Genomic DNA, 55606 nt, shown 5'->3' on the forward strand with positions numbered 1-55606 from the left:
CATCGAGCCGCAGCCGGCGATAGGACAGGATCGCGTTCGCCGCGCCCAGCCGGCGCGCGGTCTCGGCCCGGCGCGCGCGGCTGTCGAGATTGCGGGTATAGACGCCCGGACGCGGAACCGCGTTCGTCCAGTGGTCGTCACAGCCGAGGATGCCGCACAGCGAACACATCGTCGCGCTCCTTTCCGGAAGGGGAAAAGGGCGGCAGAGGGCAAGCCCCCCGCCGCCAGGTCGCAGAGGTCACCTGCGGGGGAACTTCGCGTCGTAATCGTCGGCCATCTCGTTCATGGTGACGAACTTCACGCCTTCATGGGATTTCATGTGCTCGAACAGCCGCTCGAGCATCATCAGCACCTGCGGCCGGCCCGAGACGTCGGGGTGGATGGTGATCGGGAAGACCGCGTAATCCATGTTCGCATAGACCCAGTCGAACTGGTCGCGCCACATTTCCTCGATGTCGCGCGGGTTCACGAAGCCATGCGAGTTCGGCGACTTCTTGATGAACATCATCGGCGGCAGGTCGTCGAGGTACCAGTTCGCCGGGATCTCGATCAGATCGGTCTCCTCGCCGCGCACCAGCGGCTGCATCCAGTCCTCGGGCTGGGCGGCATAGTCGATCTTGGTCCAGCGGTCGCCCACACGCACGCGGTAGGGCTCGAAGTCCTTGTGCATCAGCGAGTGATCGTACTTGATCCCCTTCTTCAGCAGCAGCTCGTTGGTGACATTCGAGAATTCCCACCACGGCGCGACATAGCCGGTGGGCCGCTTGCCCGAGAGCTCGGTGATCAGGCCGATGCACTTGTCGAGCACCGCCTCTTCCTGCTCGGGGGTCATCGCGATCGGGTTCTCGTGGCTGTAGCCATGCACGCCGATCTCGTGGCCGCGGCGCGCCACTTCCTTCATCTGCTCGGGGAAGGTCTCGACCGAGTGGCCGGGGATGAACCAGGTGGTCTTGATCCCGAACTTGTCGAACATGTCGAGCAGGCGGATCGAGCCGACCTCGCCCGCGAACAGCCCGCGCGAGATGTCGTCGGGGCTGTCTTCGCCGCCGTAGGAGCCGAGCCAGCCGGCCACGGCGTCCACATCGATCCCGAAACCGACGAGAATTTCTTTTGCCATTGGGAAGTCTCTCCTTGGATGATTAGGCATGAACGAGGGTGACCGAGGCCGGATCGACCCCGAGCGTGACCGGCATCCCGGGCGCAAGCGCGCGCACCTCGGGCCGGTGGGAACTGGTCTCGACGGCAACATCGCTGCCGTCGGCAAGGCGCACGGTCAGGTGGCCGACCGCGCCGACAAGATGGCGCCCGACGACGGTGCCGGGCAGGTGCAGCTCGCCGGGCGTGCCCTGCGGCACCAGGCGGAAGGCCTCGGCCGGGATCACCGCAAGCCGCTCGTCGCCGCGGCCCACGCCCTCGATCACGCCCACCGGGGTGTCGAGCCGGCCGAACCCCGCCGCGGCCGCGCCGAGCGGCGCGCCCTCGATCAGCGTGTTCGAGCCGATGAAGCCCGCCACGAAGGGGGTCGCGGGGCGGCGGTAGAGCTCGCGCGGCGGCGAGATCTGCTCGACCACGCCGTTCGACATCACCACCACCCGGTCCGACAGGCCAAGCGCCTCGGACTGGGCATGGGTGACGAAGATGAAGGTGATGCCCAGCTCGCGCTGCAAGAGCTTCAGCTCGTTCTGGATGATCCGGCGCAGGTTCGCGTCAAGCGCACCGAGCGGTTCGTCGAGCAGCAGGATCTCGGGCTCGACCACCAGCCCGCGGGCCAGTGCGATGCGCTGGCGCTGGCCGCCCGACAGCCGGTCGGCCTTGCGGTCGGCGAAGGCGGTCAGGTCGAACATGTCGAGGATGCGCTCGACCTTGCGGTCGCGCTCGGCTCGCGGCGTGCCCTTGACGTCAAGGCCGAAGGCGACGTTCTCGCGCACCGTCATGTGCGGGAACAGCGCGTAATTCTGGAAGATCATCGAGGTCGGACGCTTTTCCGGCGGCACATGAGTCACGTTGTGCGACATCATCAGGATCTCGCCGTTGGTGATCTCCTCGAAGCCGGCGATCATCCGCAGCGTCGTCGACTTGCCGCAGCCCGAGGGGCCGAGGAAGGCGACGAACTCGCCCTTCTCCACCCGAAGATCGAAGTCGGAGACGGCGACGGTGCCGTCGGGATAGGTCTTGCCGACCGAAATCAGCTCGAGATCGTAGAGCATGGCGTGCGGGCCTCGCGTCAGGGGGAAGAGGGGGACGGACGGGAAAGACCCGCCCGCCCCGTGGGCATCAGGCGTTCAGGAACTCGTCCCAGCGCTGGATCAGGTGGTCGTATTCATCCGGCCACTGGTGCCAGTAGGCGACGTTCGCGGCGCGTTCGGCGAGCGAGCCGCCGTCGCGCAGGTCGCCCTCGTTGATGCCGCGCTCGGAGGCGCCGACCCAGGGTTTGCCCTCGTACCAGAAGGCATATTTGGCCGGGTCCATGACCTTCTCGATGGTCTTCGAGGGCGAGTAGTAGCCCTGTTCGGTCACCACGATGCCCGGCTCGCCCGAGAGCCAGAAATCGGCATAGGCGATGACCGCGTCGCGGTTCGGCGTGCCCTTCAGCATCGACGGCCCGATCGCCCAGCCGCGATAGCCTTCCTTCGGCGTCGCGTATTTCGCCGGCTTGCCCTGCGCCTTCACCGCCAGCACCGCCGGCTGCCAGGCGTCGCAGACCACCATCTCGCCCGAGGCGAGCAGGTTGACGAGTTCGCCGAAATCGCCCCAGAGCGCGCGGAACTGGCCCTCCTTCTTCTTCGAGATCAGGAACTTCGCCGCCTCGTCGATCTCGTCGGCGGTCGGGTTGCCGGGGTTCTTCGCCTCGAGGAGGCCCAGCGAGTTCATCGCCAGGATCGCCTGGCCGATGGCGATCAGCGGGTCGACGTTGAGACCCGACTTGCCCTTCCACTTGCTGTCGAAGATCGCGGTCCAGCTGTTCGCCTCCTCGGCGCTCAGCACCTCGGGGTTGTAGCCGATCGAGTCGTAGTTGTAGACGGCCGGCACCATGTAAAGCTGGCTTTGCGCCTCGTCGGCCCAGATCTGCCCCGAGATCTGCGCCTTGGCGTCCCATTTCGGGTCGGTCTTGGTGAAGGTGTCGCGGATGTCGGCCCAGTTCGGCAGGTCGGCCACCGGGATCGGCTCGACATTGTCGGTGGCGATGAGCGCGGGCAGTCGCTCGGCGATGATTTCCCAGCAGTCATAGTCGGACGAGCCCGAGAGGATCTTCGTCTGCGCGTCCGGATAGGTCGAGGGCGTGCCCGAGACGGCACGCACGCCGGCCTGCTTCTTGAACATCTCGAGCAGGCGGTCCTGCACCGTGGTCGACAGGCCGGTGGTGCGCAGCTCCTGATCCGCGAGGTTGGCGGCATAGGCCATGCGCGACCAGGGGTGCAGCCCCGAGCCCAGCAGCGCGGCGCCACCGGCGGCGCCGTATTTCAGAAAGGAACGTCGGTCGGTCTTGAAGGTCATCTGGTTTTCCCTGTTGGTGAGAGATGAACGTTGCAAGGTCTTGGCGAAGGAACGGGGGCGTTCGCCGCCCCTCGTGTTGCGGGCGCTCAGTAGCGGCCCGGCGTCAGCCCGCCATCCACCGTCACCACCTGCCCGGTCAGGTAGGAGGCGTCGGAAGAGGCAAGGAAACGGATCACCCGGGCGATCTCCTCGGGCTCGCCAAGGCGGCCCATCGGGATGTAGGGCGAGGCGATCTCGGCCGCGTCGGGGCCGAGGCTGTGGCCCGGGTTCAGCAGCTGCGCGGTGCGGATGTAGCCCGGCGCGACGCCGTTCACCCGGATGCCGCGGCGCGCGTATTCGACGGCAAGGCCGCGCACCAGCCCGATCACCCCCGATTTCGCGGTCGAGTAATGGACATGCTCGTCCCAGCCATAGGCGGTGCCCATGATCGAGGAGAGGCAGATGATCGCCGCGCCGGGCATCATCGCCGGCAGTGCCGGGCGGATCACCCGCAGCATGCCATAAAGGTCGACGTCGAGCGTCTGGTGCCATTTCTCGTCGGTCATCTCGGCCATCGGCACGCGCAGCGCGATGCCGGCATTGGCGACGATCACGTCGATGCCGCCGAAGCGCGCGTTCAGATCGCCGACCAGCGCATCGGCCGCCTCGGTCGAGCGCACATCGAGGGCGTGAAACTCGGCGCTGCCGCCGGCGGCCACGATCTCGCCGGCCACCGCCTGGCCCTCGGCCGCCAGCACATCGGTGACGATGACGTGGTCGCCCGCCGCGGCAAAGGTCATCGCCGCGGCACGGCCGATCCCGATGCCCGCCCCGGTGACGAGCACAATTCGCTTATCCATCTGGTTCATGTCCCTATCTGAAAGTCAGAGCATCACGTCGCCGGAGTTCGGGCCGAGCGTCTGGCCGACGAACAGCGCCGCATCGGGCGAGCACAGGAAGGAGACGACGCCGCCCACCTCGGCGGTCTCGCCGAAGCGACCGAGCGGCAGCTCGGCGCGCTTGGCGGTCTTCCAGTCTTCCGACAGCGCCTCGACGAGCGGGGTGTTGATCGGCCCTGGTGCCACCGCATTCACCCGCACGCCCCGGGCCGAGACCTCGCGCGCCAGCGACTTGGTCATGCCGATGATTGCGGCCTTGGCGCCGGCGTAATGGACAAGCTCGACCCCGCCGATCTGGCCAAGCTGCGAGGCGACGTTGACGATGATCCCGGCGCCGCGATCGAGCATCGCCGGCAGGCAGGCACGGGTGCACAGGTAGGTGCCGCGCACATGCACCGCGAACATCCGGTCGAACTGTGCCGGCGTGATCTCGAGGAACGGCGCCTGATGGCCGAAGCCCGCGTTGTTCACCAGGATCTCCGGCGCGCCGAGATCGGCGGTGACGGCCGCGACCATCGCGCCGACCGCGGCCTCGTCCGAGACATCGGCGGCATAGGCGCGGGCGCTGCCGCCGGCCGCGGTGATCTGTGCCACGGTGGCCTCGGCGGCGGCAAGCGAGAGGTCGTTGACCGCGACCGCATGGCCGTCGGCGGCAAGACGCAGGGCGATGGCGGCACCGATGCCGGAGCCCGCGCCGGTGACAAGGGCGATCATCAGCTTTCCTCCTGTCCGTGGAAGCGCGCGGCCCGCGCGGTGAAACGCTTCATCAGCAGGCCGTAGACGACGAGCAGGGTGAAGCTGAACAGCGTGGTCAGCACGCCGAAGGCGAAGATGTTGGGGTGGATCTCGACCGAGAAGGTGCCGTAGATCGCCAGCGGCAGCGTCAGCGCGCGGCCGGCGGTGAACAGCGTGCGGGCGAACTCGTCATAGCTGAGGGTGAAGGAGAACAGCATCGCCGACAGCACGCCCGGGAAGATGATCGGGAAGGTCACCCGCCGGAAGGTCTGCGCCGGGCTGGCGCCGAGCGAGAGCGAGGCCTCCTCGACCGAGCGGTCGAAGCGGTTGAAGATCGCCAGCATCACCAGGAAGGCGAAGGGATAGGTATAGACCACGTGCAGCACGAAGGAGGTGCTCCACCAGGCGCGCGAGAGGCCCAGCGTGTTCGACAGCAGCGCCATGCCCAGCCCGACCAGCACGCCCGGCACCATCATGCCGAGGATGATCAGGTAGAAGGCCGGCCCCGAGCCCTTGAAGCGGGTGCGGAAGGCCTCGGCGCTCATCACCCCGAGCACGGTCGAGACGACAGTGGTCATGAAGGCGAGCGCGATCGAGCGCAGCAGGCTGTCGCCCACCGGCAGCTGCGAGACGCGGGAGGTGCCGGCGAACCCGAGCAGATGCTTGTACCAGTAGACCGACCATTCCTGGATCGGGAACTGCGGCCCGCCCTCGGGCCCCTGGAAGGACAGGATCGCAAGCACGATCATCGGCCCGTAGAGGAACAGCAGGAACAGCGCGGTATAGGTGGCGAGAACGGGGCGGAGAGCACGGGATTGCATGGCTCACATCTCCTTGCGCAGATCGACGAGGCGCAGCGCGAGCGCGATGACGGCGGTGATGATGACGGTGAGCACCACGCCGGCCACCGCCGCGAAGGCCCATTTGAGTGAACCGACCTGGCTCACGATGATGTTGCCGAGCAGGTTCACCTTGCGCCCCGACAGCGAGGCGGCGGTGGCGAATTCGCCGAGCACCATGACCGAGACGAAGATCGCCCCGACCATCACCCCGGGCAGCGACAGCGGCAGGATGATGCGGCGGAAGATGGTGCCGAAGGAGGCGCCCAGATCGCGCGCCGCCTCGATCACCGAGGGCTCGATCCGGCCCAGCATGAAGGTGATCGGCCCGACCATGAACACGCAGTAGATCTGCGTCATCCCGACCAGCACCGAGAATTCGGAAAACAGCAGGAACTCGAGCGGATGCGAGATGATCCCGAGCTTCATCAGGATCATGTTGATCGCGCCCTCGGTGCCCAGCATCGGCCGCCAGGCGATGACGCGGATCAGGAACGAGGTCCAGAACGGGATCACGCAGGCGACCAGCAGCGCCGTCTGCACCGTCTTGTTGCGCACGAAAAGCCCGATGAACAGCGCCACCGGATAGCCGATCGCCACCGTCGCGACGAGGACGATCGCCCAGATCCGCAGCGTCGTGCCGATCGCCGCAAGATAGGTCGACGAGCCGAGGAAGCGCTGCCAGCTTGCAGTGGTCAGCGAGGGTTCCACCGAGAAGGTGGTCTGCGTCCAGAACGAGACATAGACCACCATGCACATCGGCAGCACCATGAAGAGTGCCATCCAGATCAGCCCCGGCGAGAGCAGGGCGAGGGCGCGGTTGCGGTCCTTGCGCGCGCGCAGCGCGGCGGGCGAGGCGGCGGCGGCGGGGCGGGACGGGGTCTCCGTCGACAGGGCGGTCATCAGGCGGCTCCGTGGAACTGGCGCGCGGCATCGGGCGCGAAGTGAAGGTCATAGCGCGCGCCCTCGGTCAGTTCGGGCAGGCGCGGGGTGCTGAGATGGTCGACCACCTGAAGCAGCGTGCCGTCCTCGGCACGGAAGAAGGACAGCGCCGTCGGGCCGTTGAACTCGCCGGTCAGATACTGCGCGGCAAGATGCGGGCGCCCGTCGGGCACGGCACCGGGGGGGCTGACGTCGATCTGGTCGAAGCGCACGGCGATCTCGCCCTGCGCCGCGCCGCCCGCGCACAGTCCGGCGGGAAAGATGTTCCAGGCGTTCAGATGGCGCGCCGCGGCGGCATTGCGCGGGGCGGTGAACAGCATCTCGGGCGCGTCCGACTGCACGATCCGCCCGCCCGCCAGCACCGCGACCTCGTCGCCCATCGTCAGCGCCTCGGTCTCGGAGCCGGTGACATGCAGGAAGCTGACCTTCAGCCGCTCGCGGATCGCGCGCAGCTCGTCGCACATCCGCGCGCGCAGGTTCGCATCGAGCGCGCCGAGCGGTTCATCCAGCAGCACGATGCGCGGTTCGCACACCAGGGTGCGGGCCAGCGCGACACGCTGGCGCTGACCGCCCGAGATCGCGCCGACGCCGCGATGGCCAAAGCCCGCAAGCCCCACGAGCTCGAGCGCCGCCTCGGCCCGGGCGCGGATCTCGGCGTCATCGGTGATCGGGGCCCGAGCGCGATGACGCAGGCCGAATTCGACGTTCTGCGCCACGGTCAGATGCGGAAACAGCGCGAAGTTCTGGAACACGAAGCCGATGTCGCGCAGGTGCGGCGGCTGGCCGTCGATGCGCTCGCCATGAATCGCGATCTCGCCCTGATCGGGCTCCTCGAAGCCCGCGATCAGGCGCAAAAGCGTCGTCTTGCCCGCCCCCGACGCACCGAGCAGCGCCATGTAGGTGTTGTCCGGAACGACGAGGTCCACGCCATCGAGGGCGGTGTTCGCGCCATATCGGCGCGTTACTCGGCTGAGCGTCAGCACATCGGTCTCCCCGTTTATCGATTTTTCGCATGCAAACATCGATTCGTGAGTCCGATCAAACAGAAAATGATTTCGGCATTCAAAAAGTCATTTTTCCGGACAAAAGCCAATGTATGTTGCAAGTGCAGCGCCAGAAGACGCGCCAGCAGCGCCGAATTTTCGCACAAATCTTGTGCAAACCCGGAAAACAGCGGCGCGCGACAAACGAATTTTGCATGCAAACAAAAAGCGTTTCCCTCTGGGCCGCGGGCTTCGTATGGTTCTGACGGAACGACACGACACGAGGCCCGGATGCCGGTTTCAGCACTCCCCGCGCGCGAGGCGGATGACTCGGACAGGCCGTCGACCCTGTTCGAGCTGGCCGCGGACCTGATCCGCCACAACATCGAGACCGGGCGGCTGTCCCCCGGCCTCGTGCTGCAGGAAAGCGCGCTCTCCGAACGGATGGAGATGTCGCGCGCGACGGTGAAACGCGCGCTCGAGATGATCGAGGCCGAGGGCCGGATCCGCCGCTTTTCCGGCCGCGGCTTCCTCGTCTGCGGCGGCAGCGGCGATCCGCGCCGCGACGACCTGCGCCAGATCGAGCTCGACCTGACCGGCCTCGACGACAGCGTGGGCAAGCCGAACTGGCTGCGCATCTATGACGACGTCGCCCATCACGTGACCCGCTGCCCGGCCTTCGGCCGCTACCGGATCATCGAGGCGCTGGTGGCCGAGGAATATGGCGTCTCGCGCACCATCATCCGCGACGTGCTGGGCCGGCTGCAGGAGCGCGGCCTGATCCAGAAAAGCCGCACCTCGCGGTGGGTGGTCGAGCCGCTGACCTCGCAGCGGATCAAGGACAAGTACGAGCTGCGGGTGATCCTCGAGACCGCGGCGCTGCGCTCGGCCAAGTTCCCGGTGGCCGAGCTGCGCGGGCTGGCGGACGAGATCGCGGCGCTGTCGCCGCGCACGCGGCTGACCCCGGGGCAATGGTTCTCGCTCGACCGGCGCTTCTTCGAGATGATGATCCTGACCACCCCGAACGAGGATCTGGCGGGCTATGCCTCGAGCAACCGGCTTGCGCTCGAGGCCTGCCAGTCGGCGCTGTTCTCGCTCGGCCTGCCGCCCGACACGCAATCGCTGCTCGAACTCGGGCAGGTGGTCGAGCTGGCGCTGTCGGGCTCGATCTCGGCCGCGGCCAGCATGCTCGCGACGCATCTGCACAAGGCGCGCGAGCGGACGATCGCGCAGCTCAAGATCACCTCGATCATCGAGCCGGCGTCCGATTTCCCGGACTATCTGCAGCCCGCCTGAGCGGGCGATTGCGCGAAACGAAAAAGCGCGGCCAGCCGGCCGCGCTTTCGTCCTGGTGTCGGCGCGCCGCCCTCGAAGGGGGAGGACGGGGCGGCGCGCCGGGGCGGGGCCTCAATCGGCCTCGTCCATCTCCTCGCCGGTCTCGCCATGGCGGGCGGCCTGCATCCGGCTGCGCATCACCTTGCCCACCACCATCGGCAGGATGAAGCCGACGATCGCGATGCCCCACAGGATCCAGTCGAGCGGGCTCGACAGCAGAACGCCCCAGTCGCCGTTCGAGATCGTCACCGCACGACGCAGGTTGTTCTCCATCTGGTTGCCGAGCAGCGTGCCGAGGATCACCGGCACCAGCGGCACGTCGAGCTTGCGCAGCGCCCAGCCCATCACCCCGAAGCCGACCATCAGGTAAAGGTCGAAGGGCGAGCCCGAGATGCCGTAGATGCCGACGAAGCTGACCATCGCGACGGCCGGCATCAGGATCCGCGGCGGGATCAGCAGCAGGCGCGAGAACAGGCCGACCATCGGGATGTTGAGCGCGAGCAGCATCACGTTCGCGATGAAGAGCGCCGCGATCAGGCCCCAGACGACATCCGGGTTCTTGGTGAACAGCAGCGGGCCGGGGGTGATGTTCAGGCTCAGCAGCACCGCCAGCAGCACCGCCGTGGTGCCCGAGCCCGGCACGCCGAGCGCCAGCATCGGAACGAGCGCACCGCCGGCCGCGGCGTTGTTGCCCGCCTCGGGGGCCGCCACGCCGCGCGGGTCGCCCTTGCCGAAGGTGCCCTCGCGGTCGACGAACTTCTTCTCCATCGAATAGCTGAGGAAGGCGCCGAGCGAGGCCCCTGCCCCGGGCAGCACGCCCGCGATGAAGCCCAGAACCGAGCTGCGCAGCATCGTCGGCGCGGTCTTCACCAGCGTCTTCGCCGAGGGGGTCAGACGGCCGATCACCATCGACTTGTGCGCCGCGTCGCTGTCGCCGTGGCGGTGCTCGAGGAAGACGAAGACCTCGGAGAGCGCGAAGAGGCCGACGATCGCGACGAGGAAGTCGATGCCGTCATAAAGGTGCACCTCGCCGAAGGTGAAGCGCGGCACGCCGGTCTGGGTGTCGACGCCGACCATGGCAAGGCCAAGGCCAAGCGCGGCGGCAAAGGCGGATTTCGCCTGGTTCGAGGCGCTGACGCCGCCAAGCGTGGCGAAGGCGAGCGCGAAGAGGGCGAAATACTCGTCCGGCCCGAACAGGAGCGCGATCTTCACCAGCTGCGGGGCAAGCAGGATCAGCCCCCAGGTGGCCAGGAACGAGCCGACGAAGGAGGCGATGCCCGACAGCGACAGCGCCTCGCCGGCGCGACCGGCCTTGGCCATCGGATAGCCGTCGAGACAGGTCATCACCGCCGGTTCGTCGCCCGGGATGTTGAGCAGGATCGAGCTGATGCGCCCGCCATACATCGCCCCGTAATAGACCGAGGTGAGCAGGATCAGCGCGGGCGTCGCGCCAAGGCCAAGGGTGAAGGCGAGCGGAATGAGGATCGCGACGCCGTTCGAGGGCCCAAGCCCCGGCAGCGCGCCCATGATCGTGCCAAGCGCCGCGCCGAGAAGGGCAAGCGCCAGGTTCTGCCAGGTGATCGCGATCGCGAAACCGTCGGCAAGGTGGGAAAGCGTGTCCATGATCGCTCCTCAGAAGCCAAGCGGGCCGCGCGCGAGCGACAGCCCGAGCGCGAGGTGGAAGATGGCGTAGATGCCGATCGCGATGCCGATACCGACGATGCCGCTCTCGAGCGGGCGCGAGCCGAGCCGCCAGGCGAGATAGGCCGAGGCGAGCGCCGTCGCGATGACGAAGCCCAGAACCGGCAGCAGCGTGGCGTAGAGGATCAGCACGACGCTCGCGGCGGCAAGCTCGGCCAGCCGCTTCACACCCGGCCAGGCCGGGTCGGCGTCGGGTTTCAGCGCGATCGCGGCCGAGGCAAGGCCCAGCACCGCGGCGATGATGAGGGGGAAGGCCTTGGGCCCGACCGCATCCGAGAGGAAGCTTTCCTCGATCGAAAGGGCCGAAAGCGCGAAGCCGATGGCGAGCAGGACGCCGAAGATACCGAAGATGCGGTCGCTCATGGAAGTCTCCCGAGGCTGGCGGACCCGTCGGGAGAAACGGGCGGCACGATGTGCCGCCCGCCCCCTGCAACGGATCGGATACGGGTTACCGGATTACTTGATGATGCCGATCTGGCGCGAGAGATCGGCGATCTGGGTCACCGAGTCGGCGACGAACTTGTCGAAGTCGGCGCCCTTGAGATCGAGCGGCGCGAGGCCGTTCGTCTCCATCACCTTCTTCCACTCGTCCGACGCATAAAGCGTGGCGATCTTGTCGACCCAGGCGGCATAGGCCTCGTCCGACATGCCCTTCGGCGCATAGAAGCCGCGCCAGTTCGCACCGAGCGCGTCGATGCCCTGCTCCTTGGCGGTCGGGAACTGCGCGAATTCGCCCGGCAGACGTTCCGGCGCCAGCACGGCGAGCACCCGGATGTCGCCCGAATCGACGAAACCCTTGGCCTCGGACAGATCGCCGGTGAAGGCCTGAACCGAGCCCGCCAGAAGCTGCGTCACCGCCTCGCCGCCGCCGTCGAAGGCGACATACTTGACGCGCCGCACATCCTCGACGCCATCGGCGCGGGCCGCGATCAGCACCTTCAGGTGGTCCCAGCCCCCCACCGCCGAGCCGCCCGCGAAGGCGACCGAGGTCGGATCGGCCTTCACCTTGTCAAGGAGTTCCGGCAGGGTCTGGATCGGGCTGTCCTTCGCCACGGCGATCACGCCGTAATCGGCGCCGACCGAGGCGACCCAGCGGACCTGATCCATGGTGTTGCCCGGATAGGCATTCTGCGCGAGCCGCGTCGAGGTCGAGGACGAGGCCGCGACGATCAGGTTGTTGTCCTCGCCGCGCTTGTTGACGACTTCGGCAAAGGCCACGCCACCGCCGCCGCCGGCGAGGTTCGTCACCTGCATCGTCTTGTCGATCAGCCCCTCGTCCTGCATCACCTTGCCGACCTGGCGGCAGGTGAAGTCCCAGCCGCCGCCGGGGTTCGCGGGCGCGATGCATTCGGGGTTCGACGGCATCCATCCGTCGGCGACGGCGGTCAGCGCGCTTGCGCCGAGAAACAGGGCGGCAAGCGAAAGCCGGGTTGCCTTGATCATGGGATCTCCTCCAGTCGTGTTGAATTCCTCGAACCGGCGCACCGCTCTTTGCGGCCTCCTCGCGCTCGGCTATGACAAAGGACTAGGGGCGAAACCTGTCACGAACCTGTCAGGGACCGTGAGACCTCGGGGAGGGGATGATGCGCGTGCTGGTGGTCGAGGATGCACCCGACATGGCGGAGGCGGTGGCCACCCGCCTGCGTCAGGCCGGCATGGTGTGCGACATCGCCGAGACCGCGGACGCCGCCGAGGACTTCCTTGCGGTGCAGCGCTATGACGCGATCGCGCTCGACATCAACCTGCCCGACCGCTCGGGGACCGAGCTGCTGGCCGATCTGCGCCGGCGCGGCGAGCGGGTGCCGGTCCTGATGCTGACCGCCGCCTTCTCGGTCGAGACCCGGGTCAGCGCGCTCGACCTTGGTGCCGACGACTATCTGGTGAAGCCCTTCGACCACCGCGAACTGGTGGCACGGCTGCGCGCGCTGCACCGGCGCGATGCCGAGGTGAAAAGCGACGAGATCGCCTTCGGCCCGCTGGTCTTCAACCCCGCCGCGCGCGAGGCGCGGCTCGAGGGCCGCACGCTCGACCTGACCCGGCGCGAGCTCGCCCTGCTTGGCCTGCTGATCCGCCACACCGGGCATGTGATGAGCAAGGAGAGGCTCTACGAGGGGCTTTATTCCTTTGCCGAGACCGATGTCGGGCTGAACGCGGTCGAGCTCTACATCGCGCGGCTGCGCAAGAAGCTCGCCGGCTCGGGCGTCGGCATCGAGACGCAGCGCGGCCTCGGCTACCGGCTGGTGCAGGATGGCTGAGGCGGCCCATCCCGTCGCCGCGACCCGCTCGCTGAAATCGCGCATGGTGCGGGCGGTGCTGTCGCTGCTGGTGGTGGGCGGCATCGTGATGGCGCTGGCGGCCTTTGCCTATGGCCGGGTCGCGGCGCGTGCCTCCTATGACCGGCTGCTGCTTGGCGCCGCGAACGAGATTGCCGGCGCGATCACCATCAGCGACGGGATGCCGCTGGTCGATCTGCCGACGGCGGCGTTCCAGCTGCTGGCCCTCGCCCCCGACGACCGCATCACCTATTCGGTGCGCAGCCCGGACGGGCAGGTGCTGACCGGGCAGGACACCCCCCTGCCCGAGGCCATCCGGCAGACCGGCGGCGGTTTCTTCGATGCCGAGTTCACCGGCCTTGCCGCGGCCGAGCGGGCGCGCTTCGTCACCGTGCCGCGCCGTTTCGCCGAGCGCGACTTCTCCGGCACGATCCTCGTCACCGTCGGCCAGACCCTGCGCGCGCGCAACGCGATGGCGCTTGGCCTGACCCGTGACGCGCTGATCGTGCTCGGCTTTGCCGGGGTGCTGCTGATCGTTCTGGGCGCGCTGGTGGTCGAGAGCGCGATGCGCTCGCTGGTCGGGCTTGCCCGCGATCTGGCCGCCCGCGACCCCTATGACCTGACGCCGATCGCCACGCCGGTGCCGGCCGAGGTCGCGGGGATGATCGGCGCACTCAACGACTTCATGCGCCGGCTCGAGCGGCAGATCGCCTCGATGCGCAACCTGATCTCGGACAGCGCGCATCAGCTGCGCACACCGGTCGCGGCGCTGCGGGTGCAGGCCGAGCTTGCCGCCGAGGAGACCGACCCCGAGATCGCCCGCGCGACGATGGTGCGGATCGTGCGGCGCTCACGCTCGCTCGGCGATCTGCTCGACCAGATGCTGTCGCGCGCGCTGGTGATCCACCGCACCGCCGAAGCCCGGCGGGTGGCGGTCGATCTGCGCGACGTGGCGCTGGCGGTGATCGAGACGCAGGACCACGCGCTGATCGCGCCGGGGCGGGACGTGGCGCTCGAGATCGGCGAGACGCCGGTGATGGTGCTGGCCGATGACCTGTCGCTGACCGAGGCGGCGAAGAACCTGCTGGCGAATGCCCTGCGCCACGGCTCGGGTGCGGTGCGGATGGGGGCGGAGATCGAGGGCGGCGCGGCGGTGCTGTGGGTGCGCGACGCCGGCCCCGGCCCCGATGCCGCGACGCTGGCCCGGATCGGCGCCCGGTTCGAGCGCAACGCCGCCTCGCGCGGGCGTTCGGCCGGGCTGGGTCTCTCGATCGCGCGGGCGGTGGCCGAGGCCTTCGGCGGCCGGCTGGCGCTCGAGCCCGGCCCCGCGGGCTTCCGCGCCGCCCTGATCCTGCCGCTGCCCGAGGAGACGCCATGATCCGTGCCCTGCTTTCCGCGCTCCTCCTCGCCCTGCCCGCCCTGCCCGCGGCGGCACAGGACCTGCCACCGGGGCTTGAGGAGGTCGCGCAGTTCGGCCCCGGCCCCGGACAGCCGGCCGAGGCGGTGCAGCCGCTGCGTCTGCGCTCGACCACCGATATCGACGTGTTGCGCCCGGCGATGGCGGCCTTCGTCGCCCGCCACCCCGAGGTCGCCGTGACCTACGAGCAATGGGCCTCGAACGGGCTTTACGAGGTGACGCGGCGCGACTGTGCGGCGGGCCAAGCGGGGGCGGACGCGGCCTTTTCCTCGGCCGTCGACCAGCTCGTCGAACTGGTCGACCTCGGCTGCGCCGAGCCCTACCGTTCGACGCTGACCGCGGCGCTGCCCGACAGCCGGCGCTGGCGCGACGAGATCTGGGGCCTGACCCGCGAGCCCGCCGTCATCATCTACAACGCCCGCCTCGTGCCGCCCGAGGACGTGCCGCGCGACCGCTTCGACCTGCTCGACCTGATGCGCCGCCCCGACCGCCGCTATGACGGGCGGATCGCGACCTATGACATCTCGCGCTCGGGGCTGGGCTATCTCTTCGCCTTCGCCGACAGTCTCGAGGCCTCGACCTTCGGCGCGCTGCTCGAGGGCTTCGGCCGCTCGCAGGCGGTGGCCACCTGTTGCTCGGCCGAGATCATCGACGCGGTGGCGCGGGGCGACTACCTGATGGCCTATAACGTGCTCGGCTCCTATGTCGAGGAGCGCCACCAGCCCGAGGTGGCGACGGTCTGGCCCTCGGATTACACGCTGTTCCTGTCGCGCGCCTACATGATCCCGCGCGGCGCACACGGGGCCGCACCGGCGCAGGAGCTGCTCGATTTCCTGCTCTCGACCGAAGGCCAGCAGGTGCTGACCCGGATCGGCCTTGTCGCGCGCGAGGATGCGGCCGAGGCCGGGCGCCACGATTCCGCAGAACGCCCGATCCGCACCGGTCCTGTGCTGCTGGTGGCGCGCGACGCGCAGAAGGCCTCGGCGCTGCTGCGGCGCTGGCGCGAGACCTTCGTCGAGCGCGGCGCGACGCCCTGAGGGGCCGGACGGGGGCCGCTGCGGCCCCCGCCCCCAGCTCAGATCAGGTGGCGCGGGATGGTCTCGGACCAGTCTCGGCGCGCCACCTCACTGTCGCCCTCGCGCGCGACCAGATGGCCGCTGAGGTGGAAATGCGTCGCATCCGAGGTCATCTCGGTCACCGTCTCGACCCGGGTGCGCCAGCCCTCGCGCCCCATCTCGTAGCTTTGCGTCAGCACGTAGCGCGCCGAGAGCGGGTCCTCGGGCCGGATCGTCAGCTCGCGCCGCAGGTTGTGTTCCAGCTCGGTGCCGATCTCGTCGAAGCGCACGACGCCCTCGCCGAAGAGGCCGCCGCGCCCTTCCGTGACATAGGTCGCGACGCCGGTCAGATGGTCGAAACTCGACTGCCGCAGCATCAGCCCCGGGTCGGTCTGGGTCATCGGCGTGCGCGGCCCATGGGCGGGCGGCGCGAAACGCACCTCGGCCTGCGGCGCGGCCGGGTCGCGCACCGGCAGGGCGAGCGTCGAGCCCGCCGGAAGGACCGTGACGGTGGCGGCGCTCGGCGCGGGCCAGATCGCCGGCCAATAGGCGGTGCCGACCGAGACCCGGATCCGGTGGCCGGGCAGGAAGCGATGGCCACAGGCCGAAAGCGTCACCCGGACCCGATAGGGTTTGCCGGGCACAAGCGGCTCGGGCGTCTCGTGGCTGTCGCGATGCGTCAGGTTCAGCACCTGATACGAGACCCGCAGCACCTCGCCCGAGGGCAGCACATCGCACAGCCGTACCGCCAGCTGCGCCACCGGCGCATCGGCGCTGAGCTCAAGCATCAGCTCGGGCGCGCCGAGGATCTCGATCGCCTCCTCGAGCACCGGCGTGGTGAAGTTCAGCGAGCCGCCATCATCGAGCCGCTGGTCGGTCGGCATCTCGCCGTCGCAGCCGGTGCCCATCCATTCGCCCGCCGCGCGGCCGTGGTCCTGCGGCGAGCAGACCGGCAGCGTCGCATCCGAGCTCTCGGGCGTGTCCGCAAGCGCGCCGTCGGCGCGCAGGTGCAACAGCCGGTCGGCGATCGCCGGGCTCGGCCAGGAGGGCTCGCCGACCCAGCGGCCGGGCTGCGCCTTGCGGGTGCCGGTGGGCGCGACCGGGTCGTTGATGAAGGCGCGCAGCTGCGGCTCGTCCATCACCCCGGTGTCGACGCCCTTCAGCCACTGGTCCCACCAGCGCACCGCCTCCTGCAGGAAGCCGATCGCCGGGCCGGGCACGCCGTCCATCGGGTAGATGTGGCCCCAGGGCCCGATGATGCCACGCGCGGGCACCTGCAGATTTGCCAGCAGCCGCGGCACGGTGTTGGTGTAGCTGTCGGCCCAACCGCCCACGACGAGCACCGGGCACTGGATCGCCGACCAGTCCTCCTGCACCGAGCCGTGCTTCCAATAGGCGTCATAGGTCTGGTGTTCGGTCCAGAGCGCCGGGAAGAACGGCAAGGTCGCGATCCGGTCGAGCCAGCGCGCGCGCCAGCCCTCGCCCGTGATCTCGGGATCGAGCGGGCGCGACTGATAGGCCAGCATGATCGAGCCCCACCACAGGTTGTCGTTCAGCAGGCAGCCGCCCATGAAATGGATGTCGTCGCGGAAGCGGTCGTCGGTGGAATAGCAGGTCAGGATCGCCTTCAGCGCCGGCGGGCGGCGCATCGCCACCTGCAGGCAGTTGAAGCCCGACCAGCTCTTGCCCATCATGCCCACGTTGCCCGAGCACCAGTCCTGAGCCGCGATCCAGGCGATCACCTCGAGCGCGTCGTCCTGCTCGAGCTTCAGGTATTCATCGGCCATATGCCCGTCGGAGTCGCCCGTGCCGCGAATGTCGACGCGCACCGCGGCATAGCCGTTTTGCGCGAAATAGCCGTGCATCGGCTCGTCCCGGCCGCGGGTGCCGTCGCGCTTGCGGTAGGGAATGTATTCGAGAACCGCCGGCACCGGCTTCGACCGCGCCCCCTCGGGCAACCAGATCCGGGCCGCGAGGCGAGTGCCATCGCGCAGCGTGATCCACGTGTTTTCAATGACTTCCAAGCTCATTTTGCCCTCCGAAGGCATGTCGGGAAACGGGGGGCGCGGCGCGCCCCCTGCAGGATCTTGAGGAAATTCGGGTCAGCGCGCGGCCATGACCTCGTCGAGCCAGTCGGTGCGCAGTTGCGGCACCGCATCGAGCAGCCGGCGCGTGTAGGGGTCCTGCGGATCGGCGAACAGCGCGGCGGTCTCGCCGGTCTCGACCACCCGGCCCTTCTGCATCACCATCACCCGATCGGCGAGGCGCTGCACCACCGAGAGGTCATGGGTGATGAAGAGATAGGTCATCCCCAGCTCGTCCTGCAGCTTGCGCAGAAGCCGCAGGATCTCCTCGGCCACCAGCGGATCGAGCGCCGAGGTCACCTCGTCGCAGATCATCAGCTCGGGCTCGGCGGCAAGCGCGCGGGCGATGCAGACCCGCTGCTTCTGTCCGCCCGAGAGCGCCGAGGGCAGGCGCGCGGCGAAGTCGGCCGGCAGGCCGATCTGCTCGAGCAGCCGCGCCACCTCATCCGCCAGCGCCTTGCCGCGCAGCCCGCGGAACAGCGCCAGCGGCCGGCCGATCGCCTCGCCCACGCTCTGGCGCGGGTTCAGCGCCACGTCGGGCAGCTGATAGACGAGCTGGATGCGCCGCAGCTGCGCGGGGCTCCGGTCGCGGAACCGCGGCGGCAGGGGCGTGCCGTCGAAGGCGACGGTGCCGGCGCGCGGCGGCAACAGCCCCGACACCAGCCGCGCCAGCGTCGACTTGCCCGAACCGGATTCACCCACCACCGCCAGCGTCTCGCCCCGCTTCAGCGTCAGCGAGACGTCATGCATCACCGGCGTCTGGCCATAGCTTGCAGTGACCTTCTCGACAGACAGCAGCGCCTTGCCGGTGCGGTGATGCGCGCCCGAGACCGCGCCAAGGCTCTCGCGCCGCTCCGACACCAGCGCGCGGGTATAGTCCTGCTGCGGCGCCTCGAGCAGCGCGGCGGTGGGACCGGTTTCCACCTCGCGGCCATGGCGCAGCACCATCAGCCGGTCGGCGATCTGCGCGATCACCGCGAGGTCATGGGTGATGTAGAGCGCCGCGGTGCCATAGCGCCGGATCACCTCGCGCAGAAGGGCCAGCACCTCGATCTGGGTCGTCACGTCAAGCGCGGTAGTGGGCTCGTCGAGCACCAGGATGTCGGGCTTGCCCGCCATCGCCATCGCGATCATCGCGCGCTGCAGCTGGCCGCCCGAGACCTGATGCGGATAGCGCGCGCCGAAATGCTCGGGGTCGGGCAGTTGCAGCGCCCGGAACAGCTCGAGCATCCAGGCGCGGGCCTCGGCCTCGGGCATCAGCCCGTGCAGCAGCGGCACCTCGAGGATCTGGGTATCGAGCCGCATCGCCGGGTTGAAGGCGGCGGCCGCGCTTTGCGCGACATAGGCGATGCGGGTGCCGCGCAGGGCCTCGCGGGTGGGGCGCGAGGCCTCGCGCATCTCGGTGCCGACAAGGCGGATCTCGCCGCCGGTGATCCGGCAGCCGCCGCGGCCATAGCCCATCGAGGCCAGACCGATCGTCGACTTGCCGGCACCGGATTCGCCGATCAGCCCCAGCACCTCGCCCGGGTTCAGATCGAGCGAGACGCCGTGCAGCAGCACCGCGCCATTCGGCGCCTCGACCCGCAGGTCGCGGATTTCAAGCACATGGCTCATCGGTTTTCCCCCTGCACGGTGGTGCGGCCGGCAAGCGCCCAGTCGACGACGAGGTTGACGCCGATGGTGACCAGCGCGATCGCCCCGGCCGGGAACAGCGGCGCGTAGAGGCCGTAAAGGATGCCCTGCTGGTTGTCGCGCACCATGCCGCCCCAGTCGGCGAAGGGCGGCTGCACGCCAAGGCCCAGATAGGACAGGCCCGCCACGAACAGAAAGGTGAAGCAGAAGCGCATGCCGAATTCGGCCATCAGCGGCGGCAGCGCATTGGGCAGGATCTCGCGGCGCAGCATCCACCACAGCCCCTCGCCGCGCAGGCGGGCGACCTCGGCATATTCCATCACCACGATGCCCTGGGCCACCACGCGCGACAGCCGGAACACCCGCGTGCTGTCCAAAAGCGCGATGGTGCCGATCAGCACCGGCAGGCTGGAGCCCAGCGCCTGCAGCACCACGAGCGCCGAGATCAGCACCGGGATCGACATGATGACGTCGATCAGCCGCGCCCCCACCAGATCGGGCCAGCCGCCGTTCAGCGCGGCCAGAAAGCCGAGCGGCACACCGATGCAGAACGAGATCACCACCGCCGCGAGCGACACGCCGACCGACATCCGCGCGCCATAGAGCAGCCGCGAGAGCATGTCGCGCCCGTTCTGGTCGAGGCCGAGCAGATGGCCCGCCGAGGGGTCGGCGAAGGGCGTGCCCAGCACCTCCTCCTGCCCGAAGGGGGCGAGCATCGGCCCGAACAGGAACAACGCCGCGGTGGCGGTGACGATCAGCAGCCCGAGCAGGGCAGAAAGCGGCAGCCGCCCGAAAACCGGAAGGGTCATCTCAGACCTCCTTCGCGCGCGGATGGCGCAGGCGCGGGTTCAGTGCGATCGCGGCGACATCGGCAACCAGGTTCAGCACGACATAGACTGCGGCAAAGACCATCGCCGCCGCCTGCACCATCGGCAGGTCGCGTTTCGACACCGCATCGACCATGAACCGGCCCAGCCCGTTGTAGTTGAAGATCGACTCGACCAGCACGACGCCGGCGATCAGATAGGTCAGGTTGAAGGCGACGACGTTGACGATCGGCGCCAGCGCATTCGGCGCGGCATGGCGCAGCACGACGCGGCCGTTCCTCATGCCCTTGAGATAGGCGGTCTCGATATAGGGCTGGTCCATCACCGCAAGCACGGTGGTGCGCGTCATCCGCATGATCTGCGCCACGGTGACCAGAACCAGCACCAGCATCGGCAGGGTGGTGGCCTCGAGCCAGGCGGCAAGCCCCATCCCCGACCAGGTGTCGGCAAGGCTCGGCAGCAGCCCGTATTGCACGGACACGAAGAGGATCAGCAGCAGGCCGAGGAAATATTCCGGCAGCGACACGGTGGCCAGCGCCACCACAGTCGCCACCCGGTCGAAGAGCGAGCCGCGGAACGCCGCCGAGGCGATGCCCAGCCCGACGGCCAGCGGCACCGCGATCACCGCGGCATAGCCCGCAAGCGCCATCGTGTTCCAGAACCGCGGCCAGAGCAGCTCGCCCACCGGCTGCCGGTTCGCCAGCGACACGCCCAGATCGCCCTGCACGATGCCCGCGGCCCAGCCGAGATAGCGCGCCACCGGCCCGGCGTTCAGGCCCAGCTGCTCGCGCAGCGCGGCCAGCGACTCGGGCGTCGCATTCTGTCCCAGGATCGCCGCGGCGACATCGCCGGGCAGGAGCTCCGTGCCGGCGAAGACCAGCACGGACACCAGGGCGAGGGTCACGACCCCCAGCCCCAGACGTTGCACGATCAGCTTGCCCATCAGCTGTCCAGCCAGACCTTTTCGGCGAGCCGGGCGCCCATCAGGTTGAACATCGGGTGCGGGGTCACGCCCTTCACCTTCTTCGACACGCCGTCGAGATAGTCGCCGAACATCGGGATCATCGCGCCGCCCTCGTCATGGATCATGCGCTGCAGCTCCCAATAGATCTCGCGCCGCTTCTGGTCGTCGAGCAGCGCGCGGGCCTCGCCCAGCAGCCGGTCGAAATCGGCATTGGCCCAATGCGTGTCGTTCTGCGCCGAGGCCGAGGAATAGGCGATGGTCAGCATCTGGTCCGCCGTCGGCCGCCCGCCCCAATAGGACATGCAGAACGGCGCCTTCATCCAGACATTGTCCCAATAGCCATCGGCCGGCTCGCGCTGGATCGACACCTCGATGCCCGCGGGCGCCGCCGCCGTGCGATAGATCGCCGCCGCGTCGACCGCCCCCGGGAAGGCCGCATCCGAGCTTTGCAGCGTCAGCTTCAGCCCGTCCATGCCCGCCTGTTTCAGGAAGAACTTCGCCTTCTCCGGGTCATAGGCGCGCTGCGCCAGCTCGGTGTTGAAGAAGCGGTCGGTGACCGGGATCGGGTGGTCATTGCCAAGCGTGCCATAGCCCAAAAGCGCGGTCTGCAGCAGCTGCTCGCGGTTGACGGCGTATTTCACCGCCTGGCGCACGTTCACATCGGTGAAGGGCGCCTGCGTGCAATCCATCAGGAAGGTGTAGTGCTGCCCGCCCTTCGAGCGCACGATCTGCAGGTTCTTGTTGCGGGCGAGCAGGTCGACGGTCTTGAAGTCGAGGCTGTTGATCGCCTGCACCTGCCCCGACATCAGCGCATTGGTCCGCGCCGCGATGTCGTTGATGACGATCACCTCGACCGCATCGACATTGGCACAGCCCGGCTTCCAGTAGTTCGGGTTGCGGGTGAAGCGGGCGCGCACGCCGGGCTCGATGCTTTCCGGGATGAAGGGGCCGGTGCCGATCGGGTTCGCCCAGTCGTCAAAGCCCGCGGGCACCACCAGGAAGTGATAATCAGACAGCACATAGGGCAGGTCGGCATTGCCGGAGGCGAGGGTGATCTTCACCTCGTGCTCCGAGAGCTTCTGCACATCGGCAAAGGCCGCCGCGACCGAGCGCGCCGCCGAGGAGCTGTCGCCGCGGTGCAGGTTCAGCGAATAGACCACGTCATCGGCGGTGAGCGTCTTGCCGTTGTGGAAGGTCACGCCCTGGCGCACCTTGAACACCCATTCCAGCGCGCCCGCACCCGCTTCCCAGCTTTCGAACAGCTCGGGCCGGGCGATGTTGTCGGCGTCGATCTCGACGAGGCCGTTCATCACCATGTAGGCCTGGTTCACCGGCACCCAGTCGTTCAGCTTGCGCAGGTCGAAATCGTCGGTGGTCGAGCCGCCGCCGATGCCCATGCGCAGCAGTCCGCCGCGCTTCGGCGCGTCTTCGGCGCGCAGCTGCCCGGGCAGCAGCGACAGCGCCGAAAGCCCCGCGGCGCCGGCCAGCAGGCCGCGGCGCCCGATCTGAAATCCCGTTCCTCGTGTCGTCATCTTGCCCCGCACGCTTTCGCGGCGTCTCCCTGGTGCTGCCCCTGACCGGGGTCGCTTCGTTGTTCACTCGAACCTAGGGAAACCGCCCCGGCGGGCAAATGAATTTCCGTCATACCCCCGTGACGGGCGGTCAGTCGCCCGGCCCCGGCGGCGCAAGCGCGCCGGTGCCGTGGCGGTTGCTGGCGACCAGCCAGTCAGCCAGACGCCGGGCCGACTGGCGCAGGTGGCGCTGGCTCGAGCGCATCAGGTAATATTGCCCCTGCCCGGTCAGGCGATGCGGATGCGCCTCGACCAGCCGGCCGGCGTCGATCAGGTCCTGCACCAGCCAGGTCCAGCCCATGGCGACGCCGATGCCCTGCATCGCGGCCTCGATCGCCAGCCGGTAGCTGCCCATCTTCCAGCGCAGCGTGTCGGGCGGCAGCGCCACATCGGCACTGAACAGCCAATTGCCCCAGTCCGTCCATTCCTTGAAGGTCTCCTCCATGGTCAGCAACAGCGGCGCCTCCATCTCGACCAGCGGCGGCTGACCGGGCGCACAGACCGGCACCATCCGCTCAGGGCCAAGCGGCTGCATGACGAAATCGGCCATCCGCACCGGGCGGTGATAGATCCCCAGATCGTATTCGTCGGGCCGCAGCTGCGAGATGTTCTCGTCCACCCGCAGCTTCAGCTCCAGCCAAGGCAGCTCGCGGCGCAGCGCGGCAAGGCGCGGCATGATCCACAGATCGGCCACGCCCTGCGAACAGGCGAGCACCACGCGATGGCTGTCGCGCGCGCCCTGCATGCCCTCGCCCAGCACCGAGAGCGCATCCATCGCCTGCCCGACCTGCAGCGCATATTCCTGCCCAAGCGCGTTCAGCGCGACGCCCGCGGCGGTGCGCTCGAAGAGCACCGCGCCGACGTGGTCCTCGAGCCGCGAGATCTGCCGGCTGACCCCGCTTTGCGTCAGCCCAAGCATCTGCGCCGCGGCCGAGATCGAGCCGCAGCGCGCCACCGTCTGGAAGGCGATCAGGGCGTTGAGCGGGGGGATGCGCGGGCCGGTCGTCATGCGTTCCTCAAGTGGAGATGGCGGCTGAAATGGCACGAAACCTGCCCGCCTCCCGCCATGAAAATTTATCATGCCCCCATACGCAAGCCCCCCGTTCCGTTTTCCACCGCCGGGACTAGAACGGCGCCACACGGCCGCGCCACGCGGCCGCGCAAGATATCCCGCCGGTCGCGACCGGCATTCTCGGAGTGACGGGCATGAACCTGCCTGACCTGATCGGCCTTGTCGGGGCCGGAGCCTACCTTGGCGCCTATGCGCTGTTGCAGATGGGGCGGCTTTCCGTCCGCGACGGGCGCTATGCACTGCTGAACGTGCTTGGCGCGCTGGCGCTGCTGACGTCGCTGTTCTGGCAGTGGAATCTGGGCGCCTTCGTGTCGCAAGGCGCGTGGCTGCTGTTCACCGTGGTGGGGTTCCTGCGCAACGCGGCCCCGCAGCGGCGCGCCGCCTGAGGCGCGCCCCCGCACAGATTGGACCGGGCTCAGGCCGGCAGCACCACCGGCACCGCGCCCGCGCGCAGGCGCAGCGCCGCACTCGCCCCGGCGGCGGGCAGTTCGGCCGCGGCCGAACGCGGCACGTCGAGGATCATCTCCTCGCCGCTGGAAACCCGGCCGATCACCCGCAGGCTGCGGCCGTGGAAGACCACGTTCTCGACCCGGATCGGGATGCCTGCGGTGGCGGTCGACAGCTCGAGATCCTCGGGGCGCAGGCCCAGAACCACGGCGCTGCCCGCGCCGAACCCATGCGCCTCGGCCGGCATCGGCAGGCTCGATCCCGGCACCTCGAGCCGGCCATCGGCCGAGACCTTGCCCGGCAGCAGGTTCATCGTGCCGATGAACCCCGCGACGAAGCGGGTGGCGGGGCGGTCGTAAAGCTCGGCCGGCGAGGCGATCTGCTCGATCTCGCCGCCCTGCATCACCGCGATCCGGTCCGAGATCGACAGCGCCTCGGTCTGGTCGTGCGTGACCATCACGAAGGTGGTGCCAAGCCGCGCCTGCAGGTTCTTCAGCTCGATCTGCATCTGCTCGCGCAGGCTCGCGTCCAGCGCCGAGAGCGGCTCGTCCAGCAGCAGAAGCTGCGGCTCGCAGACGATCGCGCGGGCCAGCGCCACGCGCTGACGCTGCCCGCCCGACAGCGCCGAGACCGGGCGTTTCGCCTTGTCGGCAAGGCCCACGAGCTCGAGCGCCTCGCCGACCTTGCGGCGGATCTCGGCCCGCGGCGTGCCGCGCACCGAAAGCCCGAAGGCCACGTTCTCGGCCACATCCATGTGCGGAAAGACCGCGTAATCCTGGAACACCGTGTTCACCGGCCGGCGGTTCGGCGGCAGATGGCCGATCTCGGCGCCACCCAGCAGGATCTGCCCCGAACTTGCCGCCTCGAACCCCGCGACCACGCGCAGCGTCGTCGTCTTGCCGCAGCCCGAGGGGCCGAGCAGGCTCACGAATTCGCCGGCCGCAATGTCGAGGTCGATGTCCTTCAGGCCGAAATGCCCGTTGCCGAAGATCTTGCTGACCTTGCGCAGGCTCAGGAGCGGGTCATTCGTCATCGCGCACCTCCGATTTCTTGGTGGCATTGATCCAGATGATGATGCAGCGCTCCTCCCCCTCGTTGCGGAAGGAGTGGAGCAGCAGCGAGCGGAAGGCGAAGCTGTCGCCGGTGCGCAGATGATAGGTGGTGCCGTCGATCACCAGTTGCGCCGTGCCCTGCATCACGAAGCCGAACTCGTGGCCCTGATGCGAATAGGCCTCGGCGGTGCCGCCGCCGGGCTCGACCTCGACCAGCATGCCGGTGAGCGCGGCGCCGGGCGGCGACAGCAGCTGCTTGCGCACCCCCTCGGAATGCACCGGGATGTCACGCCGGTTGCCCGCGCGCACGCAGTAGATGTCGTTGCTCTCGGCGCTGTCCTCGAGCAGCCGCGCGGCATCGACGCCAAGCGCGGTGGCCAGCGGCCAGAGCGTGCGCACCCGGAGCGAGGAGACCCCGCGCTCGATCTGGCTGAGCGCGCCGACCGAGATCCCCGCCTGCCCGGCAAGTTCGGTCAGCGACAGCCCCGCCTCGAGCCGAAGCGCGCGCAGGCGCCGCCCGACCATGACGTCGGCGTTGTTCTCGTCGCGCGCGGTGTCGGCGGCGTCGGTGGAAATGTCCTGACCCATCGTCTCTTTCTTCTCGCTTTCCGGCTGTGGGCAGGGGCCACCGGCCCCCGCCCTGTTCCTGGCCCTGCTCAGCCGCCGGCCTTGATCCGCTCGAACATCTTGGCAAGCTCGTCATTCTGCTTCATCGGCCCGGTGAAGACCGTCGTCGAGAGCATCGTCTGCGGATCGGCGGGCAGTTTCAGCTCGTCGAGCTTCTCCTGCGGCACCTCGGCGAAGGCGGTCGCGGTCGAGGCGCCATAGCCGTAATTCTCGATCAGCGCCTTGCCCGAGTCGGGCTCGAGGCGGCTGTTGATCAGATCATAGGCGAGATCGACGTTCTTCGCGTCCTTCAGCAGCACGAAGCCGCAGGTCCAGGTCAGCATGCCTTCCTTCGGGTTCATGAACTCGACCGGCACGCCCTGCTTCTTCAGCGCCACCGCAGAGGCGTTCCAGGTCATCGCCGCGACGAGTTCCCCCGAGGCGAGCGACTGCTCGACCGAGGTCATGTCGGTGGTATAGCTCGACAGCACCGGACGCTGTTCGCGCAGCTTCTCCTCGACCTTCTTCAGGCCGTCGGCGTCCATGTCGAAGGGGCTGACCCCCGCCAGAAGCGCGGCGACGACCGGCGTGTCATGCACCGCGTCGATGGTGGCAAGGCGGCCCGCATATTGCGGATCCCAGAGCATGTTCCAGCTCTGTTCGGCATCGGGCGCGACCATGTCGGAGCGGTAGAGAACCGAGGTATTGCCCCAGTCCCACGGCACCATCCAGACCTTGCCATCGCCCGCCTGGATGTCGGGCAGCTCGCGCAGAACCGGGAAGATGCTGTTCCAGTTCTTGATCCGCGTGGTGTCGATCGGCTGCAGCAGACCTTCCTTGTTCCAGCGCGCGATCTTGTCATAGCAGGGATGGGCGACATCGGGGTGGAAGCCCGCCTTGACCTTGGTGAAGGCGTCGTCGTCATCGCCGAAGACCGAGGTCTCGAGCGCGTCGGGATGCGCCTTCAGGAAGCTCTGGCTGAACTCGGGCAGCTCGTACCCCGACCAGGTGAAATAGCTGAGCTTGTCCTCGGCCAAGGCGGGCGTGGCGACACCGGCGGCAATCGTCAGCGTGAGCAGCGTCTTCTTCATTGGTATGACCTCCTGTTGTTGTTCGTCTTGGTTTTCTTGTCGTTCCGGGCGGGCTCAGACCCGGCTGCGCCGACGCAGCAGCTCCGCGAGACCCGCGAGCAGGGCCGAGACCAGCAAGATCAGCGCGCCGAGCGCCATCACCACCGGCAGCGATTTCGGGAAGCGCAGCTGGCTCCAGATATAAAGCGGCAGCGTGGGCTCCGTGCCGGCGAGGAAATAGGCGACGATGAACTCGTCGAACGAGGTGAGGAAGGACAACGTGAAGGCCGAGCCGATCGCCGACCAGGCGAGCGGCAGCACGGCGCGGCGGAACACGGCGAAATCCGAGGCGCCAAGGTCGGCCGCCGCCTCGGCGATCGAGCGCGGGATCGCGGCGAAGCGCGCGCGCAGCACGGTGACGGCCGCGGGCAGGCAGACCAGCACATGGCCCAGCACGATGGCAATCCGCGACGGCCCCAGCCCGGCCAGGTTGACGAGGATCAGCAGCGCGATGCCGACGATGACTCCCGGAATGAGGATCGGCAGTCGCGCGAGCACCCCGATCAGCCGCGACAGCACGGGGCGCGGGAAGACCTCGAGATAGGTGATCGTGGTGGCGCAGAGCGTCGCGATGCTGGCCGCGGCGATCGCGATGCCCAGGCTGTTCCTCAGCGCCTGCCCGATCGCCGGGGTTTGCAACAGCGTGCGATACCACTCGAGCGTCAGCCCCTTCATCGGGAACGCGGCCTGGATCGAATCGTTGAAGGAAAACAGCGGGATCAGCGCCACGGGCAGGTAGAGAAAGACGATATAGGCGCCGATGTAGATCGGCAGCAGGCGGCCCTGTTTCATGTCCGGCTCCCCCAGCGGCGATCGGCCTGCCGCACCAGCGCGACGGCGATCAGGATGACGAGCATGGTGGCGGTGGCGAGTGCGGCGCCAAAGGGCCAGTCGTTCGCCTTGCCGAACTGCGCCTGGATCAGGGTGCCGATCATCGTGCTGGCCGGGCCGCCGACCATCGCCGGCGTGACGTAATCGCCCAGCGTCGGCACGAAGACGACGAGCGCCCCGCCCAGAACCCCGGGCATCGAGATCGGCAGCACCACGCGGCGAAACAGCTGCGCCTTGGTGGCACCAAGATCCGCCCCCGCCTCGAGCAGCGAGCGCGGGATCGTCTGCAGCGCGACATAGATCGGCAGGATCGCGAAGGGCGCATAGGCATGGGCCAGCGTCAGCACCACCGCCGCCGGGTTGTTCAGGAACATCATCGAGGGCTTGTCCCACAGGCCCAGCTCGATCATCGCCGAGTTCAGCACGCCGTTGTAGGCAAGGACGATCTTCCAGGCGAAGACGCGCAGCAGGTAGCTTGTCCAGAACGGCAAGGTGACGAGGAACAGCAGCAGGCCGCGATGCCGCCCGGCGCGGAAGGCCAGATACCAGGCGACCGGATAGGCGGTGACGACGGTGGCCAGCGTCACCAGCCCCGAGATCCAGAGCGAGCGCAGCATCACCTTGGCATAGAGCGGGTCGGCCAGGATCTGCGCGAAATTGCCCAGCGTCAGCGGGCCGCGCAGCAGCCCTTGGTCATTGACCCGGAACCCGAGCCCCAGCACCAGCGCCAGCGCAAAGGCCACCAGCCCGAAGGTCACCAGCGCGCCGGGCAAGGACATCGCGCACAGGAACCCGGCCCCGTTTGCCAGTCGTCGCATCTTCTCTCCCCTCCCATGTCGGGGGGATCACGGCGGGAATCGAAAACCGGATCCATAATTTTTCGTTTTGTGAAAAGTTATGAGTCATTTTCATTTCTGTCAAATCCCATGTGCCGCAGCGCCGGTGCCCGCCCATCGGGCGGGCGCCGGCCAGGTCCGTCACGCCGGCGCAGGCGACCGTGCTCTTGCTCCGCCGGCGGGCACGGCCCGCTCAGGCCTTCGTCATCTTCTCCCAGACCTCGGGATAGCGGCTGCCGGTGACGTTTCCGGGCGCGAAAGCCGCTTCAAGCCGGGCGCAGTCCTGCGCCGACAGCGCCAGATCGACGGCGGCGACGTTCTGTTCCAGATGCGGGATGCGCTTGGCGCCCGGGATCGGCACGATGTCCGCGCCCTGCGCCAGCACCCAGGCCAGCGCCACCTGCGCTGCGCTCACACCGTGATCGGCCGCGACCGCCTCGACCACCTGCACGAGCCGCGCATTCGCCGCGGCGTTTCCGGGCTGGAAACGCGGCAGCGAGCGGCGGAAGTCATTCGCCTCGAGCTGGTCGACGGGGGGCACCGTTCCGGTCAGGAAGCCGCGCCCGAGCGGACTGAAGGGCACGAAGCCGATGCCGAGCTCGCGGCAGGTCGCAAGCACGCCGTTGCGCTCGACGTCCCGGGTCCAGAGCGAATATTCGCTTTGCAGCGCGGCGATCGGATGCACCGTCTGCGCGCGGCGCAGGATCTCGGACGAGACCTCCGACAGGCCGATCGCGCGCACCTTGCCCTCGGCGACCAGATCCGCCATCGCGCCGACGCTCTCCTCGATCGGCACGGCGGGGTCGAGCCGGTGCAGGTAGAACAGGTCGATGACCTCGATGCCCAGCCGTTTCAGCGAGGCCTCGGCCACCCGGCGGGCGTTGGCGGGGCTGCCGTCGGTGCCCGTCATCTCGCCGAAATCATCGCGATCCTGCCGGTAGGTGAAGCCGAACTTGGTGGCAATCACCACCGCGTCGCGGCGCCCCCGCAGCGCCCGCCCCAGAAGGCGTTCGTTGCGCAGCGGGCCGTAGATCTCGGCGGTGTCGAAAAAGGTCACGCCGAGGTCCAGCGCGCGGTGCACGGTGCGGATCGAGGCCGCCTCGTCCTGCGTGCCATAGGCCTGGCTCAGCCCCATGCAGCCGAGCCCGATCGCCGAGACCTCCAGCTTTCCGAGTGCGCGTCGTTTCATCCTGTCCTCCATCATTCCGGATGGGCACAGGCTAGCCGGCATGATATCCGCTGATAATCGGCACAATGATGAATGCCGTGATCGAAAATATAGATCAGTCAGGGAAAACGTGACCCGCACCGAGCTGTCCCGCCTCGTCGTCTTCGCCACCGTCGCAGAGGCCGGCAGCTTCCGCGCCGCCGCCGATCGGCTGGGCATCGCCCCCTCGGCGGTCAGCCACGCGGTCTCGGCACTGGAGGACGGGCTCGGGGTGCGGCTGCTGGCACGCACCACCCGGGCCACCCGCCCGACCGAAGAGGGCGCACGGCTGCTCGCTCGCGTCGGGGCGCCGCTGGCCGAACTGGCCGAAGCGCTGCGCGAGGTCGCCGAGCCGCTGGCGGCCCCCGCCGGCCCGCTGCGCATCACCATGCCCCGCATTGCCGCGGACGAGATCGTCATGCGCCGGCTGCCGGAGTTCAGCGCGACCTATCCGCGGATCGAGCTCGACATCCGCACCACCGACCGGTTCGAGGACCTCGTCGCCGGCGGCTTCGACGCGGGGATCCGGCTTGGCGAAAGCCTCGAGGCCGACATGATCGCGGTGCGCGCGAGCGGCCCGCGCCGCGGTGTCATCGTCGGGGCGCCGGACTATTTCGCCCGCCATCCGAAGCCCGTGCACCCCCGCGACCTCGCCGCCCACAATTGCATCCGGCGCCGCTTCGACAGCGGCCGCCTGTATCGCTGGGAGCTGGAAAAGGACGGCCGGGCGCTGAAGGTGGAGGTCACCGGCAACCTGATCCTGCCGCAGCAGGAGCTGATTGCCCATGCCGCCCGCGGCGGCGCGGGGCTGGCCTTCCTGTTCGAGGACACGGTGGCCGAAGACATCGCGGCCGGGCGACTGGTGCCGGTGCTGCAGGACTGGTGCCCGCCCTTCGAGGGCTTCTACATCTACTACCCGTCGCGCCGGCAGATGCGCCCCGCCCTGCGCGCCTTCGTCGATTTCTTCCGCATGGCCCGCGACGACGGCCCGGTCTGAGACGGACGCCCGGGCCCGATCGCCCGGACCGCCGCCTCAGGCCCGCACGAAGGCATGGGTCGCCCCTGGCACCCAGTTCACCCGCAGCCGGTCGCCCCGGCTGACCCGACCCGAGAGCGGATGCCCGAAATCGAGCCGCACCGACAGGGGCTCGCCCCAGCCGGTCGCGACCTCGACCGAGGTGTTGTTGCCAAGGAAGGTGACGTCGCGCACAGTGACCGGCAGGCTTGCCCCCGCCGGCCCCGCCTCGGGGGCAAGGTCGATCCGCTCGGGGCGCAGCATCATCTCGGCGGGGCTGCCCGGTTGCGCCGGGCCATGCAGCGGCACCCCCGGCACCACCGTGCCGTCGGGAAAGCGCAGCGCCGCCAGACGCCCCTCGACGGCGAGGATCTCGCCACCGAGAAAGGCACTGTCACCGATGAAATCCGCGACGAAATGGGTGGCGGGGTTGGCGTAAAGCTCGGCCCCCGTGCCGACCTGCTCGATCTTGCCCCGATTGAAGATCGCGATCCGGTCCGACAGCCGCAGCGCCTCTTCCTGATCGTGGGTGACGTAAAGCACGGTGACGCCGGTTTCCTGATGGATGCGGCGGATCTCGTGCTGGATCTCCTCGCGCAGCTTTTTATCCAGCGCCGACAGCGGCTCGTCCATCAGCAACACCGGAGGATCGTAGACGAGCGCCCGCGCCAGCGCCACACGCTGTTGCTGGCCGCCCGACATCCGCGCCGGCATCCGGTCCTCGAAGCCCCGAAGCCGCACGAGGTCGAGCGCACGGGCGACCTTGCGCGCGATCTCGTCGCGCCCCATCCGCCGCACCCGCAGCGGAAAGGCCACGTTCTCGGCCACGCTCAGATGCGGGAAAAGCGTGTAGCGCTGGAACACCATGCCGATGTTGCGCTTGTTCGACGGCGTCGCGAGGATCGAGCGCCCCTGCAACAGGATGTCGCCCGCGCTCGGGTCCTGAAAGCCCGCGAGGATATAGAGCGTCGTCGACTTGCCCGAGCCGGAGGGGCCGAGGAAGGTCATGAACTCGCCCTGGGCGATCTCGAGCTCGACATGGTCGGTGGCCACGACATCGCCGAAGGTCTTGCGGATGCCGTTGATATGCAGATAGGCGGTCATTTCGATTTTCCTTTGCGCAGCAGGGCGGCCAGCAGCATCAGCCCGAGGGTGAGCGCGATCAGCAGCGTGGAGGCGGCGGCAATCACCGGCGTCAGATCCTGGCGCAGGGTGGCCCAGATCCGTACCGGCAGGGTCTGCAGCGTCGGGCTCGCCATGAAGATCGCGACGACGACCTCATCCCAGCTGACGAGGAAGGAGAAGATCGCCGCCGAGAAGATGCCGTGCCGGATCGCCGGGAGGGTGACGCGCCAGCGCGCCTCCCAGGGGCTCGCGCCGCACAGGATCGCCGCATCCTCGATCGCCGGATCGAAGGTCTCGAGCGCGCCGGTGATCGCGATCACCGAGAAGGGCAGCGCCAGCACGAGATGGGCGAGGACAAAGCCCGCCAGCGTGCCGCCGAGCCCGAGTTTCAGGAACAGCGCATAGATCGCCACGGCGAAGACCACGACCGGCAGCACCATCGGCGTGAGGAAGAAGGCACGCAGCAGCTCGCGGCCGCGGAAGGCGCCACGGCTGAGCGCCAGCGCGGCGAGGCCCCCGATGCCGACCGACAGGATCGTCACCAGCACCCCGATCTTGGCCGAGGTCAGCGCCGCCTCGATCCAGCGCGGATCGGCGAAAAGCTCGGCATACCATTTCGTGGTCCAGCCCGGCGGCGGAAACTGCAGCCAGCGCGACGACCCGAAGGAGAGCGCGACGATGAAGACGATCGGCAGCAGCAGGAACAGGCCCGCGGCCAGCGCGATCAGCCCGAGGATCCAGCGCCAGGCGCCGAGGCGGTCGAAATCAAGCAGCATCCCGGCGCCCTCCCCCGACCGCGGCGAAGCGCACCTGCAGCGCGTAAAGGGCAAGCGTGACGACCAGCAGCACCAGCGCGAGCGCCCCGCCCATGCCCCAGTTCACCAGGCTCTGCACCTGCTGCGCGATCAGCTCGGCCAGCATCATGTTGGCGGTGCCGCCCAGAAGCGCGGGGGTGACGAAATAGCCAAGGCTCATCACGAAGACCATCAGCGCCCCCGAGGCGACCCCCGGTCGGGCAAGCGGCCAGAGCACGCGGGTCAGCGCCTGCAGCCGGCTCGCCCCGCACAGCGCCGCGGCCTGCAGGATCGCCGGGTCGATCTTCGACAGCACGCCATAGAGCGGCATCACCATGAAGGGCAGCATGATATAGACCATGCCGATGGTGACCCCGGTGAGGTTGTTCACCAGCGCAAGCGGCTGGTCGATCACGCCCAGATCCATCAGCACCCGGTTGATCAGCCCGGTGCGCTGCAAGAGCACCATCCACGCATAGGTCCGCGCAAGCAGGTTCGTCCACATCGACAGCAGCAGCAGCCCGAACAGGATCCGCGCGACGGAGCGGGGAAACACCGTCAGCCCCCAGGCTAGCGGGAAGGCAAGCGCCAGGGTGATCGCCGTCACCAGCCCCGACACGAGGAAGGTGTTGAAGAAGATCCGCGCATAGGTCGGCGAGCCGAACAGCGTGGCGTAGTTCTGCAGCCCCGGGCTCGGTTCGGTGACCGAGCGCGCCAGCAGCATCAGAACCGGCACCACGAAGAAGGCGCACAGCAGAAGCACGATGGGCGCGGTCAGTCCGGCAATCCGGCGGGCAAGCGGCGAAAGCCGCGGCCACAGGGGAAGGGCAAGGGTCATGGTCCGGTCCTCGGGGAAAGCCCGGGGGCGCGCACACGGGGCGCCCCCGGTGGGCACGGGCCCTTACTCGGCCTGCCAGGCGTACCAGCGGTTGCCGATCTCGTCGCGATGCGCGGCCCAATAGGCCATGTCGGCATTGATCTGGCTGTCATCATGCGCATCGGGCAGCGTGGCGCGCGCGGCCGGGTCCATCAGCGCGGGCGAGCCGGTGTTGATCGGCGCATAGCCGGTCGCGGCGGCGAAATCCGCCTGCGCCCTGGCCGAGGTCGCCTCGGCGATGAAGGCCATCGCGGCCTCCTTGTTTTTGGTGCCCTTCGGCACGACGAGGGCGTCGGCAGCGGTGATGTTCTGCTGCCAGCTGATGCCCACATCCTGCCCGTCAGCGGCCAGCGCGGCCAGCCGCCCGTTCCAGAAGAGGCCGATCGGCGCCTCGCCCGAGGCCAGAAGCTGCTGGCTCTGCGCGCCGCCGGTCCACCAGATGATCTCGGACTTGATCGTGTCGAGCTTCTTGAACGCGCGGTCGAGATCGAGCGGATAGAGATGCGCGGGATCGACGCCATCGGCGATCAGCGCCGCCTCGATCACGCCCGGCGCCGACCATTTGTAGAAGGTGCGCTTGCCCGGAAACTTCTGCAGATCGAACAGGTCGGCCAGCGTCGCCGGCTTCTCCGCGCCGAAGGCCGCCGGACTGTAGCCGAGCACGAAGGAATAGTAGAACGAGCCCACGGCATAATCCGACACGAAACGCGGATCGAGCGCGGTTTTGTCGATCACCGAGAAATCGAGCGGCTCGAGCAGGCCCGCGGCCCCGGCCTGAAGCGCATAGTCGAATTCCACATCGACCACATCCCAGCTGACGGCGCCGCCCTCGACCATCGCCTTGAGCTTGCCGTAATCCGTCGGGCCGTCCTGCACCACCGCGGTGCCCGAGGCCGCGGTGAAGGGCGTGGCCCAGGTCTCGCCTTGAGCGTCCTGCGTGGTGCCGCCCCAGCTCGTGAACACGAGCGGGCCGGCAAGAACGGGCTGCGCCGCGATCAGGGCGGCGGCGAGGGTCAGGGTCGTCAGTCGCATTTTCATCTCCACTGTTGGGTGTCCTGCGCCATGTCTCTTCCGGTCCCGTCCGCGGCGCTGCGGCGGGGTCCTTGGTCGTCCTGTCGGGCGGGTCAGCGCATCACGAAGGGGTCGGGGATCGGCTCCTCCGAGGTGCGCAGCCAGACCGTCTTGACGGTCGTGTAATCCAGTGCGGCGGCGAGGCCGCCTTCGCGGCCATGGCCCGAAAGCCCGTGCCCGCCGAAGGGGGCCATCGGCGAGACCGCGCGATAGGTGTTGACCCAGACGATGCCGGCGCGCAGCGCCCGGATCATCCGGTGCGCCCGCGCGAGGTCGCGGGTGAACAGCCCCGAGGCAAGGCCGAAAGCCGTGTCATTGGCGAGCGCAAGCGCCCCGGCCTCGTCAGCAAAGCCCATGACCGAAAGCACCGGCCCGAACAGCTCCTGGCGCAGGCAGGGCGCGTCGGGCACCCCGGTGCAATCGAGAATCGTCGGCGGGTAATAGGTGCCCGGCCCCCCGGGCAGCACGCCACCGCAGACCAGCCTTGCCCCCGCCGCGACCGAGGCCGTGACGATCGCGTGCAGCCGCGCGCGCTGGCGTTCGGTGCACAGCGGCCCCATCTCGGTCGCCATCTCGGCGGGCGCGCCGATCACGATCCGGCCGGCGCGCTCGGCCAGCATCGCCAGCATCGCCTCCTTGATCCCGTCCTGCACCAGCAGACGCGAGCCCGCGACACAGCTTTGCCCGGTCGCGGCGAAGATCCCCGCGATCTGCGCATTCACCGCACTGTCAAGATCGGCATCGGCGAAGACGATGAAGGGCGACTTGCCGCCCAGTTCCAGCGAGGTCGAGGCGAGGTTCTCGGCCGAGCCGCGCACCACCGCCCGCGCGGTCTCTGGCCCGCCGGTGAAGGCGATGTGATCAACGCCCGGATGCGCGCTCAGCCGCGCGCCGCAGCTTGCGCCGAAGCCGGTGAGGACGTTGACGACGCCCGGCGGGAAGCCCGCCTCGTGCACCAGTTTGGCAAAGGCCAGCAGCGGTGTCGGGCCATCCTCGGAGGCCTTCAGCACCACCGTGCAGCCCGCGGCCAGCGCCGGACCGAGCTTGACCGCGCTCAGGAACAGCTGGCTGTTCCACGGCACGATCGCCGCCACCACGCCGATCGGCTCGCGGCGCAGCCAGACCTCCATGTCGGGCTTGTCGATCGGCAGATGCGCGCCCTCGATCTTGTCGGCAAGCCCCGCGTAATAGCGGTAATACTCGGCGACATAGGCAATCTGGGCCGAGGTCTCGCGGATGATCTTGCCGGTGTCGCGGGTCTCGAGCCGGGCAAGGTCCGGCGCCGCGGCCTCCACCAGATCGGCGAGCTTCATCAGCAGCTTGCCGCGCGCGGAGGCGGTCATCGCGGGCCAGGGCCCGGCGCGGAACGCCCGCCCTGCCGCCGCAACGGCGCGATCGACCTCGGCCTCGCGGGCCTCGGCGATCTCGGCCCATTGCATCCCGGTGGCGGGATCAAGCGAGGCAAAGCGCGCCGCCCCCGCCTCGAAGGCGCCGTCGATGTAAAGATCGAAACGTTCCATCATCCCCTCACGCGAAAGCCGGCATCACCTCGGCAATGAACCGTTCGAGCGAGGCCTTCTTGCGCTCGAAGCTCATGCCGGTGTCGATCCAGAAGGAATACTCGTCATAGCCCATCGCCTCATAGGCCTTGAGCCGGTCGATCACCTCGGCGGCCGGGCCGATGACGTTGTTCGCCCGCATCGCGGCCGGGCTGTAGAACGGATGGGCGGCGATCTCCTCCTCGGTCAGCGGCTTGATCAGCCCCATCGAGATCTCGCGCTCGTTTTTGAACCAGGCGCCGAAATAGTTGTAGAAGCGGTTCACTTCCTCGGCGCCCACAACCGCATCGGCCTCGTCCGCCGCGACATAGGTATGGCGCAACAGCATGATCTTCGGCCGCGGGATGTCGGAGAACTTCGCGCAGGCCGCGTTGAAATGGCCCATCAGCTTCTCGACCTCGTCATCGCCCAGATGCAGCGGCGTGACCTGCACGTTCCAGCCGTGCGAGACGGCGAATTCGTGGCTGTTGGGATCGCGCGCGGCAACCCAGATCGGCGGCCCGCCCGCCTGCACCGGCATCGGCGCCGAGGTCGATTTCGGGAATTGCCAGAACTGGCCCTCGTGGGTGTAGTCGCCCTTCCACAGCGCCTCGACCGCCGGGATCAGCTCGCGCATCATCTGCCCCGCGTTCCAGGCGTCGAGCCCCGGGTGCATCCGCTCGTATTCGAAGGAATAGGCACCGCGCGCCACGCCCAGTTCAAGCCGGCCGCCGGTCATGATGTCGGTCATCGCCGCCTCGCCGGCCAACCGGATCGGATGCCACAGCGGCGCCATCACCGTGCCGGTGCCCAGCCGCACGTTCGTCGTGTGATGTGCCAGATCGACCAGCGTCAGCATCGGGTTCGGCGCGATGGTGAAGTTCATCGCGTGATGCTCGCCCGACCAGATCGCGTGCATCCCGCCCTGGTCGGCGATCTTGCACAGCGCGATCATCTCGTCATAGAGCCGGCGCTGATCCTCGGCGGGGTCGGTGCGCTCCATGTGAATGAACAGCGAAAACTTCATCGTTTCATCCCTTCGCGAACGGACGGATCTCGCCCGCGACATGCGAGCCGACATATTGTCCGTAATTGCCTTGCCGGTATTCGGCGGCGAACCGGCGCAGCATGATCTGCTGTGCAGGATCGGTGATATCGCTCATCGCGTCTTCGGTCAGGGCCACGAAGGCCCCCGCCTTCCGGGTGTCCGTTGCCGCCGGACAGAGGTGCACGATGAACTGCAGGCCGCGCTCGGCGTCGTCATAGATCGCATAGACCAGCCCCGGCGCGGCATCGGTGCCGGTCTCGGCCAGCAGCCGCTCGAAGGCCGCGCGTGCGCCGCCCTGCCCCACCCGCACCTCGGGCAGGCGCACACCGCCCGAACCATCGTCGAGCAGCAGGACCCGGCCCTCGTGCTCGATGATCGTGGCCAGAACGACCCGCGGGCCGTGCTCGGCCGAGAGCGCCGCTGCGGCCGGGGTGACATAGGCCCCGCGGCAATAGCCCAGCCCCGGCGCGGTCGAGGCGTCGAAGGCCTCGACGCGGCCAAGCAGGATCGTGTGGTCCCCCGCCTCGATCGCCCGCTCGAGCCGGCAGTCGAACCAGGCGCAGACCCCGGCCATCACCGGCGAGCCCGCCGGGCCCGCCCGCCAGTCGATGGTGTCGAAGCGATCCGCGCTTGGCCGGGCGAAGATGTTCGAGATCGCCTTCTGCCCTTCGGACAGGACGTTCACCGCAAAGCCCCGGCCCGAGGCATAGGCGCCCAGATTGGCCGAGCGGTTCGAGACTGAGACTAGCAGAAGCGGCGGATCGAGCGAGACCGAAGCGAAGGAATTCGCCGTGAAGCCGAGCGGCGCGCCGCTCTCGTCCGTCGTCGTCACCACCGTGACGCCGGTCAGGAAGCAGCCGAAGGCGTCGCGCAGCAGGCGCGTGGTCTCGAGGGTCATGCGGCGTCTCCCTTCTGCGGTGCCCCCTCGGGCAGGCCAAGCCAGTGCGCGAGTTCGCGGTTCACCCGTTCCGGCGCGGTGAGCGAGGTCATGTGGCGCTCGCCGCCGATGACGACCGCGCGCGCCTGCGCAATTCCCGCGGCGATGCTGCGGGTCATCTCGGGGCTCGAATTGGCATCGCATTCCCCGGTCAGAACCAGCGTGGGGCAGCGGATTTCCGCGATACGGTCGGCGTAGACATCGTCGCCCCGGGCAAAGGCCGCATAGGTCGCGGCATAGCCCTTCGCATCCACCGCCCGCAACCAGCGCCCGACCCGCGCCCGCACCTCAGGGGCCTCGTCGGGGCCGAACCAGCGGGCGAGCGGGGCCTCGGGGTCGCTTTCGCCCCGCGCCAGCTCCCGCGCCCGGCCGAGGACCGCCGCACGCGCTGCCTCGCCGCGGCGGTAGACCGGATTGAGCAACGCGACCCGCGCGACCAGATCCGGATGCTCGATCGCGGTGCCGAGCGCGATCAGCGCCCCCATCGAATGCCCCGCCAGCGCCACCGGCCCGAGATCGAGCCCGGCAATCGCGCGCGCCGCCCAGGCGACATAGTCGGACAGTCGCGGCGTGCCCTCGAGCGCATCGGTCCCGCCGTGCCCGGGAAGGTCGAGCGCGATGACCCGGTGGGTCGGCGCGAAGGCGGCAATCTGCGGCTCCCAGGCCTCGGCACACATGCCCACGCCATGCAGCAGCACCAGCGGCGCGCCCGGACAGGCCTCGATCAGGCCGATCCGGCGACCGTCAGAGGCCAGCAGGGTTTGCGACATCATGGCCGAGATCCTTCAGGTCCTGATAGCGGTCGCCGATCCGGTGGTGCGGACGCCCGCCGATCGACGCCCCGAGCGCGACGACGATCTCGTCCGCGGCCGGCGCATCGGGAATCGCGAAGTTGATCGTCAGATAATGCGACCGCCGCCCCTCGTCGGTCTTGTCCATCAGCGGGATCATCACCGGCGCATTCGCCCCGCCGCGGGTGTTGCAGAAGGCGAGATAGCTCTTCGCGCCGACCGCGTTGCGGTAGTGGTTGCCAAAGCGCAGCGTGTGGATCAGCGCCGAGGCATGCTCGACCTCGCCATCGAGACCGACGACCGCCGACTTGCCATAGGCCTCGACCCGGTCACCGCCGCCGGCGGCCTCGAGGATCATCGCGGTGAGCGTCGCGCCAAGTACCGGCGCCACCGCGTGGATCTCGGGCTTGAGGTCCTCCACGAAACCGCGCCCGGCCCAGGGGTTCCGCAGCACCGCGGCCGCCGCGATCAGCTTCAGCGGCACCGGCGCCGCGCGCCCGCCCTCGACCAGGGTCGTTTCGACATGCAGCAGCGTTTTGCGGATGAGAGTTTCCATGATCGAATCCCTTGCTGGTTTACCGGATGTTGGTATACCATAATACAGCATGTCAAGACGCTTTATCCCGGCGCCGGCCCGCACCGGGGCCAGGCACCGAAACCCGGAACAGGAAGGACCCAATGGCCGCCTACTGGATTGCCCATGTCACCGTGACCGATGCGGCCGCCTATGCCGCCTACCAGGCGCAGGCCGCGGGCCTGTTCGAGGCCCATGGCGGGCGCTTCCTGGCCCGCGGCGGGCGGGCGCTCACGCTCGAGGGCGCCGCGTTCGCCCGGCATGTCGTGATCGAGTTTCCGTCCCTCGAGGCGGCGCAGGCATGCTATGCCTCGGAGCAGTATCGCGCGGCACGGGCGCTGCGGGCCGGAGCGGCCCGGGTGCAGATCGCGATTGTCGAAGATAGCTAGTGCGGCCGCAGCAACCATCCCATACTACGGCATTCCATCGACCTGCATGAGATTGACCAGAAAGGCATCATGGCCCCTCCGTCCGAAACCAGCCTGAAGATCGAGCAACCGCCGCAGACCCTGCGCGAGATCGTCACCGAACGGATGCGCGATGCGATCCTGAGCGGCTATTTCAAATCGGGCGAGCGGCTCGTCGAGCGCAGCCTGTGCGACCAGCTCGGCGTGTCGCGGACGGTGGTGCGCGAGACCATCCGCTATCTCGAGGCCGAGGGGCTTGTGGAGTTTCTGGCGAACAAGGGGCCGATCGTGTCGCGGCTCGACTGGCCGCAGGCGCGGCAGATCTACAAGATCCGCATGCTGCTTGAAACCGATGCGGCCCGCGACTGCGCGGCGATCGCCGATGACACGATCAAGGCAGAGCTGCGGGCGGCACTCGACACGCTGGGAGCGGCCTATGAGGGCGGTTCGTCGCACGACCTGTTCGAGGCCTCGACCGAATTCTACCACCGCATCTTCCGGGCGGCGGGGCATGACATTTCCTGGGACGTGGTCAACCGCCTGAACGGGCGGATCAGCCGGTTGCGGGGCATGACCCTGTCGACGACCGACCGGCACCGTTCGGGCTATGCGCGCCTCACCCGGATCTTCGAGGCGATCGCGGCGAATGACCCGGATGCCGCCGAGGCGGCGGTGCATGACCATATCAACGAGGCCTCCGAGATCGCGCGGCTCAAGCTGGCAGAGGCCGGGGACTGATCCGCCCGGCCGGTCGCAGGGGGCCGGCGCGGCGCGTCGGCGCGGGAGCCGTCCCGGGGGGACGCCCGCCGATCACCGAAGCGTCATGTCGAGCCCCCGCCCCACCAGCCGCCGTTGCCAGTCGCGAGATGACGCCTGCGGATGGTCCGTGCGCTGATGCACGCCCCGGCTTTCCGGTCTGGCAAGGGCGGCGGCGGCCCCGGTCCGGGCGTGGAACAGCATCCCCGACAGCTCCCGGGCAAACAGCGCGCTGCGCGCATCCGCGGCGCCCGGGGCGGACTGCAGCGCGTCTTCGAGCGCCGCGGTCAGATCGAGCGTCTCGGTCAGCGTCCGGGCGGTGCGAAAGCCGTTGCGACCGATCGGCAGGACCTCGGCCTGAAGCGCCTGCAGCAGCGGCCGCACCGCCTCGATCCGGCGCCCCGACAGGGGCTCGCGCACCCGCGCCCCCCGCCCCGGCGCCAGCGCCCGGGCCGAACGCGCCGCCCCGGCCCCGGCCCAGCGGCCCGAGGCGAGCGTCCAGGCGGCATTGACCGCCCCCGCCCCCGACGAGGCCCCGACCAGCATCTCGCGCGAGGCGGCATCGCCCGCCACCCAAAGCCCCGGCACCGACGAGGCGCAGTCCGGTCCTTTGACGACGATCCCGCCCGAACCGCGCACCGAGCCTTCGAACATCGGCTCGACCTCGAATTTCTGGGTGAACGGGTCCACGCCAAGCCGGTCGAACTGGGTGAAGAGATTGGGCTGCCCGGCCCGCAGGAACGGGCGGTTCGCCTCGGGCACCTGGGTGAACTGGCAAAAGACCGGTTCGTGCCCGAAGAGCGGGGCTGCCGCGGTGCCCATGACGCCATAGGGCGAGGACCAGCCGAGATGCACCTGATGCCCGGCCGCATCGAAGAACGCCGCCTGCAGCAGATAGCCGTTCTTGTCGACCGACCCACCCTTCGGCACGATGCCGTAGTAGTTTGAGAATTCCATCCCCGACCACTCGGCGCCGAGCTCTGCCGCCATCAGCAGCGCATCGCCGGTATTGACGCTGGAGCCGATGCAGCCGCTGCGCAGCGCCGACCCGCCGGCCGCCAGCACCACCGCGCGGGCGTCGATCCGCCAGCGCTGGTCCTTCTGCCGCAGCACCCCCTCGGCCCCGGCGCAGCGCCCCGCCGCATCCATCAGCAGCGAGACCGCCGGCGCATGATCGAGGATGGTGACCCCCGCCCGCAGCACGAGCCGGCGCATCTCGCGCAGATAGACCGGCCCCTGCACCACCACCTGCCCGCCGCGCCCGCTGCGATAGGTCGGATCGCCGACATAGCCGCGGCTCTCGGCAAAGCCCGGCCAGCTGGCCCATGTCTCCGCAAGAACGCGCTCCATCCAGGTCTCGTCGGCGAGCCCGCAGGAATCGACGGCCTTTGCCGCCATCGCCGCGGCGCGCCCCTCCGGCGCCACCCACCAATGGCCGATGGTCGCCGCCGCGCCGACGCCCGACGCCCCGCACCAGCCCTTGTCGACGAGGATCACCTTGGCGCCCTGCTCGCGTGCGGCCAGCGCGGCCCAGGTGCCGGCCGGGCCGCCGCCGATCACGAGGACATCCGCCGCAAGCTGCAGCTCCGGGCCGGAATGTCGGGCTCCGTCAGCCATGATGGGCCTCCTTCCGGGGCTGTGCACCCGGATGCGCGCCCGCGGGGAACACCCCGGCGGCGGCCTCCGGCCGCTGCGCAAGCGCGAGCGCCTCGTCGAAACTTCTGGGCGGCCGACGGCCCTTGCCCCAGCCAAGCCGCGCCCGATAGCTGCCGAGAAGCTGACGCTCCGCCAGCTCCGCCTCGGACGGCGTCGGGGCCGGGCGCCGTTCGGCCGCCACATAGAGCGCATCGGTCGGGCAATGCGCCTCGCACAGGAAGCAGGTCTGGCAATCCGCCTTGCGGGCGATCACCGGCAGCCCGTCTTCGGCCCGGTCGAACACATCCATCGGGCAGACCCCGAAGCACAGATCGCAGCGCACGCAACGGCTGGGGGACACAAGCTCGATCATGCCACGACCTCCCCGGGCGTTTCGGCCAGCGCCGCCAGAAGATGCCCGCGCAGATGCGAGAACGCCTCGGTGTCGCGGCTGCGTGGCCGCGGCAGGGAGACTTCGACCACCTCGTGCACATGGCCGGGGCCGGGCCGCATGACGACCACCCGATCCGCCAGATAGAGCGCCTCCTCGATGTCATGGGTGACGATCAGGATCGAGACCTGATGCGCGCGCCAGATCTTCAGCAGCTCTTCCTGCATCCGGGTGCGCAGGATCGAATCGAGCGCCCCGAACGGCTCGTCCATCAGCACGAGATCGGTTTCCACCGCCAGCGCCCGGGCGATCGCGGCGCGCTGCGCCATGCCGCCCGAAAGCTGCCGCGGATAGCTTTCCGCAAAGGCATCGAGCCCGACGAGGGCGATATAGCGCGCCGCCCGCGCCTGCCGCTCGGCCGCGGTCATCGCGAGCGGCTCGAGCGCAAGCTCGACATTGCCGCGCACCGTGAGCCAGGGCAGCAGGCGATGGTCCTGGAACACCACCGCGCTGCCCTGCCCGGCCGTGGTCACCGGCACGCCCGCAATCGCAAGTGCGCCGCTGTCCGGGGTTTCAAGCCCGGCGATGCAGCGCAGCAAGGTCGACTTGCCGCAGCCGGATGCGCCGATCACGGCGATGATCTCGTTGCGCCGCAGCTCCAGTCCGACATCCGCGAGCGCGCGGAAGGGCACGCCGTTCACGGGGAAGGACTTGGAGACGCCGGAAACGGTGAGAAGGGAGGAGGAGCTCATGTCAGGTGGCCTTGTCGAGATGACGGATCAGACGGGCGCCGAGCGCGTGCAGCGCGACACCGATCAGGGCGAGCGCGAGCACGCCCACGAGGGTGATGTCCATGCGGAACTGCTCGCGCCCGCTCGCGATATAGGCGCCAAGGCCGCGGCCGTTGCCGATCGCGTATTCCGCGCCCACGGTTCCGATCCAGGCGGAGATCAGCGCGATCTGCACGCCCATGGCGATCGAGGGCAGCGCCGATGGCAGGTAAAGCGCGGTGATCCGCCGTCGCGGCGACAGCCCGAGCACCCGCACAAGCTCGACGAGCCCGGCCGGCGTGGCGCGCACCCCCTGCTGCGTCGCCAGCACCAGCGGGAAGAACGTGCCAAGGGCGATGAAGACGATCTTCGCCGTCTCGCTGTTGCCGAACCACGTCGTCAGCAGCGGGATCCAGGCGAAAAGCGCGATCTGGCGCAGGGTGTCGACGCTTGGCGACAGCGCGCAGCCGAGCGGCCGCGACAGGCCGAGGGCGAGGCCAAGGCCGATCCCGGCGACGGCGCCGAGACTGCCGCCAAGGGCAAGCCGCACCAGGCTGGCGCCGAGGGCGGCCCAGATCTTGCGCCCGTCCGGGTCGATGACGGGCACCTGCACAAGCGCGACGGGTGACACCACCATCGGACCGCCCAGCAGGTGGTTTTCGACGGCAAGCGACCAGGCGGCCAGCGCGGCCGCGGGGAGCACCAGCCCCTTCCAGGACAGCTCAGCCATCGTCGCCCATCCTTGCGCGCAAGGCCCGCTCGCCCCCGCGCAGCAGCCGGTCAAGCGCGATGCCGGCGGCGCCGACAGAGATCATCCCGACGATGACCATGTCCATCTGGAAGAGCGTCCGGCCCCAGACCATGAGATAACCAAGGCCATCGGTGGCGGCGAGCATCTCGCAGGTGACGAGCGACACGAAGGCCTGACCGGAGGCGAGGCGCAGGCCCGAAAACAGCGTCGGCACCATCGCCGGCAGGCGGATCCGTCCAAGCTGCCGCAGCGGCGACAGCCCGAGCGCGCACCCAAGCTCGACATAGTGCGCCGGCACCGCGCGCCAGGCGTCGCGGCTGGCAATCGCCATCGGCACGAAGCAGGCCTTGATCAGGATGAGCACCTTCAGCGCCTCGTCGATGCCGACAAGCAGGATCAGCACCGGAATCCAGCCCAGGGCCGGCACCGCGGCGATGGCGCGGAAACTGGGGCCAAGCCAGTCTTCGGCGCGCGGCGAGGCGCCGAGCAACAGGCCGAAGAGAAAACCGAGCGGCGCGCCGATCAGCAACCCCACCGTCAGCCGCCACAGGCTGATGCGGGCGGCCGACCACAGCTCGCCGCCCTGCGCGAGCTCGCCGAGGGTCGCGAGGACGCGGCCGGGCGCCGGCAGGATATGCTCGGAGACCAGAGCGAACTGCGCCGCGAGCTGCCACAGCAGCAGACCGGCGAGCGGCGTGAGCCAGGGCAGCGCCCGGAACGCCGCGCGCCGCAGGGTCCGCGCGCGCGGCAGGGCCGGCCGCCGGGCGGGCCGCGCGCGCCGCGCGAGGGGCGCCGCCCCCTGCCCGGGGACAGTGCTGACGGAAAGATCGCTCATCGTCCCGCCTCAGTTCGTGCCGGTGACAGCCCGGTCGGGCCAGACCCCTGCGAGCCCCTCGCCCTCGAGCGCCTTCGCAAGGAAACGGCCATCTGCCCAGGCGGCAAGATCCGGGGTCTTGCGGGTCAGTTTCTGCGCCCGGGTGAACTCGAGCGCACTCGCGAAGCGCTGCTCGAACACCGCATCGAGGCGCGGATCATAGGCCTGCTTGAAGTCGGTATCGGCGTTCGACCGGCGAATGAGATCGACCGGCGTGCCCGCCCGGTTCCAGATCCGGAAGGCCTCGTCCCGGTTCGCCGGATCGGCCAGCCAGGCCGCCGCCTTGACATAGCCATCAACGACCTTCTGCGTGGCCTCGGGATAGGCGTCGCGGAAGCTCCGCGACACGAGGAAGCCGCCGAAGCCCGAGACCTCGCGATCATCGCGGGCCGAGGAGAAGACCACCTTCGCCACCCCCTTCTGCTCGAGCGGCAGCAGGAAATCGGCGCCGAACACCGCGTCGACGCTGCCCGCACTGATCGCGGCAAGCTGATCGGCATTCTTGAGGTCGATGAGGGTGATATCCTTTTTGCTCAGCCCGGCGTGCCGCAGCGCCTCGAGCGCCGCCCAGTGGATGATCGTCGCCTTCTGCAGCGCGACGCGCTTGCCCCGCAAATCCTTGAGGCTTTCGATGCCGCTGCCGGTGCGCGCGACGGCGAAGATGTTGGTGCCCTGCGTCGAGGCGACGATCACGGTGTCGAGCCCGTTCGCCGCACCGACGATGTTCGGCACCGCACCATAGGAGGCAAAGTCCACCTGCCCGTTCGCGAAGGCCTCGTTGATCGCCGGGCCGGTGCCGGTGAAATAGGTCCAGTCGAGCTTGACCCCGGTGCCCTTGAACTCATCGGCGATGAAGCCCTTGGCATCGGCGATCGCCAGAAGCCCGACGCCGAACGGCTTGCCGAACCCGAACCCGACATCGCCGAAGCGGATCTCCTCCGGGAGCTCGCCGGCGATGGCGGCCGCGCCCGACATCAACGCCGCAGCGAGGGCCGTCAGCACTGTAATTTTCTTGAACATCGTCGTCTCCGGCTGGTTGGATCTGGCGCCAGATTAAAGACGATAAAAACGATCGCAATTATAGATGAATGACGGAGGCAAATTCGCTGGGCCTGTGCTGCCAGACCCGGGATTCGGGAAAGGGAATGCGCGACGTTGCCGGGAACAGGCGAATATCTTTCCCCCCGGCCGCGGCGGTCGGGGCGCGCGCGACGCCCCGAACCGTGCTGCCTTGCCGAGTCGATGGGCCCGGCCGCAGACCGACGGGCCCCGCGCGGCGCAGGGCCCCCTGCCGTCAGCCGCGCACGCGGCTCGACTTCGGATCATACATCGGCGCGATGCTGACCTCTGCCTCGACCCTCCGTCCGGCGACATCGATCGCATAGCGCGAGGCGAGGATCTCGGCCTCGGTCTCGTCCGCGCGGCACGGCAGATAGCCCAGACCGATCGCGCCGCCAAGCGCGTGGCCATAATTGCCCGAGGTCAGGAAGCTGACGATCCGGCCATCGCGCAGGATCGGCTCGTTGTGGAACAGGAGCGGCTCCGGGTCTTTCAGGCGGACCTGCACCATCCGGCGCGCAAGCCCCGCCTCGCGCTTTCGCAGCACCGCCTCGCGGCCGATGAACTCGCCCTTGTCGGTCTTGACCGCGAAACCGAGCCCCGCCTCGAGCACGTGGTCCTCGTCGGTGATGTCATGGCCGAAATGGCGATAGGCCTTCTCGATCCGGCAACTGTCCATCGCATGGAGACCGCAAAGCGTCAGGCCCACCTGTTCGCCCGCCTCGACCAGCGTCTCGAACACATGCGCGGCCTGATCGGTCGAGACATAGAGCTCCCAGCCAAGCTCGCCCACATAGGTCACGCGATGCGCCCGGGCGAGGCCCATGCCGATCTCGATCTCGCGCGCCGTGCCGAAGGGATGCGCCGCGTTCGAAAGATCGTTCGGAGAGACCAGGTTCAGCAACTCGCGCGAGCGCGGCCCCATCACCGGGATCACCGCCTCGGCCGCGCTGACGTCGGTGATCGTCACGAAGGCATCGCCGACATGGTTGCGCAGCCAGACGAGATCGCGCTGCAGCGTCGCCCCCGGCACGACGAGGAAGAAGGCGGTTTCCGACAGGCGGGTCACGGTCAGGTCGCATTCGATGCCGCCGCGCGCGTTCAGCATCTGGGTGTAGACGATACGCCCCACCGCCACGTCGATCTGATTGGCGCAGAGCCGCTGCAGGAAGGACACCGCGTCGCGCCCCTCGACCCGGATCTTGCCGAAACTGGTCATGTCGAGCAGGCCCACCCCCTCGCGCAGGGCCATGTGCTCGGCGCGCTGGTTGTCGAACCAGTTCTGCCGCTGCCAGCTGTAGCGGTATTCGGGCGCCTGCCCGGCGCGCGCGAACCAGTTCGCCCGCTCCCAGCCAGCGACCTCGCCAAAGACCGCGCCGCGCGCCTTCAGGTGTTCGTGCAGCGGCGAGCGGCGGATACCGCGGGCGGTGGCCATCTGGCGATAGGGGAAGTGGTCGGCATAAAGCAGCCCCAGCGTCTCGCTGACCCGCTCGCGCAGATAGCGGCGGTTCCTCTGGAACGGCTGCGCGCGGCGGATGTCGACCTCCCACAGGTCGAAGGGCGGCTCGCCGTCGTTCATCCATTGCGCCAGCGCCATGCCCGCGCCGCCCGACGAGACGATCCCGATCGAGTTGTAACCCGCCGCCAGCCAGTAGCCGCGGAGGTTCGGCGCTTCGCCAAGGTAATAGCGGTCATCCGGGGTGAAGCTTTCCGGGCCGTTGAAGAAGGTGTGGATGCCCGCCTCGGCCAGCATCGGCATCCGCGCCACCGCCTGTTCGAGGATCGGCTCGAAATGATCGAAATCCTCAGGCAGCTGGTCGAAGCAGAAATCCTCGCTGATCCCGTTCATGCCCCAGGGCTTCGCCTTCGGCTCGAAGGCGCCGAGCAGGATCTTGCCCGCGTCCTCCTTGTAATAGGCGCATTCGTCCGGAACGCGCAGCACCGGCAGCTGCGCCAGCCCGGGGATGTTTTCCGTGACGATGTAGAAATGTTCGCAGGCGTGCAGCGGCAAGGTGACATCGTTTTGCGCTGCCAGATCGCGCCCCCACATGCCGCCGCAGTTCACCACGGTCTCGGCGGCGATATGCCCCGTCTCGCCCGCCGCGTCCCAGTCGACGCCGGTCACCCGGCCCTCCGCGGTGGTGACGCGGGTCACCTTGACCTGTTCGATGATCTTGGCGCCGCGCATCCGGGCGCCCTTCGCCAGCGCCAGTGCGATATTGCCGGGATCGGCCTGACCATCGAGCGGCAGATGCACCCCCGCCACCACATCCGAGATCTCGAGATGGGGATAGAGGTCGAGCACCTCGCGCGGGGACAGCTCGTTCACGTCCACGCCGAAAGCGCGGGCCAAGGCGGCCTGCCGGAAAATTTCCTCGCGCCGCTCCGCGGTCAGCGCGACGGTCATCGAGCCGCATTGCCGCAGGCCCGTGGCAAGGCCGGTCTCGGCTTCGAGCTTGGCATAGAGATCGGCGGAATACTTCGCCAGCCGGGTCATGTTCTGGCTCGCCCGCAACTGGCCGATCAGCCCGGCCGCATGCCAGGTGGTGCCCGAGGTCAGCTGCTTGCGCTCGAGCAACACGATGTCGGTCCAGCCGAGCTTGGCGAGGTGATAGGCCACGGAACAGCCCGAGATGCCGCCTCCGATGATGACGACGCGGGCTTTGGCGGGAATTTCGGTCATGGGGACATCCGGGGTCAAGGGGGAGGACAGGCGCCCCCCGGGGGCACGGGGGGAGGCGCCGCGCAGAGTCTGCCCTCTGTGCCCGCTCAGTTAGCCAGCACAAAAATGAAATTTCAATATCATTTTTTCACTCTTGTGTTTTTTGTTATCTCATAATTTTACTCCCGTGTGATCGGCAACTTGAGTTTCCCTCCCGCCGTCCCCAAGGTGCGGCAACGGAAAGAGGAACACGATGAGCCGTCACGTTGGCGAAGACGTCAGGTCACTTCGAAAGGCCCGAGGGATGACCCTAGTGCAGCTGGCCGCGGATGTCGGACGCTCGGTCGGCTGGCTGAGCCAGGTGGAGCGCGGGCAGGCCACCCCCTCGGTGCGCGATCTAGGCCAGCTTGCGGAACAGCTTGGAGTCAACATCAGCTTCTTCTTCCGCTCGTCGCGGCGCGCCCCGGAGGAACAGGGGCTGGTGCTGCGCGCCGCCGACCGCCCGCGGATCGGATCGGCCGAAAGCGGGTTGGTCGAGGAACTTCTGTCGCCCACGCTCAGCGGTTCCTTCGAGATGATCCGCTCGACCTTTGCCCCCCGCGCCTCCAGCGGCGGCCGCCAGAAGGCGCGCCCCAAGGAAGATGGCGGCGTTCTGATCTCGGGAAGGCTGACGCTGGTTCTGGGCGAGGCCGAGATCGAGCTGAACGCCGGCGACAGCTTTCAGTTCCGCGAAACCGACTATGCCTGGCGCAATGACGGCGACGAGCCGGCGGTGGTGCTGTGGGTCGTGTCGCCGCCGATCTACTGAGGCAGCCGACGACGGCGCGACCATCGCAGCCTGCCCTGCCGAGTTGCGGGCATGTGCCGTCACGCCGGCGTGTCCGGGCGGCCCGGGGGCACCAAGGCCCACGCAACCGTGGTCGCCCCATCCCGTGTCAGCGTCGTCCCATTTCGGCCGATTTCGACAGTGCCGCCTCGAGGGCCGCGGCGAGGCTGCGGCCGAAACCTGCCGCGGCGGCGGCATCAAGCCCGGCGGCGGTGATGCCGCGATAGGCGCGGTAGGCGTCCAGCAGGCGGGGCGCCTCCTGCGCCATCTGCCCGGACAGCAGTGCCGCGCCCTCGCACACCACCGCCTCCGCCGCCCGCCAGGCGATCGCGTCGGGCAAACCGTGCGCCGTCAGAAAATCCCGCAGCGCCAGAGCCATCAGTGCCGGATAGGCCGCGCCCGAGCCGGAAACCGCGCTCAGCGCATCGAGATGGGCCTCGGAGACCACCTCGTCCGCGGCCCCGATCGCCGAGAGCACCGCCGTCACCGCGGCACGGTCCTGCGCCGTCACATCCGGACCGGCGAACCACGGCGTATAGGATGCCCCGATTTCGGAAGACGCATTGGGCATCGCCCGGACGATCCGGCCGCCGCAGGCCGCCAGCGCCTCGCGCCCGATCCCGGCCATGAAGGAGATCACCAGCCGGTTCGGGGCGGACAGTTGCAACGCCGCCCAGTCCTCGGGCCGCACCGACACCACGACGATCTCGCTTTGCGCCACCAGATCTGCCACGTCGCGCGCCCAGACGACCTCGGGCGCGCCGAAATGATCCGGGCGCGGGCCGCTGCGGTTGAGCGCCACCAGATCCGCGGCCCGCACCGTGCCCGCGGCCAACAGCCGGCGTCCGAGCGCCGAGCCGAGCCACCCCGTTGCGCCGATGATGCCAAGCCTCATGCCACGTCCCCCTGATATCCGATCGGCGCCTGCAAGCGGGCGATCTCGCGCGACGGCATTGAAATGCAGGTCATGCGCCGCCCCGAGACCGCCGAGACCTGCTGTGTCATCGGACTTGAGTACATGTCGCCGGCCGCGTGTCGCAAGAAAAATGTTCACATCTGATCCTTTCAGAGGCCATGAGATGTCCCCGAGCAGTCACTTGCGAACCTTTAATTGACACATATGAACATTGTCGGCCAATCTCTCCTCACATCCCACCCGAAAAGGCCGCTTCGATGTCGAACGATCCCCTCCTCCAGCCCTTCCAGCTCAAGCATCTCACGCTGCGCAACCGCATCATGATCACCAGCCACGAGCCGGCCTATCCCGAGGACGGCATGCCCAAGGAGCGGTATCGGGCCTATCACGTCGAGCGGGCGAAGGCGGGGGTGGCACTGACGATGACGGCGGGATCGGCCTCGGTCTCGCGCGACAGCCCGCCGGTGTTCAACAACATCCTCGCCTGGAAGGACGAGGTCGTCGGCTGGATGAAGCAGCTGGCCGACGAATGCCACGATCATGGCGCGGCGGTGATGATCCAGCTGACCCATCTCGGGCGCCGCACCCGCTGGGACAAGGCCGACTGGCTGCCCGTCGTCTCGCCTGGCCATGAGCGCGAGGCGGCGCACCGGTCGTTCCCGAAGAAGCTGGAAGACTGGGATATCGCCCGCATCATCAACGACTATGTCGACGCGGCGGAACGGATGAAGGCCGCGGGCCTCGACGGGCTGGAGCTGCAGGCCTATGGCCACCTGATGGATCAGTTCTGGTCGCCGCTGACCAATGATCTCGACGGCCCCTATGGCGGCAGCCTCGACAACCGGCTGCGCTTCACCTTCGAGATCCTGCGCGGCATCCGCGACCGCTGCGGCGAGGACTTCATCCTCGGCGTGCGCTATACCGGCGACGAGGATCTGCCCGGCGGGCTGACCGCCGAGGACGGCCTCACCATCTCGCAGAAGCTGAAGGCAAGCGGACTGGTCGACTTCCTCAATGTGGTGAAGGGCCATATCGACACCGACCCCGGCCTGACCGACCTGATCCCGGTGCAGGGCATGCGCAACGCCCCGCATCTGGAGTTTGCCGGCAAGATCCGCGCCGCGACCAATGTCCCGACCTTCCACGCCGCCAAGATCCCGGACGTGGCGACCGCGCGCCATGCGATCGCCGCGGGACTGGTCGACATGGTCGGCATGACCCGCGCCCACATGGCCGACCCGCATCTGGTGCGCAAGGTGATCGAGGGCCGCGAGGACGACATCCGCCCCTGCGTCGGCGCGAACTACTGCCTCGACCGGATCTATCAGGGCGGCATGGCGTTTTGCCTGCACAACCCGGCCACCGGGCGTGAAGAGACCATGCCCCAGACCATCCCCGCCGCCACGGAAAGGCGCCGCGTCACCATCGTCGGCGCCGGTCCCGCCGGGATCGAGGCCGCCCGCGTCGCGGCCGAGCGCGGCCATGTGGTGACCGTCTTCGAGGCGGCCGACGCGCCCGGCGGCCAGATCCGCCTCACTGCGCTTGACGAGCGCCGCCGCGAGATGATCTCGATCATCGCCTGGCGGATGGCGCAATGCGAGAAGAAGGGCGTCACCTTCCATTTCAACACCATCGCCGATGCCGCAGCCATTCTGGCCACATCGCCCGACGAGGTGATCATCGCGACCGGCGGGCTACCGCATACCGAGGTGCTCTCGGCCGGCAATGACCTCGTCTGCTCGGCCTGGGACATTCTCTCGGGCGATGTGAAGCCCGGCCGCACCGTGCTGATCTTCGACGATGCGGGCGATCACGCGGGCCTGCAGGCCGCCGACCTGATCTCGCGCACGGGCGCCGCGGTCGAGATCGTGACCCCGGACCGCAGCTTCGCGCCCGAGGTGATGGCGATGAACCTCGTGCCCTACATGCGCAACCTGCAAAAGCGCGACACGACCTTCACCGTGACCTGGCGGCTGCGCGCGGTCGCGCGCGAGGGCGACCGGCTGCGGGCGGTGCTGGGCTCGGATTACAGCGATGTCACGCGGGACCGGCTGGTCGATCAGGTCGTGGTGAACCACGGCACCCGGCCGCTCGACGAGCTCTATTTCGAACTGAAGCCGCTGTCGTCGAACCTCGGCGAGGTCGATTACGAGGCCTTGACGACCGGCGGTCTGCAGACCCTCGCCCCCAATCCCGACGGGGCGTTCCGCCTGTTCCGCATCGGCGATGCGGTGGCCGCGCGCAACACCCATGCGGCGCTTTATGACGCGCTGCGGCTGGTGAAGGATCTCTGACACGCGCCCGCCCGGGACAGATCGGACAGGAAGACACTGCCGAAGACGGCCCCGACCTGTGCGGCACACAGCGAGAGCCCATCCAAGAATTTGGCGCCGCGGCCCCTCGCGATGAGTTGAGACACGAAGAGGCTGGGGGCTTGTCGCCGCGCGCCGAGTGTGGGCGTCCGCCCCCGGTCCACGACCACCGCGCGAGGGCAATCTTCGAAGATTCGTCCGGTGCCGACGAAGGGCAAGCGGATGGCGCTGCCTTTCGTCGGCACGGGGAGCTTTGGGGGATTTTTGTGCTGAGTCTTTGGGGTGATCGGCGGGGCGTACAGCCAAAGCCCCGTTTTGAGGCGGGGCGTAAGCCGTTGATCTGGCTGCAGGATTTATTGGTTGCGGGGGCAGGATTTGAACCTGCGACCTTCAGGTTATGAGCCTGACGAGCTACCGGGCTGCTCCACCCCGCGACGTTTGACCATGTGTTTCATGGTCTGCTTGCCCCTCGGGCTTTTTGAGCTTTTGGGGTTTTTGATCGTTATGAGAGAACGTTGGCTTCTTACTAGGTTTGGCGGTGACCTACTCTCCCACGTCTTAAGACGCAGTACCATTGGCGTGTTGGCCCTTAACGGCCGAGTTCGGGATGGGATCGGGTGTTTAGCCAGCGCTATGACCACCAAACCGAGGAAGAAGCCATCATGTCCAAGTCAGGTATAACCTTTTGTGTATACTTGCTTTTGATCTTGAGCCTTGCTGCTACTGGATCAAATCAAGCCAATCGGGCAATTAGTACCGGTCAACTGAACGCGTTACCGCGCTTACATCTCCGGCCTATCGACGTGGTGGTCTTCCACGGCCCTCAAGGGATACCTAGTTTCTGGGGGGGCTTCACGCTTAGATGCCTTCAGCGTTTATCCTGTCCGATCATAGCTACCCAGCACTGCCGTTGGCACGACAACTGGTCCACCAGTGGATCGTTCACCCCGGTCCTCTCGTACTAGGGGCAACTCCCATCAAGTATCCTACACCCACGGCAGATAGGGACCGAACTGTCTCACGACGTTCTAAACCCAGCTCACGTACCTCTTTAAATGGCGAACAGCCATACCCTTGGGACCTGCTCCAGCCCCAGGATGAGATGAGCCGACATCGAGGTGCCAAACGATGCCGTCGATATGGACTCTTGGGCATCATCAGCCTGTTATCCCCAGAGTACCTTTTATCCGTTGAGCGATGGCCCTCCCACTTGGGACCACCGGATCACTATGGCCGACTTTCGTCTCTGCTCGACTTGTCAGTCTTGCAGTCAGGCTGGCTTCTGCCATTGCACTCAACGACCGATTTCCGACCGGTCTGAGCCAACCTTCGCGCGCCTCCGTTACGATTTGGGAGGCGACCGCCCCAGTCAAACTCCCCACCATGCAGGGTCCCGGACCCGGATAACGGGCCGCGGTTAGACATCAAGAGTGCGAAGGGTGGTATCTCAAGGGAGGCTCCACGGTGACTGGCGTCGCCGCTTCAAAGCCTACCACCTATCCTGCACATCACAATCCTGATGCCAGTGCAAAGCTAGAGTAAAGGTTCATGGGGTCTTTCCGTCTAACCGCGGGTAGTGTGCATCTTGACACACAGTTCAATTTCGCTGAGTCCACGTTTGAGACAGCGGGGAGATCGTTACGCCATTCGTGCAGGTCGGAACTTACCCGACAAGGAATTTCGCTACCTTAGGACCGTTATAGTTACGGCCGCCGTTTACTGGGGCTTCAATTCGGAGCTTGCACCCCTCCTTTTAACCTTCCAGCACCGGGCAGGCGTCAGACTGTATACGTCGCCTTACGGCTTCGCACAGCCCTGTGTTTTAAGTAAACAGTCGCCACCCCCTAGTTTGTGCCCCCCACCGATACTTGCGTACCAATGGGGCCTCCTTCTCGCGAACTTACGGAGGCATTTTGCCGAGTTCCTTAAACGTGGTTCTCTCAAGCGCCTTGGTATTCTCTACCAGTCCACCTGTGTCGGTTTCGGGTACGATCTTAAAGTGGGGCTATTTCCAGGAACCTCTAAGCAGCCCGATCAATCCGATAAGATCGAACTACCCTCGAGATCCGTCACCACCACATGGCCCAGGAATATTAACCTGGTTCCCATCGACTACGCCTTTCGGCCTCGCCTTAGGGGTCGGCTTACCCTGCTCAGATTAGCTTTAAGCAGGAACCCTTGGACTTTCGGCGAGAGGGTCTCTCACCCTCTTTGTCGCTACTCATGTCAACATTCTCACTTCTGATCACTCCACCGGATCCCTCACAGGCCGGCTTCACAGTCAGAACATTGCCTCCAATAGACCCGCCAAGATTACTTGGGGAGGTCGTAAGGAGGCAGCGTTCTATATCACAGAACGCTCCGCTACCACGCACATCACTGTGCATCCAAAGCTTCGGCTCGTGGCTTGAGCCCCGTTACATCTTCGCCGCAGGACCTCTTGACTAGACCAGTGAGCTGTTACGCTATCTTTAAAGGATGGCTGCTTCTAAGCCAACCTCCTGGTTGTTATGGAAGTCCCACATGCTTTCCCACTTAGCCACGAATTGGGGGCCTTAGCTGTTG

51 protein-coding genes, 1 tRNA gene and 2 rRNA genes (2 of these 54 only partly in view) are annotated in these 55606 nt (G+C 68.1%); 10 read left to right on the forward strand and 44 right to left on the reverse strand.

Going from position 1 to position 55606, the window contains the following annotated elements; genetic code table 11:
- The 9 genes from AC0QTQ_RS17420 to AC0QTQ_RS17460 all read right to left on the reverse strand — a co-directional run.
- A protein-coding gene (locus AC0QTQ_RS17420; protein ID WP_480257616.1) for a hypothetical protein crosses the window boundary here: on the reverse strand, positions 1-169 show its 5' portion. Its footprint begins 161 nt before the window's first position; the window shows 169 of its 330 coding nt (coding positions 1-169); its start codon is at positions 167-169; the stop codon falls past the left edge of the window.
- Between the two features lie 69 nt (positions 170-238).
- Complete coding sequence (locus tag AC0QTQ_RS17425; protein ID WP_480257617.1) at positions 239-1117, reverse strand: polysaccharide deacetylase family protein; 879 nt, start codon at positions 1115-1117, stop codon at positions 239-241.
- 22 nt (positions 1118-1139) lie between these two features.
- On the reverse strand, positions 1140-2207 hold the full coding sequence (locus tag AC0QTQ_RS17430; protein WP_121534805.1) for an ABC transporter ATP-binding protein: 1068 nt from the start codon (positions 2205-2207) through the stop codon (positions 1140-1142).
- A gap of 67 nt (positions 2208-2274) precedes the next feature.
- Positions 2275-3495, reverse strand: a complete 1221-nt coding sequence (locus tag AC0QTQ_RS17435; RefSeq protein ID WP_480257618.1) for an ABC transporter substrate-binding protein — start codon at positions 3493-3495, stop codon at positions 2275-2277.
- 86 nt (positions 3496-3581) lie between these two features.
- Positions 3582-4343 carry an SDR family NAD(P)-dependent oxidoreductase gene (locus tag AC0QTQ_RS17440; RefSeq protein WP_480257619.1) on the reverse strand — a complete coding sequence of 254 codons (762 nt, stop codon included), beginning with the start codon at positions 4341-4343 and terminating at the stop codon, positions 3582-3584.
- A gap of 15 nt (positions 4344-4358) precedes the next feature.
- Positions 4359-5087 carry an SDR family NAD(P)-dependent oxidoreductase gene (locus tag AC0QTQ_RS17445; RefSeq protein ID WP_480257620.1) on the reverse strand — a complete coding sequence of 243 codons (729 nt, stop codon included), beginning with the start codon at positions 5085-5087 and terminating at the stop codon, positions 4359-4361.
- On the reverse strand, positions 5087-5929 hold the full coding sequence (locus tag AC0QTQ_RS17450) for an ABC transporter permease (protein WP_480257621.1): 843 nt from the start codon (positions 5927-5929) through the stop codon (positions 5087-5089). Before AC0QTQ_RS17450 ends, AC0QTQ_RS17445 begins: the two co-directional genes overlap by 1 nt.
- 3 nt (positions 5930-5932) lie before the next feature.
- A complete protein-coding gene (locus AC0QTQ_RS17455; protein ID WP_121534800.1) occupies positions 5933-6850 on the reverse strand; it encodes an ABC transporter permease in 918 nt (305 codons plus the stop codon).
- Positions 6850-7815, reverse strand: a complete 966-nt coding sequence (locus AC0QTQ_RS17460) for an ABC transporter ATP-binding protein (protein WP_480257622.1) — start codon at positions 7813-7815, stop codon at positions 6850-6852. Before AC0QTQ_RS17460 ends, AC0QTQ_RS17455 begins: the two co-directional genes overlap by 1 nt.
- Before the next feature lie 348 nt (positions 7816-8163).
- Between AC0QTQ_RS17460 and AC0QTQ_RS17465 the strand changes: the two genes are divergently transcribed.
- Entirely contained in the window at positions 8164-9168 is a 1005-nt protein-coding gene (locus tag AC0QTQ_RS17465; RefSeq protein WP_121534798.1) for a GntR family transcriptional regulator, read from the forward strand.
- Between the two features lie 111 nt (positions 9169-9279).
- Here AC0QTQ_RS17465 and AC0QTQ_RS17470 read toward each other — a convergent pair whose 3' ends face one another.
- The 3 genes from AC0QTQ_RS17470 to AC0QTQ_RS17480 form a co-directional block, all read right to left on the reverse strand.
- Positions 9280-10830 carry a tripartite tricarboxylate transporter permease gene (locus AC0QTQ_RS17470; RefSeq protein WP_480257623.1) on the reverse strand — a complete coding sequence of 517 codons (1551 nt, stop codon included), beginning with the start codon at positions 10828-10830 and terminating at the stop codon, positions 9280-9282.
- 9 nt (positions 10831-10839) lie between these two features.
- Positions 10840-11271, reverse strand: coding sequence for a tripartite tricarboxylate transporter TctB family protein (locus AC0QTQ_RS17475; RefSeq protein WP_480257624.1), 432 nt, complete (start codon positions 11269-11271; stop codon positions 10840-10842).
- Between the two features lie 93 nt (positions 11272-11364).
- Positions 11365-12351 (reverse strand): Bug family tripartite tricarboxylate transporter substrate binding protein, encoded by a 987-nt coding sequence (locus AC0QTQ_RS17480; protein ID WP_480257625.1) that lies wholly within the window; start codon positions 12349-12351, stop codon positions 11365-11367.
- 140 nt (positions 12352-12491) lie between these two features.
- On the opposite strand from AC0QTQ_RS17480, the gene AC0QTQ_RS17485 reads away from it, so the two are divergent.
- The 3 genes from AC0QTQ_RS17485 to AC0QTQ_RS17495 are packed head-to-tail and all read left to right on the forward strand — an operon-like array spanning position 12492 to position 15635.
- On the forward strand, positions 12492-13163 hold the full coding sequence (locus tag AC0QTQ_RS17485) for a response regulator transcription factor (protein ID WP_480257626.1): 672 nt from the start codon (positions 12492-12494) through the stop codon (positions 13161-13163).
- Positions 13156-14559, forward strand: a complete 1404-nt coding sequence (locus AC0QTQ_RS17490) for a sensor histidine kinase (protein WP_480257627.1) — start codon at positions 13156-13158, stop codon at positions 14557-14559. Before AC0QTQ_RS17485 ends, AC0QTQ_RS17490 begins: the two co-directional genes overlap by 8 nt.
- Entirely contained in the window at positions 14556-15635 is a 1080-nt protein-coding gene (locus AC0QTQ_RS17495; protein ID WP_480257628.1) for an ABC transporter substrate-binding protein, read from the forward strand. The genes AC0QTQ_RS17490 and AC0QTQ_RS17495 overlap by 4 nt, the downstream gene beginning before the upstream one ends.
- A 38-nt stretch (positions 15636-15673) precedes the next feature.
- On the opposite strand, the gene AC0QTQ_RS17500 is transcribed toward AC0QTQ_RS17495, so the two are convergent.
- The 6 genes from AC0QTQ_RS17500 to AC0QTQ_RS17525 all read right to left on the reverse strand — a co-directional run bounded on the left by AC0QTQ_RS17500 (position 15674) and on the right by AC0QTQ_RS17525 (position 23740).
- The gene (locus AC0QTQ_RS17500) at positions 15674-17683 is read right to left on the reverse strand and encodes a CocE/NonD family hydrolase (protein ID WP_480257629.1); all 2010 of its coding nucleotides are present in this window, start codon (positions 17681-17683) and stop codon (positions 15674-15676) included.
- A gap of 72 nt (positions 17684-17755) precedes the next feature.
- Positions 17756-19351, reverse strand: coding sequence for an ABC transporter ATP-binding protein (locus tag AC0QTQ_RS17505; RefSeq protein ID WP_480257630.1), 1596 nt, complete (start codon positions 19349-19351; stop codon positions 17756-17758).
- The gene (locus AC0QTQ_RS17510; protein WP_480257631.1) at positions 19348-20178 is read right to left on the reverse strand and encodes an ABC transporter permease; all 831 of its coding nucleotides are present in this window, start codon (positions 20176-20178) and stop codon (positions 19348-19350) included. The genes AC0QTQ_RS17505 and AC0QTQ_RS17510 overlap by 4 nt, the downstream gene beginning before the upstream one ends.
- A 1-nt stretch (position 20179) precedes the next feature.
- Positions 20180-21139, reverse strand: coding sequence for an ABC transporter permease (locus tag AC0QTQ_RS17515; RefSeq protein WP_121534794.1), 960 nt, complete (start codon positions 21137-21139; stop codon positions 20180-20182).
- A complete protein-coding gene (locus AC0QTQ_RS17520) occupies positions 21139-22692 on the reverse strand; it encodes an ABC transporter substrate-binding protein (RefSeq protein WP_480257632.1) in 1554 nt (517 codons plus the stop codon). The genes AC0QTQ_RS17515 and AC0QTQ_RS17520 overlap by 1 nt, the downstream gene beginning before the upstream one ends.
- A gap of 130 nt (positions 22693-22822) precedes the next feature.
- Positions 22823-23740 (reverse strand): LysR family transcriptional regulator, encoded by a 918-nt coding sequence (locus AC0QTQ_RS17525; protein WP_480257633.1) that lies wholly within the window; start codon positions 23738-23740, stop codon positions 22823-22825.
- Positions 23741-23937: 197 nt separating this feature from the next.
- Here AC0QTQ_RS17525 and AC0QTQ_RS17530 point away from each other — a divergent pair, with 197 nt between their 5' ends.
- Complete coding sequence (locus AC0QTQ_RS17530; RefSeq protein ID WP_128148226.1) at positions 23938-24189, forward strand: CBU_0592 family membrane protein; 252 nt, start codon at positions 23938-23940, stop codon at positions 24187-24189.
- 29 nt (positions 24190-24218) lie between these two features.
- On the opposite strand, the gene AC0QTQ_RS17535 is transcribed toward AC0QTQ_RS17530, so the two are convergent.
- The 6 genes from AC0QTQ_RS17535 to AC0QTQ_RS17560 all read right to left on the reverse strand — a co-directional run bounded on the left by AC0QTQ_RS17535 (position 24219) and on the right by AC0QTQ_RS17560 (position 29894).
- Positions 24219-25283 carry an ABC transporter ATP-binding protein gene (locus tag AC0QTQ_RS17535; RefSeq protein WP_480257634.1) on the reverse strand — a complete coding sequence of 355 codons (1065 nt, stop codon included), beginning with the start codon at positions 25281-25283 and terminating at the stop codon, positions 24219-24221.
- On the reverse strand, positions 25273-25890 hold the full coding sequence (locus tag AC0QTQ_RS17540; protein WP_480257635.1) for a cupin domain-containing protein: 618 nt from the start codon (positions 25888-25890) through the stop codon (positions 25273-25275). The genes AC0QTQ_RS17535 and AC0QTQ_RS17540 overlap by 11 nt, the downstream gene beginning before the upstream one ends.
- A gap of 68 nt (positions 25891-25958) precedes the next feature.
- On the reverse strand, positions 25959-26999 hold the full coding sequence (locus tag AC0QTQ_RS17545; protein WP_480257636.1) for an ABC transporter substrate-binding protein: 1041 nt from the start codon (positions 26997-26999) through the stop codon (positions 25959-25961).
- Positions 27000-27053: 54 nt separating this feature from the next.
- Positions 27054-27830, reverse strand: a complete 777-nt coding sequence (locus AC0QTQ_RS17550) for an ABC transporter permease (protein WP_480257637.1) — start codon at positions 27828-27830, stop codon at positions 27054-27056.
- A complete protein-coding gene (locus AC0QTQ_RS17555; RefSeq protein WP_121534787.1) occupies positions 27827-28687 on the reverse strand; it encodes an ABC transporter permease in 861 nt (286 codons plus the stop codon). The genes AC0QTQ_RS17550 and AC0QTQ_RS17555 overlap by 4 nt, the downstream gene beginning before the upstream one ends.
- A gap of 211 nt (positions 28688-28898) precedes the next feature.
- Positions 28899-29894 (reverse strand): aldo/keto reductase, encoded by a 996-nt coding sequence (locus AC0QTQ_RS17560; RefSeq protein ID WP_480257638.1) that lies wholly within the window; start codon positions 29892-29894, stop codon positions 28899-28901.
- A 109-nt stretch (positions 29895-30003) separates the two neighbouring features.
- On the opposite strand from AC0QTQ_RS17560, the gene AC0QTQ_RS17565 reads away from it, so the two are divergent.
- Positions 30004-30909, forward strand: a complete 906-nt coding sequence (locus AC0QTQ_RS17565) for a LysR family transcriptional regulator (RefSeq protein ID WP_480257639.1) — start codon at positions 30004-30006, stop codon at positions 30907-30909.
- Positions 30910-30945: 36 nt separating this feature from the next.
- Here AC0QTQ_RS17565 and AC0QTQ_RS17570 read toward each other — a convergent pair whose 3' ends face one another.
- The 9 genes from AC0QTQ_RS17570 to AC0QTQ_RS17610 form a co-directional block, all read right to left on the reverse strand.
- Positions 30946-32031: an ABC transporter ATP-binding protein gene (locus AC0QTQ_RS17570; protein WP_480257640.1), complete on the reverse strand. Its 1086-nt coding sequence runs from the start codon at positions 32029-32031 to the stop codon at positions 30946-30948.
- Positions 32028-32828 carry an ABC transporter permease gene (locus tag AC0QTQ_RS17575; protein WP_480257641.1) on the reverse strand — a complete coding sequence of 267 codons (801 nt, stop codon included), beginning with the start codon at positions 32826-32828 and terminating at the stop codon, positions 32028-32030. The genes AC0QTQ_RS17570 and AC0QTQ_RS17575 overlap by 4 nt, the downstream gene beginning before the upstream one ends.
- Positions 32818-33684 carry an ABC transporter permease gene (locus AC0QTQ_RS17580; protein WP_480257642.1) on the reverse strand — a complete coding sequence of 289 codons (867 nt, stop codon included), beginning with the start codon at positions 33682-33684 and terminating at the stop codon, positions 32818-32820. The genes AC0QTQ_RS17575 and AC0QTQ_RS17580 overlap by 11 nt, the downstream gene beginning before the upstream one ends.
- 63 nt (positions 33685-33747) lie before the next feature.
- Positions 33748-34755, reverse strand: coding sequence for an ABC transporter substrate-binding protein (locus AC0QTQ_RS17585; protein ID WP_480257643.1), 1008 nt, complete (start codon positions 34753-34755; stop codon positions 33748-33750).
- A 92-nt stretch (positions 34756-34847) separates the two neighbouring features.
- The gene (locus AC0QTQ_RS17590) at positions 34848-36314 is read right to left on the reverse strand and encodes an aldehyde dehydrogenase (protein ID WP_480257644.1); all 1467 of its coding nucleotides are present in this window, start codon (positions 36312-36314) and stop codon (positions 34848-34850) included.
- Positions 36315-36321: 7 nt separating this feature from the next.
- The gene (locus tag AC0QTQ_RS17595; protein ID WP_480257645.1) at positions 36322-37359 is read right to left on the reverse strand and encodes an LLM class flavin-dependent oxidoreductase; all 1038 of its coding nucleotides are present in this window, start codon (positions 37357-37359) and stop codon (positions 36322-36324) included.
- A gap of 4 nt (positions 37360-37363) precedes the next feature.
- Positions 37364-38278, reverse strand: coding sequence for a flavin reductase (locus AC0QTQ_RS17600; RefSeq protein ID WP_480257646.1), 915 nt, complete (start codon positions 38276-38278; stop codon positions 37364-37366).
- On the reverse strand, positions 38275-39090 hold the full coding sequence (locus tag AC0QTQ_RS17605; protein WP_480257647.1) for an alpha/beta fold hydrolase: 816 nt from the start codon (positions 39088-39090) through the stop codon (positions 38275-38277). The genes AC0QTQ_RS17600 and AC0QTQ_RS17605 overlap by 4 nt, the downstream gene beginning before the upstream one ends.
- Positions 39062-39664 (reverse strand): amino acid synthesis family protein, encoded by a 603-nt coding sequence (locus tag AC0QTQ_RS17610; RefSeq protein WP_480257648.1) that lies wholly within the window; start codon positions 39662-39664, stop codon positions 39062-39064. The genes AC0QTQ_RS17605 and AC0QTQ_RS17610 overlap by 29 nt, the downstream gene beginning before the upstream one ends.
- Before the next feature lie 122 nt (positions 39665-39786).
- On the opposite strand from AC0QTQ_RS17610, the gene AC0QTQ_RS17615 reads away from it, so the two are divergent.
- A complete protein-coding gene (locus AC0QTQ_RS17615; protein WP_480257649.1) occupies positions 39787-40071 on the forward strand; it encodes a DUF1330 domain-containing protein in 285 nt (94 codons plus the stop codon).
- 69 nt (positions 40072-40140) lie between these two features.
- On the forward strand, positions 40141-40827 hold the full coding sequence (locus tag AC0QTQ_RS17620; protein WP_480257650.1) for a GntR family transcriptional regulator: 687 nt from the start codon (positions 40141-40143) through the stop codon (positions 40825-40827).
- Positions 40828-40899: 72 nt separating this feature from the next.
- On the opposite strand, the gene AC0QTQ_RS17625 is transcribed toward AC0QTQ_RS17620, so the two are convergent.
- The 7 genes from AC0QTQ_RS17625 to AC0QTQ_RS17655 form a co-directional block, all read right to left on the reverse strand.
- The gene (locus tag AC0QTQ_RS17625) at positions 40900-42462 is read right to left on the reverse strand and encodes an FAD-dependent oxidoreductase (RefSeq protein ID WP_480257651.1); all 1563 of its coding nucleotides are present in this window, start codon (positions 42460-42462) and stop codon (positions 40900-40902) included.
- Positions 42455-42853 (reverse strand): 4Fe-4S dicluster domain-containing protein, encoded by a 399-nt coding sequence (locus tag AC0QTQ_RS17630; RefSeq protein ID WP_480257652.1) that lies wholly within the window; start codon positions 42851-42853, stop codon positions 42455-42457. Before AC0QTQ_RS17630 ends, AC0QTQ_RS17625 begins: the two co-directional genes overlap by 8 nt.
- Positions 42850-43623 (reverse strand): ABC transporter ATP-binding protein, encoded by a 774-nt coding sequence (locus tag AC0QTQ_RS17635; RefSeq protein ID WP_480257653.1) that lies wholly within the window; start codon positions 43621-43623, stop codon positions 42850-42852. The genes AC0QTQ_RS17630 and AC0QTQ_RS17635 overlap by 4 nt, the downstream gene beginning before the upstream one ends.
- Before the next feature lies 1 nt (position 43624).
- Positions 43625-44371, reverse strand: coding sequence for an ABC transporter permease (locus tag AC0QTQ_RS17640; RefSeq protein WP_480257654.1), 747 nt, complete (start codon positions 44369-44371; stop codon positions 43625-43627).
- On the reverse strand, positions 44364-45227 hold the full coding sequence (locus tag AC0QTQ_RS17645) for an ABC transporter permease (RefSeq protein WP_480257655.1): 864 nt from the start codon (positions 45225-45227) through the stop codon (positions 44364-44366). Before AC0QTQ_RS17645 ends, AC0QTQ_RS17640 begins: the two co-directional genes overlap by 8 nt.
- A 9-nt stretch (positions 45228-45236) precedes the next feature.
- Entirely contained in the window at positions 45237-46286 is a 1050-nt protein-coding gene (locus tag AC0QTQ_RS17650) for an ABC transporter substrate-binding protein (RefSeq protein WP_480257656.1), read from the reverse strand.
- A 274-nt stretch (positions 46287-46560) separates the two neighbouring features.
- Entirely contained in the window at positions 46561-49008 is a 2448-nt protein-coding gene (locus AC0QTQ_RS17655; protein WP_480257657.1) for a GcvT family protein, read from the reverse strand.
- 232 nt (positions 49009-49240) lie between these two features.
- On the opposite strand from AC0QTQ_RS17655, the gene AC0QTQ_RS17660 reads away from it, so the two are divergent.
- A complete protein-coding gene (locus AC0QTQ_RS17660; protein ID WP_480257658.1) occupies positions 49241-49795 on the forward strand; it encodes a helix-turn-helix domain-containing protein in 555 nt (184 codons plus the stop codon).
- 127 nt (positions 49796-49922) lie between these two features.
- On the opposite strand, the gene AC0QTQ_RS17665 is transcribed toward AC0QTQ_RS17660, so the two are convergent.
- Positions 49923-50708 (reverse strand): pyrroline-5-carboxylate reductase family protein, encoded by a 786-nt coding sequence (locus AC0QTQ_RS17665; protein ID WP_480257659.1) that lies wholly within the window; start codon positions 50706-50708, stop codon positions 49923-49925.
- 278 nt (positions 50709-50986) lie between these two features.
- Here AC0QTQ_RS17665 and hpbA point away from each other — a divergent pair, with 278 nt between their 5' ends.
- Entirely contained in the window at positions 50987-53023 is a 2037-nt protein-coding gene (gene hpbA / locus AC0QTQ_RS17670) for an N-methyl-L-proline N-demethylase HpbA (RefSeq protein ID WP_480257660.1), read from the forward strand.
- A 375-nt stretch (positions 53024-53398) separates the two neighbouring features.
- On the opposite strand, the gene AC0QTQ_RS17675 is transcribed toward hpbA, so the two are convergent.
- The 3 genes from AC0QTQ_RS17675 to AC0QTQ_RS17685 form a co-directional block, all read right to left on the reverse strand.
- Positions 53399-53475 (reverse strand) — tRNA-Met (locus AC0QTQ_RS17675).
- A 96-nt stretch (positions 53476-53571) separates the two neighbouring features.
- Positions 53572-53686 (reverse strand): 5S ribosomal RNA (gene rrf / locus AC0QTQ_RS17680).
- Positions 53687-53770: 84 nt separating this feature from the next.
- Positions 53771-55606 (reverse strand): 23S ribosomal RNA (locus AC0QTQ_RS17685) (it continues 1009 nt past the right edge of the window).

This window comes from Paenirhodobacter sp. YD-8 (assembly GCF_056590935.1).

Coding starts and splice junctions, on each gene's coding strand:
- AC0QTQ_RS17425 (WP_480257617.1), bottom strand. CDS start 1,117: ATGGCAAAAGAAATTCTCGTCGGTTTCGGGATCGATGTGGACGCCGTG.
- AC0QTQ_RS17430 (WP_121534805.1), bottom strand. CDS start 2,207: ATGCTCTACGATCTCGAGCTGATTTCGGTCGGCAAGACCTATCCCGAC.
- AC0QTQ_RS17435 (WP_480257618.1), bottom strand. CDS start 3,495: ATGACCTTCAAGACCGACCGACGTTCCTTTCTGAAATACGGCGCCGCC.
- AC0QTQ_RS17440 (WP_480257619.1), bottom strand. CDS start 4,343: ATGAACCAGATGGATAAGCGAATTGTGCTCGTCACCGGGGCGGGCATC.
- AC0QTQ_RS17445 (WP_480257620.1), bottom strand. CDS start 5,087: ATGATCGCCCTTGTCACCGGCGCGGGCTCCGGCATCGGTGCCGCCATC.
- AC0QTQ_RS17450 (WP_480257621.1), bottom strand. CDS start 5,929: ATGCAATCCCGTGCTCTCCGCCCCGTTCTCGCCACCTATACCGCGCTG.
- AC0QTQ_RS17455 (WP_121534800.1), bottom strand. CDS start 6,850: ATGACCGCCCTGTCGACGGAGACCCCGTCCCGCCCCGCCGCCGCCGCC.
- AC0QTQ_RS17465 (WP_121534798.1), top strand. CDS start 8,164: ATGCCGGTTTCAGCACTCCCCGCGCGCGAGGCGGATGACTCGGACAGG.
- AC0QTQ_RS17470 (WP_480257623.1), bottom strand. CDS start 10,830: ATGGACACGCTTTCCCACCTTGCCGACGGTTTCGCGATCGCGATCACC.
- AC0QTQ_RS17475 (WP_480257624.1), bottom strand. CDS start 11,271: ATGAGCGACCGCATCTTCGGTATCTTCGGCGTCCTGCTCGCCATCGGC.
- AC0QTQ_RS17480 (WP_480257625.1), bottom strand. CDS start 12,351: ATGATCAAGGCAACCCGGCTTTCGCTTGCCGCCCTGTTTCTCGGCGCA.
- AC0QTQ_RS17485 (WP_480257626.1), top strand. CDS start 12,492: ATGCGCGTGCTGGTGGTCGAGGATGCACCCGACATGGCGGAGGCGGTG.
- AC0QTQ_RS17490 (WP_480257627.1), top strand. CDS start 13,156: ATGGCTGAGGCGGCCCATCCCGTCGCCGCGACCCGCTCGCTGAAATCG.
- AC0QTQ_RS17495 (WP_480257628.1), top strand. CDS start 14,556: ATGATCCGTGCCCTGCTTTCCGCGCTCCTCCTCGCCCTGCCCGCCCTG.
- AC0QTQ_RS17500 (WP_480257629.1), bottom strand. CDS start 17,683: ATGAGCTTGGAAGTCATTGAAAACACGTGGATCACGCTGCGCGATGGC.
- AC0QTQ_RS17505 (WP_480257630.1), bottom strand. CDS start 19,351: ATGAGCCATGTGCTTGAAATCCGCGACCTGCGGGTCGAGGCGCCGAAT.
- AC0QTQ_RS17510 (WP_480257631.1), bottom strand. CDS start 20,178: ATGACCCTTCCGGTTTTCGGGCGGCTGCCGCTTTCTGCCCTGCTCGGG.
- AC0QTQ_RS17515 (WP_121534794.1), bottom strand. CDS start 21,139: ATGGGCAAGCTGATCGTGCAACGTCTGGGGCTGGGGGTCGTGACCCTC.
- AC0QTQ_RS17520 (WP_480257632.1), bottom strand. CDS start 22,692: ATGACGACACGAGGAACGGGATTTCAGATCGGGCGCCGCGGCCTGCTG.
- AC0QTQ_RS17525 (WP_480257633.1), bottom strand. CDS start 23,740: ATGACGACCGGCCCGCGCATCCCCCCGCTCAACGCCCTGATCGCCTTC.
- AC0QTQ_RS17530 (WP_128148226.1), top strand. CDS start 23,938: ATGAACCTGCCTGACCTGATCGGCCTTGTCGGGGCCGGAGCCTACCTT.
- AC0QTQ_RS17535 (WP_480257634.1), bottom strand. CDS start 25,283: ATGACGAATGACCCGCTCCTGAGCCTGCGCAAGGTCAGCAAGATCTTC.
- AC0QTQ_RS17540 (WP_480257635.1), bottom strand. CDS start 25,890: ATGGGTCAGGACATTTCCACCGACGCCGCCGACACCGCGCGCGACGAG.
- AC0QTQ_RS17545 (WP_480257636.1), bottom strand. CDS start 26,999: ATGAAGAAGACGCTGCTCACGCTGACGATTGCCGCCGGTGTCGCCACG.
- AC0QTQ_RS17550 (WP_480257637.1), bottom strand. CDS start 27,830: ATGAAACAGGGCCGCCTGCTGCCGATCTACATCGGCGCCTATATCGTC.
- AC0QTQ_RS17555 (WP_121534787.1), bottom strand. CDS start 28,687: ATGCGACGACTGGCAAACGGGGCCGGGTTCCTGTGCGCGATGTCCTTG.
- AC0QTQ_RS17560 (WP_480257638.1), bottom strand. CDS start 29,894: ATGAAACGACGCGCACTCGGAAAGCTGGAGGTCTCGGCGATCGGGCTC.
- AC0QTQ_RS17570 (WP_480257640.1), bottom strand. CDS start 32,031: ATGACCGCCTATCTGCATATCAACGGCATCCGCAAGACCTTCGGCGAT.
- AC0QTQ_RS17575 (WP_480257641.1), bottom strand. CDS start 32,828: ATGCTGCTTGATTTCGACCGCCTCGGCGCCTGGCGCTGGATCCTCGGG.
- AC0QTQ_RS17580 (WP_480257642.1), bottom strand. CDS start 33,684: ATGACCCTTGCCCTTCCCCTGTGGCCGCGGCTTTCGCCGCTTGCCCGC.
- AC0QTQ_RS17585 (WP_480257643.1), bottom strand. CDS start 34,755: ATGCGACTGACGACCCTGACCCTCGCCGCCGCCCTGATCGCGGCGCAG.
- AC0QTQ_RS17590 (WP_480257644.1), bottom strand. CDS start 36,314: ATGGAACGTTTCGATCTTTACATCGACGGCGCCTTCGAGGCGGGGGCG.
- AC0QTQ_RS17595 (WP_480257645.1), bottom strand. CDS start 37,359: ATGAAGTTTTCGCTGTTCATTCACATGGAGCGCACCGACCCCGCCGAG.
- AC0QTQ_RS17600 (WP_480257646.1), bottom strand. CDS start 38,278: ATGACCCTCGAGACCACGCGCCTGCTGCGCGACGCCTTCGGCTGCTTC.
- AC0QTQ_RS17605 (WP_480257647.1), bottom strand. CDS start 39,090: ATGATGTCGCAAACCCTGCTGGCCTCTGACGGTCGCCGGATCGGCCTG.
- AC0QTQ_RS17610 (WP_480257648.1), bottom strand. CDS start 39,664: ATGGAAACTCTCATCCGCAAAACGCTGCTGCATGTCGAAACGACCCTG.
- AC0QTQ_RS17615 (WP_480257649.1), top strand. CDS start 39,787: ATGGCCGCCTACTGGATTGCCCATGTCACCGTGACCGATGCGGCCGCC.
- AC0QTQ_RS17620 (WP_480257650.1), top strand. CDS start 40,141: ATGGCCCCTCCGTCCGAAACCAGCCTGAAGATCGAGCAACCGCCGCAG.
- AC0QTQ_RS17625 (WP_480257651.1), bottom strand. CDS start 42,462: ATGGCTGACGGAGCCCGACATTCCGGCCCGGAGCTGCAGCTTGCGGCG.
- AC0QTQ_RS17630 (WP_480257652.1), bottom strand. CDS start 42,853: ATGATCGAGCTTGTGTCCCCCAGCCGTTGCGTGCGCTGCGATCTGTGC.
- AC0QTQ_RS17635 (WP_480257653.1), bottom strand. CDS start 43,623: ATGAGCTCCTCCTCCCTTCTCACCGTTTCCGGCGTCTCCAAGTCCTTC.
- AC0QTQ_RS17640 (WP_480257654.1), bottom strand. CDS start 44,371: ATGGCTGAGCTGTCCTGGAAGGGGCTGGTGCTCCCCGCGGCCGCGCTG.
- AC0QTQ_RS17645 (WP_480257655.1), bottom strand. CDS start 45,227: ATGAGCGATCTTTCCGTCAGCACTGTCCCCGGGCAGGGGGCGGCGCCC.
- AC0QTQ_RS17650 (WP_480257656.1), bottom strand. CDS start 46,286: ATGTTCAAGAAAATTACAGTGCTGACGGCCCTCGCTGCGGCGTTGATG.
- AC0QTQ_RS17655 (WP_480257657.1), bottom strand. CDS start 49,008: ATGACCGAAATTCCCGCCAAAGCCCGCGTCGTCATCATCGGAGGCGGC.
- AC0QTQ_RS17660 (WP_480257658.1), top strand. CDS start 49,241: ATGAGCCGTCACGTTGGCGAAGACGTCAGGTCACTTCGAAAGGCCCGA.
- AC0QTQ_RS17665 (WP_480257659.1), bottom strand. CDS start 50,708: ATGAGGCTTGGCATCATCGGCGCAACGGGGTGGCTCGGCTCGGCGCTC.
- hpbA (WP_480257660.1), top strand. CDS start 50,987: ATGTCGAACGATCCCCTCCTCCAGCCCTTCCAGCTCAAGCATCTCACG.